This is a genomic window from Streptomyces sp. NPDC004126 (assembly GCF_050275515.1).
GTDB lineage: Bacteria > Actinomycetota > Actinomycetes > Streptomycetales > Streptomycetaceae > Streptomyces.
This window is the reverse complement of record NZ_JBNNPF010000024.1, coordinates 56,897-110,789: the sequence shown is the minus strand read 5'-3', so window position 1 is coordinate 110,789 and position 53,893 is coordinate 56,897. Positions and strand designations below refer to the sequence as shown.

The window sequence follows — 53,893 nt, the reverse complement described above, 5'->3', positions numbered from 1 at the left end:
TGGAGGAGCTGGCCGAGCTCTACGTCTCTCGCGGCGTCGAGCCCGCCCTCGCCCGCGAGGTCGCGATGCAGCTCTCCCGCGACCCGGACCAGGCGCTGGAGATCCACGCCCGCGAGGAGCTCGGCATCGACCCCGACGACCTGCCCTCGCCGCTGGTGGCGGCCGTGTCGTCCTTCGGCTCCTTCGCGCTGGGCGCGCTGCTCCCCGTACTGCCCTACCTGCTCGGAGCGACCGCCCTGTGGCCGGCCGTGCTACTGGCGCTCGTCGGGCTCTTCGCCTGCGGTGCGGTGGTCTCGCGGGTCACGGCCCGGTCGTGGTGGTACAGCGGTATGCGCCAGCTCGTCCTGGGTGGCGCCGCCGCGGGTGTGACGTACATCCTGGGAACCTGGATCGGCGGCGCCATAGGCTAACGGCCGCGGGAGTGAGACACTATGCAGCACGCAACATAAGTAGTCCGTTACCCGGTGGTTTCGGTTCCGTGACCGCTGGGCATCAGACCAGGGCGCCGGGCAACGATGCCCGTCTCGCGCCGGGACCTTCACCCCGTGTTGTGCCCAGCAGGCCTCGTCAGAGGTGTCTGCGACCCCGAGAATCCCTTGAAGGTCCCTTCTTTCTGCCTCGCGCAGTGTCCGCATGCTGGAATGTGATATCCGGTTCTCGGAATTACCGTCATCATGTAACCTGCACGAAATTTCGCAGAGGGCCAACGTCGTCCCTCGGCTAGCACATTGCCACGACGACGACGGGAGAGCCGATGCGTTCCGCATCCACGCACTCCGCGACCGGCCTCAGCAACACCGCCTGGTCGCCCATGGACGGTCGCCCCGCCCAGCAGGGCATGTACGACCCGCGCAACGAGAAGGACGCCTGCGGCGTCGGATTCGTGGCGAACCTCACCGGCGAGGCCACCCACACCCTCGTCGAGCAGGCCCTGACCGTCCTGCGGAACCTCGAGCACCGCGGCGCCACCGGCTCCGAACCGGACTCCGGCGACGGCGCGGGCATCCTGTCCCAGGTGCCGGACGCCTTCCTCCGCGAGGTCGCGGGATTCGACCTCCCCGAGGCCGGCGCGTACGCCGTCGGCATCGCCTTCCTCCCCGCCGACGGCACCGCACAGGCCGTCGCCGTGGAGCGCATCGAGGCCATCGCCGCCGAGGAGAACCTCACGGTCCTCGGCTGGCGCGAGGTCCCGGTCACCCCGGACCTGCTCGGCAACGGCGCGCGCACCACGATGCCCGCCTTCTCGCAGCTGTTCGTGAGCAACGGCAGCACCGGCATCGAGCTGGACCGCAAGGCCTTCGTGCTGCGCAAGCGCGCCGAGCGCGAGGCCGGCGTGTACTTCCCGTCGCTCTCCGCCCGCACCATCGTCTACAAGGGCATGCTGACCACCGGCCAGCTGGAGCCCTTCTTCCCGGACCTCTCCGACCGCCGCTTCGCCTCGGCGCTCGCCCTGGTCCACTCCCGGTTCTCGACGAACACCTTCCCGTCCTGGCCGCTCGCCCACCCGTACCGCTTCGTCGCGCACAACGGCGAGATCAACACGGTCAAGGGCAACCGGAACTGGATGAAGGCCCGCGAGTCCCAGCTGGCCACCGACGCCTTCGGCGAGGGCGCCCTGGACCGCATCTTCCCGATCTGCACCCCGGACGCCTCCGACTCGGCCTCCTTCGACGAGGTCCTGGAGCTGCTCCACCTCGGCGGCCGCTCCCTGCCGCACAGCGTGCTGATGATGATCCCGGAGGCGTGGGAGAACCACACCTCCATGGACCCGGCCCGCCGCGCGTTCTACCAGTACCACTCCACGATGATGGAGCCCTGGGACGGCCCGGCCTGCGTCACCTTCACCGACGGCACCCAGGTCGGCGCGGTCCTCGACCGCAACGGTCTGCGCCCCGGCCGCTACTGGGTCACCGACGACGGCCTCGTCGTCCTCGGCTCCGAGGTCGGCGTCCTCGACATCGACCCGTCCAAGGTCGTCCGCAAGGGCCGCCTGCAGCCCGGCAAGATGTTCCTCGTCGACACCGCGCAGAAGCGCATCGTCGAGGACGACGAGATCAAGGACGAGCTGGCCGCCGCCGCCCCCTACGCGGAGTGGCTGGAGACCGGCGAGATCGAGCTGACGGACCTCCCCGAGCGCGAGCACATCGTGCACACCCACGCCTCGGTCACCCGCCGCCAGCAGACCTTCGGCTACACCGAGGAAGAGCTGCGCGTCATCATCGCGCCCATGGCCCGCACGGCCGGCGAAGCCCTCGGCTCCATGGGCACGGACTCGCCCATCGCGGCCCTGTCCGAGCGCCCCCGGCTGCTCTTCGACTACTTCACGCAGCTCTTCGCGCAGGTCACCAACCCGCCGCTGGACGCCATCCGCGAGGAGCTCGTCACCTCGCTGCTGTCCTCGATCGGCCCGCAGTCCAACCTGCTGGCGCCGACCGCCGCGTCCTGCCGCAGCGTCACCCTGCCCTTCCCGGTGATCGACAACGACGAGCTCGCCAAGCTCATCCACATCAACGCCGACGGCGACATGGCGGGCATGAAGGCCGCCACCCTGTCGGGCCTCTACCGGGTCTCCGGCGGCGGCGAGGCCCTCGCCGCCCGGATCGAGGAGATCCGCGCCGAGGCCGACGCCGCCATCGCGGCCGGCGCCCGCCTGATCGTCCTGTCGGACCGCCACTCGGACGCCGAGCACGCGCCGATCCCGTCGCTGCTGCTCACCGCGGCCGTGCACCACCACCTCATCGCCACCAAGCAGCGCACCCAGGTGGGCCTGCTGGTCGAGGCCGGCGACGTCCGCGAGGTCCACCACGTCGCCCTGCTCATCGGCTACGGCGCCGCGGCCGTCAACCCGTACCTGGCCATGGAGTCCGTCGAGGACCTGCTGCGCGCCGGTACCTTCCTGTCCGGCCTGGAGCCGGAGCAGGCCATCAAGAACCTGATCTACGCCCTCGGCAAGGGCGTCCTCAAGGTCATGTCGAAGATGGGCATCTCCACCGTCGCCTCCTACCGCGGCGCCCAGGTCTTCGAGGCCGTCGGCCTGAACGAGGAGTTCGTCGGCACGTACTTCGCGGGCACCGCCACCAAGATCGGCGGCGCCGGCCTGGACGTCATCGCCAAGGAGGTGGCCGCCCGCCACGCCAAGGCGTACCCGGCCTCCGGCATCCCGGCCTCGCACCGCGCGCTGGAGATCGGCGGCGAGTACCAGTGGCGCCGCGAGGGCGAGCCGCACCTGTTCGACCCGGAGACGGTCTTCCGCCTCCAGCACGCGACCCGCAACCGCCGGTACGACATCTTCCGCAAGTACACGGACCGCGTGAACGAGCAGTCCGAGCGCCTGATGACGCTCCGCGGCCTGTTCGGCTTCAAGACGGGCGAGGCGGGCCGTACGCCGATCTCCATCGACGAGGTCGAGCCGGTCTCCGAGATCGTCAAGCGCTTCTCCACCGGCGCCATGTCGTACGGCTCCATCTCCAAGGAGGCGCACGAGACCCTCGCCATCGCCATGAACCAGCTGGGCGCCAAGTCCAACACCGGTGAGGGCGGCGAGGACCCGGACCGCCTGTACGACCCGGCGCGCCGCTCCTCCATCAAGCAGGTCGCGTCCGGCCGCTTCGGCGTCACGAGCGAGTACCTGGTCAACGCGGACGACATCCAGATCAAGATGGCGCAGGGCGCCAAGCCCGGCGAGGGCGGCCAGCTGCCCGGCCACAAGGTCTACCCGTGGGTCGCCAAGACCCGTCACTCCACCCCGGGTGTCGGTCTGATCTCCCCGCCGCCGCACCACGACATCTACTCCATCGAGGACCTGGCCCAGCTGATCCACGACCTCAAGAACGCCAACCCGGTCGCGCGCATCCACGTGAAGCTCGTGTCCGAGGTCGGCGTCGGTACGGTCGCGGCCGGCGTGTCCAAGGCCCACGCGGACGTCGTCCTGATCTCCGGCCACGACGGCGGTACGGGCGCCTCCCCGCTCACCTCGCTCAAGCACGCGGGCGGCCCCTGGGAGCTCGGCCTCGCCGAGACCCAGCAGACCCTGCTGCTCAACGGGCTGCGCGACCGCATCGTGGTCCAGACGGACGGCCAGCTCAAGACCGGCCGCGACGTGGTCATCGCCGCGCTGCTCGGCGCCGAGGAGTTCGGTTTCGCGACCGCGCCGCTCGTCGTCTCCGGCTGCGTCATGATGCGCGTCTGCCACCTGGACACCTGCCCCGTCGGCATCGCCACGCAGAACCCGGTCCTGCGCGACCGTTTCTCCGGCAAGCCCGAGTTCGTCGTCAACTTCTTCGAGTTCATCGCGGAGGAGGTGCGCGAGCTCCTCGCCGAGCTGGGCTTCCGCACGATCGAGGAGGCCGTCGGCCACGCCGAGCTCCTCGACACCAGCAAGGCCGTCACGCACTGGAAGGCCCAGGGCCTCGACCTGGAGCCCCTCTTCTACGTGCCCGAGCTGCCCGAGGGCGCGGTCCGCCACGCCCTGATCGAGCAGGACCACGGTCTGGAGAAGGCCCTCGACAACGAGCTCATCGAGCTCGCCGCCGACGCGCTGAACGCCGAGACCGCCGAGACGGCCCAGCCGGTCCGCGCCCAGGTCGCGATCCGCAACATCAACCGGACCGTCGGCACCATGCTCGGCCACCACGTCACCAAGAAGTTCGGCGGTGCGGGCCTGCCCGACAACACCATCGACCTGACCTTCACCGGTTCGGCCGGCCAGTCCTTCGGTGCCTTCCTTCCGAGCGGTGTCACCCTGCGCCTGGAGGGCGACGCCAACGACTACGTCGGCAAGGGCCTCTCCGGCGGCCGCGTCGTGGTCCGCCCGGACCGCGCCGCCGACCACCTCGCCGAGTACTCCACCATCGCCGGCAACACCATCGGCTACGGAGCCACCGGCGGCGAGATGTTCCTGCGCGGCCGCACCGGCGAGCGCTTCTGCGTCCGCAACTCCGGCGCCCTGGTCGTCTCGGAGGGCGTGGGCGACCACGGCTGCGAGTACATGACCGGCGGCACCGCGGTCGTCCTCGGCGAGACGGGCCGCAACTTCGCGGCCGGCATGTCGGGCGGCGTCGCGTACGTCATCGACCTCGACCCCCGCCAGGTCAACGTCGGCAACGCGGAGGCCGTCGAGGCCCCCTCCGACGCCGACAAGCAGTGGCTGCACGATGTGGTGCGCCGCCACGAGGAGGAGACCGGCTCGACCGTGGCCGCGAAGCTCCTGGCTGACTGGGACGCCGCCGCGGCCCGCTTCAGCAAGATCATCCCGACCACGTACAAGGCAGTGCTCGCCGCCAAGGACGCCGCTGAGCTGGCCGGACTCTCCGAGTCCGAGACCACCGAGAAGATGATGGAGGCGGCGACCAATGGCTGACCCGAAGGGCTTCCTCACCACCCCGCGCGAGACCGCCTGCACCCGTCCCGTCGCCGAGCGCGTCAAGGACTGGAACGAGGTCTACGTCCCGGGCTCGCTGCTCCCGATCATCAGCAAGCAGGCCGGCCGCTGCATGGACTGCGGCATCCCGTTCTGTCACAACGGCTGCCCGCTCGGGAACCTGATCCCCGAATGGAACGACTTCGCGTACCGCGAGGACTGGTCGGCGGCGGCGGAGCGGCTGCACGCCACGAACAACTTCCCGGAGTTCACGGGCCGCCTGTGCCCCGCTCCCTGCGAGTCGGCGTGCGTGCTCGGCATCAACCAGCCGGCCGTCACCATCAAGAACGTCGAAGTCTCGATCATCGACCAGGCCTGGGACAACGGCGACGTCACCCCGCAGGCGCCCGAGCGCCTGTCCGGCAAGACCGTGGCCGTCATCGGCTCCGGCCCGGCCGGCCTGGCCGCCGCCCAGCAGCTGACGCGGGCCGGCCACACCGTGGTCGTGTACGAGCGCGCCGACCGCATCGGCGGGCTGCTGCGCTACGGCATCCCCGAGTTCAAGATGGAGAAGGTGCACATCAACCGCCGCATCGAGCAGATGCGCGCGGAGGGCACCAAGTTCCGCACCGGCATCGAGGTCGGCCGCGACATCACCGCCACGGACCTGCGCAAGCGGTTCGACGCGGTCGTCGTCGCGGCGGGCGCCACCGTCTCCCGCGACCTCCCGGTCCCCGGCCGCGACCTGAACGGCGTCCACTTCGCGATGGAGTACCTCCCCCTCGCGAACAAGGTCCAGGAGGGCGACTTCATGGCGCCCCCCATCACGGCCGAGGGCAAGCACGTGGTCGTCATCGGCGGCGGCGACACCGGCGCGGACTGCGTCGGCACCGCCCACCGCCAGGGTGCCCTCTCGGTCACCCAGCTGGAGATCATGCCGCGTCCGTCGGAGGACCGCCCGGAGTCCATGCCGTGGCCGACCTTCCCGATGCTGTACAAGGTCACCTCGGCCCACGAGGAGGGCGGCGAGCGGATCTACTCCGTCTCCACCACCCACTTCGAGGGCGACGAGGACGGCAACGTCCAGTCCCTGCACCTGACCGAGGTCGAGTTCGTCGACGGCAAGCTGGTCCAGAAGCCCGGCACCGAGCGGGTCCTCCCGGCCCAGCTGGTCACCCTGGCGATGGGCTTCACCGGCACCGACCAGGCCAACGGTCTGGTCGAGCAGTTCGGCGTGAACCTGGACGAGCGGGGCAACATCGCCCGCGACGCCTCGTACGCCACCAACGCCGACGGCGTCTTCGTCGCCGGCGACGCGGGCCGCGGCCAGTCGCTGATCGTGTGGGCCATCGCGGAAGGCCGCTCGGCCGCCCGCGGCGTGGACCGCTACCTGACCGGCGCCAGCACCCTCCCGTACCCGGTCAAGCCGACGGACCGCTCCCTGATGGTCTGACCCGTCAGCCCCCCGCCCGCGAGGGCGGGGGCCGGACAGCGCCCCCGCCGCGCGAACGGCGGGACCCCTCATACGGTCCGTACAACGGCGTACGGAACTCCGACCCGCGCCCGCCATGTCCCCGACCAGGGATGGCGGGCGCGGTGGCGTTCGGGGGCTACTCCGGCGTGAACTCGTACTGCAGCTCGTACAGGTGGCCCGCCTTGACCATCACGGTGACCTCGACCGGCCGATGGCCGTCGCTGTACACGGTCCTCAGCGTGCGGAGTACCGGCAGGTCGCCGGGCAGGCGCAGTGCCGCGTGCTCCGCCCGGGTGGGAACGCGTGCGGACACCCGGTCCACGCTGGTGCGTGGAGGGAACCCCAGCCCCGCGAGCAGGGTCGGGGTCCCGCCCCGGATCTTGCGGGGTTCGGCGAGAGCCGTGCCGCGCGCGATGGCGGGCGGGTAGTAGGAGCTGACGAGTTCGGCGGGCTCGTCGCCCATGGTGATGAGCTGCTGCCGAAGCACCGCCAGAGTGCCGTTCTCCTGGCCGAGGGCGGTCGCGAGGTCGCCATGTACCTCAGTCTCGGCGACCCCGATCAGGTCGCTGCGGGCCTCGGTACCGGGCCGGCCCGCGATCTCGGCCAGCCACGGATATGCGGCGCCCGCCGGGGCCGGTGCGAGCGAGGACGCGGGGCGGACGGTCTGTTGCCGGTTCGCGCGTACGGTTACGGCGGCACCTGCTCGACCGACCACGAGCCCTTCGGTCTTGAGGATCTGCACCGCCTTCTGGATGGTGGCGTTCGAGGCGTCGAAGCGTTCCTTAAGCCGCGCCGTCGAGGGGACGTTGGACCCAGGCGCGAGATCGCTGTTCATGATGGCGTCGCGCAGGTCGGCGGCGATGCGCGCGTGCAACGGCCGAGGGTCGTGTGCGGTGGCTCCAGGGGTGGGCAAGGTCATCCGATCGTGGTTTCGTAGCGCAGCTGCTGGCGGGTCGCCTGCATGACCATCAGGTCGGCCTGAAGGGGTGCGTCCGTCGCGTCGTACGTGACGCGGGCGATGCACAGCACCGGCTCGCCGTGGCCCACGCGCAGCTGCTTCCGTTCCTCGGCGGATGGCATTCGCGCCGTGACGGTCTCCACGACTCGTGTCCCGACGTGTCCGAGCGAGGCCAGCAGGGTGACCGCTCCGCCCCGGATCTTGGCGGAACCGGCCAAGGGCGTGCCGGACGCGATGCGGGCAGGGTAGAAGGTGTTGGTCAACTCGTACGGGTCTCCGTCGAGTTCGATGACCCGTCGGCGGACCACGACCGTTTCTCCCTCGTCCGTACCGAGCAGCCGCGCGGCCTCGGCAGTCGCGGGTGTCTCTCCCGCGAACACGATCCGCTGGCTGCCGCGACGGCCGGCCGACTCCGCCTCTTCCGTCCACGCATCCGGCTCTCCGGCCGTGCGTGGTGCCAGATAGGGCGTCGACGTGCTGGTCCACCCGGTGCCGTCCATGCCGTCCTCCCGTACGTCGACTGGTTGCTGCCGCTCCCACGCTATGCGAAGCCCGCCGCCGGGTTTCAGTCTGCTCCACCTTGCCGCTTTTCGCGAATAGCGATACGGTCGGTCACGCAGTCGGAACTCAGCGTCAAGGTGGTGGGTGGCGTGACCCTTTGTAGGCAGCAGCGATTTCCGCGGACGCGCAGCTCGGTGCGTGCCGCCCGGCAGTTCGCGGGAGACACGCTCGGGCAGTGGGGCATCGTGGATCGGGGTGACGACATCCGGTTCTGTACGTCAGAGCTCGCAGCGAATGCCGTGCTCCACGGCGTTCCGCACGGGCGTGAGTTCTGCGTGCGCCTGTTGTGGGAAGAAGGCGTCGTCCGGGTCGAGGTCAGGGACAGCGGCCCGGGCGTGCCGGCTGTCGGACGGCCCGGCGTGGACGCGTTGGCCGGCCGGGGACTGTGGCTGGTCTCCGAACTCGCCGATGACTTCGGGGTCATCGATCACCTGGTGGGGAAGACCGTGTGGGTGCGCTTCAAGGAGTCCACGATGCGACACGGCGCCCGTCAGGGCCCCGGCCGGGGGTGACGGGCGGCGTGGCGTTCCGGTGGGGCTACTCCGGCTGGACGACCGTGGCGGCCCAGCGGAGGGTGGGGGTCGAGGTGGTGACCACGGCTCCGAAGCCGCCGTGGAGGCCCGTGCCGAGGGGGATGGTGATGTGGGCCGGGGTGTCCGCCGGGCAGTCCAGGGTGAAGGGGGGCGGGTTGCGGTCCGGGTGTTCGTCGAGGGTGAAGGACACCACCATGCTGCCGCCGCCCTCGCAGGCGAAGGTGGTGTAGGTGTCCAGGCGGGGGGAGAGGCCGCCCGAGACGAAGCCGCCGGAGCCGGTCTGTTCGGGTACCCAGACCAGGCCGTCGGGGCCCGGGTGGGGGAGGAGTCCGCCGGACGCCGCCAGGGCGGTGCCGGTGGTCAGGGTGAGGGCCGCCGTCGTCGCCGCGAGCGTGAGCGCGGTGCGTCGGCGTACCTGGAGCATCTGCTTCATGGGTCCCCCCGGAGGTCTGTCCCGATCCGTGTTCGACCTGCCCCACGTTAGGGGGCGGCACCGACAACCCGGGCGGCCGCGCGGTAGGCGGAGGGGGTGAGGCCCGTGTGGCGTGCGAGGTGGGTGCGGAGGGAGTCCGCCGTGCCCAGGCCGCTGCGGGACGCCACCTGGTCCATCGGGAGCGCGGTGGTCTCCAGGATCTCGCGGGCGCGGTTCAGGCGTTGGTGGAGGAGCCACTGGAGGGGGCTGAGGGCCGTCTCCGAGCGGAAGCGGCGCGTCAGGGTTCGTACGCTCAGGCCCGCGTGCCGGGCCAGGTCGGCCAGGGTCGTCGGCTCGTGCAGGCGGGCCAGGGCCCAGGCGCGGGTCGCGGCGAGCGAGGTGCCCCGTTCGGGCGGGAGCGGGGTCTCTATGAACTGGGCCTGGTCGCCCGGGCGGACCGGGGCCGCCACCACCAGGCGCGCGGTGGCGTTCGCGACGGCCGCCCCGTGGTCGCAGCGGATCATGTGCAGGCACAGGTCGATCCCGGCCGACATCCCGGCCGAGGTGAGGATCCCGCCGTCCTCCACGAACAGCACGTCGGGGGTGAGGGTGACCGAGGGGAACAGGCGCCGGAAATCGTCCGACACCGTCCACAGGGTCGTCGCGCCCCGCCCGTCGAGCAGGCCTGCCTGGGCGAGGACGAAGGCGCCCGTGCAGATCGAGGCGATGCGCAGGCCCCGGGCGGCAGCCGTCCGCAGGACGTCCAATACCTGCGGGGCCGCGCCGAAGCGGTTGCCCGTGCCCGTGACCATCACCGTGTCGGCCCGCTCGACCGCCTCCAGCCCGTGCGGCACCACGACGTCCAGACCGTACGAGGCCTCCACCACACCCGGGTCGAGCGTGCAGACCGTCACCTCGTAGGCAGGCCTCCCGTCGACGAGCGTCACGCCGAAGACCGCGCCCGGGATCGACAGGTCGAAGGTGGTCACCGGGGGGAACGCGATGACCGCGACACGGTGCGGGCGGGTGGTCGTCATGGCTCGAATCTCCGGAGTCTTGGCATTCGGGCCACTACTGTACGGGGCTTCCCGGAGCGAGGGTTGATCCATCACCGCCACAACTCGTCCTACCAGTACGGGAGTACAGCCATGTCCTTGCCCTTGCCCTTGCACGTCGTCGTCGGCGCCGGCGCGATCGGCACCGCCACCGCGCACCTGCTCGCCGAATCCGGGGAGCAGGTCCGCGTCATCACCCGCAGCGGTGGCGGGCCCGACCATCCGCTCGTGGAGCGGATCGCCGCCGACGTCACGGACGCCGACCGGCTCGCCGGGCTGCTGGACGGCGCCAAGACCCTCTACAACGCGGCCGCGCCCGCCTACCAGGACTGGCGGACCGCCTTCCCGCCGCTCGCCGCCGCACTGCTCGCCGCCGCCGGGCGGACCGGCACCGACTACGTGATGCTGGGCAACGTCTACGGGTACGGGCCGGTCGACGGGCCGCTCACGCCCGACCTGCCCATGAAGCCGAACTCCGACAAGGGCCGGGTCCGTGCCGCCATGTGGGAGGAGGCCCTGGCGGCGCACCGGGCCGGGCGGGTGCGGTGCGCCGAGGTCCGGGCCGGCGACTTCTTCGGGGCGTCCGCGCAGGGCCTGTTCCCGCTGGTCGCCGTGCCCGCCGTACTGGCCGGCGAGGAGGCCGTCCTGCCGGTCGGCCTGGACGCGCCGCACCCCTGGTCCTACGTCGGCGACGTCGCACGCACCCTGATCGCGGTCGGTGCCCGGGACGACGTCTGGGGCCGCGCCTGGCACGTGCCGTCCACCTGCGATTCCTCTCCGAGGGAGCTGATGGGGCGGCTGGCCGGGGCCGCCGGGGCACCGGCTCCGAGGCTGCGGACCATGACGGGTGCGGAACTCGACGCGGCCGTCGCGGCGGACGCCGTGACGGCCGAGCTCCCGGAGATCTCCTACCAGTACGCACACGCACTGCGCCTCGACGCCTCCGAGACCGAGCGCGTGCTCGGCGTACGGGCCACCGCGCTGGACCGCGTACTCGACGAGCTGGTGCGGAACGCGCGGTGAGACCGGACCCCCGGGTCGCGCCTCAGCACGCCGGGTCCTCGCGCGGGGGTTCGTCGTCGTTGCCGCGGCGGAGGGTGTGGGTGCCGTGGGCCGGGGTCCAGGTGTGGATGACCAGTTCCTCGCCGTCGACCGTGGTGCGGACGACTTCGGTCAGGTCGGCGTGGAAGAGGTGGAAGGGGTGCGGGGAGTCGGTCTCCTCCGCGTAGCGGTGGAGTTCGGGCGGGTCCACGATCTCCACCGCGCGGCCGGAGATCCGTACGTCCCCCTCGGGCATCGCCATGCCCTCGCCCGGGTTGGTGTGCAGGGCGAAGCGGGGGTCGCGCTGGAGGTCGCGGGCCTTCATCGAGCCCGCCATCATGCCGAGCCACAGCTCCCCGCCGCGGAAGTCGACGTTGAGCCCGCAGACCCGGGGCGAGCCGTCCTTGCGCAGGGTGGCCAGGACGTGGTGCGGGAACTTCGCGAAGCGGGCCCGCACGGCCGCCGCGAACTCCGGTTCCGCCTTCTCGAACGCTGCCCAGTTGTTCGTCGTCATACGTCCATCAAAGCGCGCCCCGCCGCCCGCGGCCGGTCAGGCGCGCACGATGCCCGCCGTGCGTGCCGCCGCCAGCCAGGCCGGGAACTCGGCGACGAGGCGGTCGTAGAGTTCGGCGTCCGGGACGGTGCGCGGGTCGGGGCCCGCGTGGAAGTAGCCCGCGTTGTCCACGATCCGCTTCCCGGGGACGGGGAGTTCGTCGAGGCGGCGCAGGAAGTCGAACTGGGTGCTGCGGGTGTTGCCGAAGCCGACGAACTGCCAGAAGAGGGGGAGGCGGGCCGCCTTGCAGAGGTACCGCTCGGCGGCGAGCTTGTTGACCGGGCCGCCGTCCGTCTGGAAGACGACCAGGGCGGGATCGGCGGAGCCCGAGTCGAGGTAGTGGTCGATGACCGCGTCCATCGCCAGGTGGTAGGAGGTCTTCCCCATGTGGCCGAGGCGGGCCGCCATCGCGGTGACCTGCCCCTCGTGTCCCGCCAGGGTGACCTCCTCGACCGCGTCCACGTCGGTGGAGAAGAACACCACCGGGACCCGGCCGTCGCCGTCGAGGTGCGCCGAGAGGCCGAGGATGCGGTCGGCGAAGGCCTGCACGCTGCCGTCGTCGTAGTAGGGGCGCATGGACCCGGAGTAGTCCAGGACCAGGTAGACGCAGGCGCGGCCGCCCCGCAGGCCGTGCTTGGAGAGGGAGGCCCCGGCGCTCTTGTACGGGTTCACGAGCGCCGGGGCCGTTTCCTCGATCTTGCGGAGGTCGATCGCGCTGCCCGTCATGCAGCCGAGGGTACGTCAGGGGGCGCTACAGCCAGCCCAGGTGCGCGGACAGGCGCCGCCGGTGCGCGGTGGGGCCGCCGAGGAGCAGGGCCGAGCCGTGGGCGCGTTTGAAGAAGGTGTGCGCCTCGTGCTCCCAGGTGACGCCGATGCCGCCGTGGAGCTGGATCATCTCGCCCGCGGCGTACGCGTACGCCTCCGCGCAGGCCGCCGCGGCCGCGGCCGCCAGGTCCGGCGGGGCGTCGGCGGCCGCCGCCGCGAGGGCGAGCCCCCGGGCGGCCTCGACGGCGGTGTGCAGGTCGGCGAGCCGGTGTTTGACGGCCTGGAAGGAGCCGATGGGCCGCCCGAACTGGGTGCGCTCCTTCGCGTACCGGACCGTCGCCTCCAGGGCGCGCCCCGCCGCGCCCGCCTGCTCGGCGGCCAGGGCGGTGCAGGCCAGGTCCCGGACCCGGGCGAGGACCCCGGCCCCGTCGGCGGACAGCAGCCGGGCCGGGGTGCGGTCCAGGGTCAGCTCCGCGAGGGGGCGGGAGGGGTCCATGGTGGCCCGTACGGTGAAGGCCGCTGGCGGGGCGGCGAGTTCGTAGAGGCCGAGGCCGCCGTCCCGGGTCCGGGCGAAGGCCAGCAGCAGGGCGGGTTCCGCGGGGCCGGCCAGGACGTACCGCTTGGCGCCCGTGAGCAGCCAGACGGCGTCCGCGGCGGCCTCCGCCCGGGTCTCCAGGTCGGCCGGCTCCCAGCTGCCGCGCCCGCCCGGCCCGGTTTCCGCCCAGGCCAGCGCGCCGACCACGCTCCCGTCGGCCAGCCCCGGCAGGTGCTCCGCGCAGGCCTGGCGGTGCCCGGACGCGAGCAGGGCCTGCACGGCCAGCACCGCCGACCCCAGGTACGGTACGGGGCTCAGCGCGCGGCCCAGCTCCGCCATGACCACCGCGGTCTCGGCGGGCCCGCAGCCCAGCCCGCCGTACTCCTCGGGCACCGCGAGCGCGGCCGCGCCGACCTGCGCCGTCAGCGGGGCCCAGGCCTCATGGCCGGGGTGCCGGGCGAGGACCGCCCGTACGGCGTCGCGGAGTTCCTCCTGCTCGGGGGTGGGGGCCAGGCCGGCCGGCGGGGCGGTCTCCGGGACGGTCATGCCGACTCCCCTCGGGCCGCGCGGCGCAGCTCGGTCTTCAGCAGCTTGCCGCCCGCGTTGCGCGGGAGCTCGTCCAGCACCGTGAACCGCCGGGGCACCTTGAAGTTGGCCAGCCGCTCCCTGGCCCAGACGGTCAGGTCCTCCGCGGTGACGGGGGCGGTGGTGACGAGGTAGGCGGCGCCGACCTCGCCGAGCCGTTCGTCGGGGACGCCGACCACGGCCGCGTCGACGACGGCGGGGTGGGTGAGCAGGACGTTCTCCACCTCGGCCGGGTAGGCGTTGAAGCCGCCGACCACGTACATGTCCTTCAGCCGGTCGGTGACGGAGAGGTAGCCCCGCCCGTCCAGCACCCCGATGTCGCCGGTGCGCAGCCAGCCGCCGGGCAGGACGGCCTCGGCGGTGGCCGCCGGGTCGTCCAGGTAGCCGGGGGTGACGTGGTAGCCGCGGACCTGGATCTCGCCGGGTTCCCCGGCGGGCAGGACCTGCCCGAGCGGGCCGGTGACGCGGACCTGCGTGCCGGGGAGGGGCGGGCCGACGGTGCGGGCGACGGTGTCGGCGTCGGCGTCGGTGGGGCAGACGGAGACGACCCCGCCGGACTCGGTCAGTCCGTACGCGGTGAACACGTCGGGGGCGCCGAGTGCGGTGCGGATCTCCTCGACGAGGGAGGCGGGGACGCGGGCCGCACCGGTGCCGGCCAGCCGCAGGGCGCCGAGGTCGTGGGCGGTCCGTGCGGGGTGGTGGATCAGGCCGTGGAAGACGGTCGGCGGGCCCATCAGGCAGGTGACCCGTTCGGCGGCCATGCGGGCGAGGATGCGGTCGGTGTCGTAGCGGGCCTCGGGGAGCATGGCGACCCCGCGCAGCAGGCAGGCGAGCACCCCGGCCTTGTAGCCGAAGGTGTGGAAGAAGGGGTTGACCAGCAGGTACCGGTCGCCGGGGCGCAGGGTGACGAGTTCCGACCAGGAGGTGTAGAGCCGCAGGGTCTGCCCGTGGGTGGCGGTGACGCCCTTGGAGCGGCCGGTGGTGCCGGAGGTGTAGAGGACGTCGCAGACGTCCTCGGGGCGCACCCGCTCGGCGCGGCCGGCCCGTTCGGCCTCGGGGACGGCGCGTCCGGCGGCGAGGTACGCCTCCCAGGACTCGGGGCCGTGACCGCCGCGCAGGACGACGGTGGAGGCGAGGGCCCCGAGGTCCTCGCCGGAGGCGTGCAGGTCGCGGGCGTAGTCGGTGCCGAGGAAGCCGCGTTCGGTGAACAGGACGCGGGCGCCGCTGCGGCGGATGACGTCGGCGGCCTCGGCGGGCTTGTAGCGGGTGTTGACCGGGACGAGGACGGCGCCGGCGCCGACCGCGCCGAGGGCGGCGGCGATCCACTGGCGGCTGTTGGGGGCCCAGACGGCGATCCGGTCGCCGGGGCGGATGCCGTGGGCGATGGCGGCGCGGCCGGCGGCGGAGATCTCCTCGGCGAGCCGGGCGAAGGTCCAGCGGACCTCGCCGTCGGCGAGTGCTTCCAGGTCCCCGTACGCGGCGGCGGCGTGGCCGGGGAGCTGGGCGAGGGTGGTGGGCGGTGGTGGCAACGGACCCTCCCTGCTTGTCGTGACGTGAGTACTTGACGAGCGAGCGTGGGCGGTATCCAATCACAGCTGTTTCGGTTAGGCATATACCTAGTAGGAACAACTCTGCCTCGGGAGGTCACCGTGTCGACCCTCACCACCCCCGCCCCGACCCCCGCCGGGATGAAGGCGGTCCTGGCCGGCTTCTGCACCGGCGTCGCCGTCATCACGGCGTGCGACGGCGACGGCCGTCCCGCCGGGATGGCCGTGCAGTCCTTCTCGTCCGTCTCCCTCGACCCGCCGCTGGTCTGCTTCTGCCCGGCCCGCACCTCGGCGACCTGGCCGCGGATCCGGGCCGCAGGGGCCTTCGCCGTCAACGTCCTGGCGGCGGACCAGGAGGAGCTGTGCCGCCGCTTCGCCGTCACCGGCGGGGACAAGTTCGCCGGAGTGGCCTGGCGTCCGGGTGCGGGCGGCGCGCCCCTGCTCGACGGGGCGCTCGCCACCGTGGAGTGCGTACTGGAGGACGTGCTGGACGGCGGCGACCACGCCATCGCCCTCGGCCGCGTCACCGCCCTCGCGGCGCACCGCGAGGGGGCGCCGCTGCTCTACTTCCGCCGCTCCTACGGGCGGTTGGCGGATCCCTCGGCAGGCCCCTCGGCAGGATCCTCCGCGGGCCCCTCGACGGCCCCCGCGGCGGAACCCGCGGCGGCGCGCGCCGCCTCCAGGGCGTCGATGTCCTCCAGCATCGCGGCCGCCAGGTCGCGCTCGGAGGTGTAGTACCGCTCGGCCCACTTGAGGGTCAGGGTGGGGTACGCCCAGGCCGCCTCGTCCTTGGCGCCCTCGACGTCGGCCTCCGCACGCCGGCGCATGTCCTCCGCGAACTCCTGGTGCCGGTGCAGCACTTCGCGCATCTGCTCCGGCTCCAGCAGGTGGCCCAGCCACAGCCGCAGCATCGGCCCGTGCTTGAGGACCGGCGGGTCGACGGGCGCCTCGCGCGCCCAGGTCCGTACCGCGGCCATGCCCGCACCGGTGATCCGGTACACGCGCTTGTCGCGGGTGCCGGTGTCCTGGGCGACCATCCGCGAGGAGGCGTAGCCGGCCTTCTCCAGCCGCTTGAGCTCGCTGTAGATCTGGCTGAAGGACGGGCTCCAGTAGAAGAAGCGCAGCGACCAGTCCGACCACTTCTTCAGGTCGTAGCCGGAGAGTTCCTCGCCGAAGGAGAGCAGCCCGAGGACCGCCCAGCTGGTCGCGGGGAGGGTGCGCGGGTTCGTCCCCGCCGACGTCTCGTCTGCCGTCTCGGCCGTCTCGTCTGCCACGCAGCGCAGTCTACGACCGGTCCCGCGGCACCCTTCCCTCGATGGGGTATGCCTGCTAGAAGTATTCCTATTAGAAATAACTCCGGCTGGAGGGACCCCACGTGAAGTTCTCGATGATCTTCGAGGCCCAGCTCGTCGACCCCACCCCCGAACGCGAACGCCAGGTCATCCACGACTGCGTCGAACAGGCCGTCCTCGCCGAGGAGATGGGCTTCGACCGGATCTGGGCCGTGGAACACCACTCCCTGACCCAGTACGCCCACATGAGCGCCTCCGAGATCTTCCTGACCTGGGTCGCCGCCCGCACCAGCACCATCCGCATCGGCCACGGCGTGGTCACCATGCCCTTCGGCTACCAGCACCCCGTCCGCGTCGCCGAGCGCGCCGCCATGCTCGACGTGCTCAGCGGCGGCCGCGTCGACATCGGCGCCGGACGCGGCGCCACCCGCCAGGAGATGTCCATGTACGGGGTGCGCCCCGAGGACACCTACCCGCAGATGGAGGAAGCGCTGCGGATCTTCGCCTCCGCCTGGAAGGAGCCCGTCCTCGAATGGCACGGCTCCATCGACATCGGCCCCGGGGCGGTCCTGCCCCGCCCCGTGCAGGACCCGCACCCGCCGCTGTTCATGGCCTGCTCCAAGCACGACACCCTCAAGCTCGCCGCCGAACTCGGCATCGGAGCCCTCGTGATGGGCTTCGCCGGCGCCGACGACGTCCGCGCCATGCGCAAGGTCTACGACGAGGCCATCGCCACCCGCAGCGGCGAACGCCTCGTCTCCGCCACCGTCAACGACCACCTCTCCGCCCTCTGCCCCACCATCGTCCTCGACGACGCCGAACGGGCCCTGCGGCTCGGCACCAGGGGCCAGCGCTTCTTCGCCGAGTCCATCGCCCACTGGTACGGCAACGGGCCCGCGCCGACTGCCCACGCCGAGGACGAGGACCACACCGCCGCCCTCGAACGCGGCCGCGCCGACCTCGTCGCCAAGCTGCACGAGGCGCACATACCCGCCCGCCCCGTCGACACCGGCACCTACAACGCGGAGCACGCCTACGGCAGCGCCGAGACGGCCGTCGCGTACGTGGAACAGCTGCGCGAGATCGGCGTCGACGAGGTGATGTGCCTGATCCAGATGGGCACCGTCCCGCAGGAGGCCTGCCTGGAGACCATCCGGCAGTGGGGCGAGAAGGTCATCCCGCACTTCCGCGCCCTGGAGGCCTGAGATGGTGTCGCTGGAGGGCAAGGTCGTCGTCATCACCGGTGCCGCACGCGGCCAGGGCGCCGCGGAGGCCCGGCTGTGCGCCGGGGCCGGCGCGCGGGTCGTCGTCACCGACCTCCGCGAGGAGGAGGGCCGGGCCGTCGCCGCCGCACTGGGCGGCCAGGGCCTGTACGTACGCCACGACGTGGCCGACGCCGACAGCTGGGCCGGGGTGGTGCGAGAGGCGGTGGCCGCCTTCGGGACGGTGTCCGCACTGGTCAACAACGCCGCGCTGTGGCGCACCGCGCACGTCGAGGAGCAGAGCCCCGAGGGCTTCGAGGAACTGCTGCGGGTCAACCTGCTCGGCCCCTTCCTCGGGATCCGGGCCCTGGCCCCGGTGCTGCGCGCCGGCGGGGGCGGCTCCGTCGTCAACATCTCCTCCACCGCCGGGCTCGTCGGCATCCCCGGCCACGCTGCCTACGGCTCCGCCAAGTTCGGACTGCGCGGGCTGACCCGGTCGGCGGCGCTGGACCTGGCCCCGGACGGGATCCGGGTCAACTCGGTGCACCCGGGGGCCATCGACACCCCGATGGTGGCCGACGCCGTCGCGGGGCGGGACTGGTCGCACGTGCCGCTGGGGCGGATGGGCCGGCCGGGGGAGGTCGGGGAACTGGTGCTGTTCCTGTGCTCGGACGCGTCCTCGTACATCACCGGCGCCGAGTTCGCGGTCGACGGCGGGATGACGGCCCGATGACCCGGGACGGGCTGTCGCCGGCCGCCCGGCGGCTGTGCGACGCGATGGCCGCAGGCTTCCCCGGTCCCGGGGACGCGGCCGCCCTGCGGGCCGCGGTGGCCGCCGGGGCCCCGGCCCGCCCGGCGGGGCCGGAGGTGGCCTCGGTGTACGACACCACCGCGGGCGGGGTGCCGGTCCGGGTCTACGACCCCGCGCCCGGGGCGGCGGGCCGGCCGCTGGCGGTGTACCTGCACGGCGGCGGGTGGGTGATGTGCGGCCCGGACACCCACGACGCCCTGTGCCGCGCCCTGGCCTCGGCCTCCGGGGCGGTGGTCGTCTCCGCCGACTACCGGCTCGCCCCGGAGCACCCCTGGCCGGCGGCGGCCGACGACGCCCTGGCCGTACTGCTGTGGGCGCGGGCCGAGGCGCAGCGGCTGGGCTGCGACCCGGCCCGGGTGGTGGTGGCGGGGGACTCCAGCGGGGGCAACCTGGCGGCCGTCACCGCACTGCGGGCCCCCGGCCTGGTCGCCGGGCAGCTGCTGGCCTACCCGCCGCTGGACGCCTCGATGGGCTCCGAGTCGGTGGCGGCGTACGGGCGCGGGTACTTCCACACCGCCGCGCACATGGCCTGGTACTGGGACCAGTACGGCGGCGACCCCGCCCACCCGCACGTCTCGCCGCTGCGGGCGCCGGACCTGTCCGGGCTGCCGCGCACGCTGCTCGTCCTCGCGGACTGCGACCTGCTGCGGGACGAGGGGCTCGCGTACGCGCGCCGGCTGGGGGAGGCGGGGGCGGACTGCGAGGTACGGCTCTACCCGGGGGTCTTCCACGGCTTCCTGGGCCTGCCGCTGCCGGCCGCGCGGGCGGCGGTGGCGGGCGCGGCGGCCTGGCTCGCGGCGACGCCGTGAGGGGGTGACGGGCGAGGGGGGGCGGCGGGCGAGGGGGCGGCGGGCGAGGGGGCGGGGCGGCCGGATTCGAACCGGCGTCCTCCCCCTTCGCAAGGGGGTGCAACGACCTCTGTACCACGACCCCGCCCGTGTGGCCGATCGTACGGCCCCGCGACGGACGGTGCGCGGGCGGGACGTGCCGGAGTATTCGCGGCATGATGTGTTCATGGCTGAACTGGTCCGGCGGGTGTCGGGGGCGTTGCTGCGCAACTGCCTTCTGTTGGCTGCGGAGTTCGGGGCCGTCCTGCTGCTGCGGGGGCCCGAGTGGGCCTGGGTTCCGGTGCTGCTGGGCCTGTTCGTCGTCGGGGCGCTCGTATCGCACGGCACCGGCGCGGAGTTCGTGGCACGCACCGTCCTCGCCTTCGCCGCCGTCGGGATCGCGGCGCTCGGCCTGAGCGCCTGGGACCGGCACGCCCTCCACGACCGGGGCCGGGTCGAGACGGCCGTCGTGGTCTCGCGGACCATGGTCGAGGACGGCGCCACGCACACCCCGTCGCTGCGGCTGCGGACCGAGGCGGGCCGCGACCTGGCCGGCCCCGTGGCGCTGGACCTCCGGCCGGGCGCCCGGGTGGAGGTCACCGTCGACCCCGACGGCCCCGCCTGGGCCCGCGGCCCCCGCCCGCCCGAACCGCTCTGGCAGGCGGCGGCCACCGCGGCGCTGCTCCTGCTCCAGACGGCGCTGCTGCTGCGGCTGTCGCTGCGCGGGGGCCGGGGCCGGGGTCGGGGCCGGGGTCGGCGCTGAGCCGGGCACGATTTGGAGCACGCCCGCGGACCGGGTATTTTTCCTGTCGAGGCGCCGCTAGCTCAGTTGGTTAGAGCAGCTGACTCTTAATCAGCGGGTCCGGGGTTCGAGTCCCTGGCGGCGCACCTTTCCTTCGGGCGGTTTCCGGTTCATCAGACCGGGGGCCGCCCGAAGTCGTTTCCGCCCGGGCGGCCGCTCGTCTAGGGTCGCGGGCATGTCCACCACCACCCTCTGGCGTCCCACCGGCCCCGTCGAACTCGAACTGGTGCGCGCCCTCGACTGGCGGGCCTGGCCGCCGAGGCTGCCGGAGCAGCCGATCTTCTATCCGGTGCTCAACGAGGACTACGCGGTGCGGATCGCGCGGGACTGGAACGTCAAGCACGACGGTGCCGGCTACGTGACCCGCTTCGAGGTCGACTCGGCCTTCCTGGAACGCTACCCCGTCCGGCAGGCGGGCGGCGAGACGATCCTGGAGCTGTGGGTCCCGGCCGGGGAACTCCCCGAGTTCAACGCGCACATCGTGGGGCGCATCGAGGTGGTGCGGGAGTTCCGCTGACCGGTCCCCTGGCCGGGGGGACCGGGGGCCGCTGCGCGGGGCCGTCCCCTACCCGCCCTTCGCCCGTTCCCCGGGGGCTCCGCCCCGGACCCCCTGGGGGCTCCGCCCCCAGACCCCCGCGCCTCAAACGCCGGCGGGGCTGGAATTTCGCTGCGCGATATCCAGCCCGCGCTGGGGGCACCTCCCAGCGGTAGCTGGGGGAGTTTGAGCGCACCGGGCGCGCAGCGCCCGTACCGGGGTCAGGGGCAGCGCCCCTGGGAACGGTGGAAGGGCGGGGCGGGGACCCCGCCCCGCGCAGCGGCGACCCCGGGAGCCGGGGAAGGGGGTCCGGTGGGAACCCCTTCGTTTTCCGGTCCGGGGTTCGGAAGAATGGCGGGATGACGACGACTCGTGCCCGTTCCTTCGACGCCGCCGCGGCCGCGTACAACGCCCACCGCCCCGGCTACCCCGACGCCCTGTTCGACGCGGTCGAAGCGCTCGCCGGGCGGTCCCTGCGCGGGGCGCGGGTGGCCGACGCCGGGGCCGGGACCGGGATCGCCAGCGCGCTGCTGCACGCCCGCGGGGCCCGCGTCGTCGCGGTGGAGCCCGGCGACGGGATGGCCGCCGAGTTCCGGCGCGCGCACCCCGCGATCCCCGTCGTGCGCGGCGACGGCAACGCGCTGCCGCTCGCTTCCGGGAGCCTCGACCTCCTCACGTACGCCCAGGCCTGGCACTGGACCGACCCCGCCCGCTCCGTCCCGGAGGCCCGCCGCGTGCTGCGCCCCGGCGGGGCGCTCGCCCTGTGGTGGAACGACATGGACGTCCGGGTGCCGTGGATCGCCGAGCAGGACGGCCGGCTGCGGGAGTTCTTCGGGGTGAGCGGGATGCCCGTCCGGGAACACGGGGACGGGCTCGACGTCAGCACCCGCGAGGTCCGCTGGTCGCGCCGGATCCCGCTGGAGGCGCACCTCGCCAACCACGCCACCCACTCGGCGTTCCTCGTCCTCGGGGAGACCCGCACCCGGGAGTTCATCGACGCCGAGCGGGCCCGCCTGCTGGACCTGTTCCCGGACGGGACCGTCGAGGAGGACTACGTCGTCACCCTCCGGGTGTCCGTCTTCTAGCCCACCACCTCCGCCCGGCACTGCGACGGCCCGCCCCACGCGTCGCGCAGTGGGCGGGCCTTGCGCAGCCACAGGGAGAGGTCCAGTTCCTCCGTGTAGCCGACCGCGCCGTGCAGCTGGAGGGCGGTGAGCGCGGCCGCGTACGAGGCCTCGCCCGCGGTCAGCTTCGCCGCCGCCACGTCCGGGCGGGACAGGGACAGCGCCGCCGCCCACAGCAGCGGCCGGGCGAACTCCAGCGCCAGCAGGGTGTCCGCCAGCCGGTGCTTGACCGCCTGGAAACCGCCGATCGGCGTCCCGAACTGGGTGCGCTGCTTCGCGTGCTCCACCGTCCGCGCCAGCAGGGCCTCGCCCACGCCCAGGCACTGCGCCGCCGTCAGCAGCCGCGCCCAGCGCAGGGCCGTCCCGGCCGCCGCCGACACCGCCGGGCCCGCCGCCAGCAGCTCCCCGCCCGCGGGAGGCCGGTACAGGCGCCGCGCCGGGTCGGTGGAGGTCAGCGGGTCGCCGGGGCCGGCGGCCAGTCGCAGCTCGCCGGCCTCCGTCACCGTGAAGCGGTGCGTCACCGCGTCCGCGTCCAGGGCGTACGGGGAGCCGCCCGGCAGCGTCACCGTCGCCGACGCCCCGCCCCCGGCGAGCCCCGGCAGGAAGCGCTTCGACAGGGCCTCGTCGCCCAGCTCCGCGAGGAGCACCGCGGCCGCCGCCGTCTCCACCACCGGGCCGGGCACCCCCGCCCGCCCCAGCTCCACGAAGCCGAGCGCCAGCTCCACCGGCAGCGGGCCCACCCCGTCGTACGCCTCCGGCACGGCCAGCGCGAACAGGCCCGTCCCGGCGAGGGAGGACCACAGCGCCCGCCCGGGCCCGTGCTCCCCGGCCGCCCAGGCCCGTACGGCCGCCGGGACCGCGGCCGCGCCCAGGAGGGAGCGCAGCGTACGGGCGTAGTCGGACTGTTCCTCGGTCGGCAGGAAGCGCATCAGCGGCGGCCCTTCGGGAGGCCGAGCAGCCGCTCGGCGATGATGTCGCGCTGGATCTCGTTCGTGCCCGCGTAGATCGGCCCGGCCAGCGAGAAGACCCACGGTTCGGCCCACTCGCCGTCGGCGAGCTCCGCGTCCGCGCCCAGCAGGTCCAGGGCCGTCTCGTGCAGGGCGATGTCGTACTGGGACCAGAACACCTTGTTCAGGCTGGACTCGGCGCCGATGGCCGCGCCCGCCGCGAAGCGGGAGGCGCCCGCCCAGGTGAACAGCTCGTAGGCGCGGGCCCCGACCACCGCGTCCGCGACCCGGTCGCGCAGCCCCGTGTCGGCGGGGTCGCCCTGCGCGCGCCACAGCCTGACCAGCCGGTCGGCGGCGGCCAGGAAGCGGCCGGGGGAGCGCAGGGTCAGGCCCCGCTCGTTGCCGGTGGTCGACATCGCGATCCGCCAGCCGTGCCCCGGCTCGCCGATGACGTCTTCGTCGGGGACGAACACCTGGTCCAGGAAGAGCTCCGCGAAGGCCGGCTTGCCGTCGAGGCGGCCGATGGGCCGTACCGTCACCCCGGGCGCGCGCAGGTCGAACATCAGGTACGTCAGCCCCTGGTGCGGCTTCGGGGCGTCCGGGTCGGTGCGGAAGATGCCGAAGGCCCGGTCGGCGAAGGCGGCCCGGGAGGACCAGGTCTTCTGCCCGGACAGCAGCCAGCCGCCCTCCGTGCGCACCGCCCGGGACTTCAGCGAGGCCAGGTCGGAGCCCGACTCCGGTTCCGACCAGGCCTGCGCCCAGATCACCTCGCCGCTCGCCATGGAGGGCAGCACCCGGGCCCGCTGCTCGTCCGTGGCGTGGTCGAAGAGGGTCGGCGCGAGGAGGCTGATGCCGTTCTGGGAGACCCGGCCGGGGGCGCCGGCCGCCCAGTACTCCTCCTCGAACACCAGCCACTTCACGATGTCGACGCCCCGGCCCCCGTACTCCTCGGGCCAGGACACCGCCGACCAGCGGTCCGCGTGCAGCTTCGCCTCCCACGCGCGGTGCGCGGCGAAGCCCTCCTCCGTCTCCAGGGAGGGCAGGGGGGCGGCGGGCACGTGGGCGGCCAGCCAGGCCCGCGCCTCGGCGCGGAAGGCCTCCACGTCGGGTGCGTGGTCGAGGTCCATCAGGTGTTCGCCTCCTTCATGGCGGCGACGTCCATCCCGCCGAGCGGGTCCGCCGCGGTCTCCGCGTTGTGGGCGTGCGCGAGGTGGTGCAGGCCGAAGACCGAGTCCATGCCGGTGTGCAGGCCCTGGAGGTCCTCGGCCTGGTTGACGGCCCGCTTGGCGAGGGCCAGGCCGAAGCCGGGCATCCCGGCGATGCGCAGGGCGAGGCGGGCGGTCTCGTCCGCCAGGTCGGCCCGCTCCACGACCCGGTTGACCATCCCGACCTCGTAGGCCCGGCGGGCGGGCATCCGGTCGCCCGTGTACAGGAACTCCTTCGCGATCCGCGGGGGCATCGCCCACGGGTGCGCGAAGTACTCGACGCCGGGGATGCCCATCCGGACGACCGGGTCCGCGAAGAAGGCGTCCTCGCTCGCCAGGATCAGGTCGCAGACCCAGGCCAGCATCAGTCCGCCCGCCACGCAGGCCCCCTGGACGGAGGCGATCACCGGTTTCGGCAGTTCCCGCCAGCGCCGGCACATCCCCAGGTACACCTCCGACTCGCGGGCGAAGCGGGATTCGGCGCCGGGGCGCTGCGAGTGGTCCCACCACAGTCCGGCCCGCCGCTCGAAGGGCAGGTGGGCGTCGCGTCCGGGGGTGCCGATGTCGTGGCCCGCGGAGAAGTGCTCGCCGGCCCCGCCCAGGACGACCACCTTCACCTCGGGGTCGTCGGCGGCGCGGTAGAAGGCGTCGTCGAGGGCGTACGTCATCGCGCTGTTCTGCGCGTTGCGGTAGCGGGGGCGGTTCATGGTCACGTAGGCGACCGGGCCGCGGCGCTCGTAGAGCACGGGGGTGTCGCGGGTGTCGTCGGGCATCCCTGGATCCTTCCCTAACAAGTGTTTGGTAGGTTAACGTACGGCCATGAGCAGCGTCGAGAGCGTCGAGGAGTTCCGCACCGAGGTCCGGAACTGGCTGCGCGCCCACCTCACCGGCCGGTTCGCGGACCTCAAGGGGTGCGGCGGACCGGGCCGGGAACACGAGGCCTTCGCCGAACGCCTCGCCTGGGAACGGCACATGGCGGAACACGGCTGGACCTGCGTCGGCTGGCCCGTCGAGTACGGCGGCCGCGGCGCGAGCACCGCCCAGCAGATCGCCTTCCACGAGGAGTACGCCCTCGCCGACGCCCCCGCCCGCGTCAACCACATCGGCGAGCAGCTCCTCGGCCCCACCCTCATCGCCCACGGCACCGACGAGCAGAGGCGCCGCTTCCTGCCGCAGATCCGGGCCGTGGCGGAACTGTGGTGCCAGGGCTACAGCGAGCCCGACGCCGGCTCCGACCTCGCCGGCGTCCGCACCCGCGCCGCCCTCCACGACGGGCGGTGGACCGTCGACGGCCAGAAGACCTGGACCTCCCTCGCCCACGAGGCCCAGTGGTGCTTCGTCCTCGCCCGCACCACCCCCGGATCCCGCCGGCACGTCGGCCTGTCCTGCCTCCTCGTCCCCATGGACCAGCCCGGCGTGGAGGTCCGGCCCATCACCCAGCTCACCGGCACCTCCGAGTTCAACGAGGTCTTCTTCGACGGCGCCCGCACCGACGCCGCCCACGTCGTCGGAGCCCCCGGCGACGGCTGGGCCGTCGCCATGGCCACCCTCGGCTACGAACGCGGCGTCTCCACCCTCGGCCAGCAGGTCGGCTTCCGCCGCGAACTGGACGCCCTCGCCGCCCTCGCCCGCGCCAACGGCGCCCTCGCCGACCCGCTGATCGCCGACCGCCTCGCCCGCGCCTGGACCGGCCTCCAGGCCATGCGCGCCACCGCCCTGCGCCCCGGCACCGCACCCTCCACGGCCAAGCTGTACTGGGCCCGCTGGCACCGCGACCTCGGCGAACTCGCCATGGACGTGTGCGGCGCCGCCTCCCTGACCGCGGCCGGCGCGCACGGGGACCCGTACGAACTCGACGACTGGCAGCGGCTCTTCCTCTTCTCCCGCGCGGACACCCTCTACGCGGGCTCCGACGAGATCCAGCGCAACATCGTCGCCGAGCGGATCCTCGGCCTTCCGAAAGAGGTACGGGCATGACCGCCCCCGCGTACGTCCCGGCCCACGGGCTCCTCGAAGGCCGCACGGCCGTCATCACCGCCGCCGCCGGGGCCGGCATCGGCGGCGCCACCGCCCGCCGCTTCCTGGAGGAGGGCGCCACCGTCCTGATCAGCGACGCCCACGCCCGGCGCCTGAAGGAGACCGAGGACGCCCTCGCCGCCGAGTTCGGGCCCGGCCGCATAGCCTCCCTGCCCTGCGACGTCACCTCCGAGGAACAGGTGGGAGCCCTCTTCGCGCACGCCGGGGAACTCCACGGCGGCCTCGACGTCGTCGTCAACAACGCCGGCCTCGGCGGCACCGCCGACCTCGTCGACATGACCGACGACCAGTGGGGCCGGGTCCTCGACGTCACCCTGAACGGCACCTTCCGCTGCACCCGCGCCGCACTGCGCTCCCTGAAGGCCTCCGGCCGCGGCGGGGTCCTCGTCAACAACGCCTCCGTCGTCGGCTGGCGCGCCCAGACCGGCCAGGCCCACTACGCCGCCGCCAAGGCCGGGGTGATGGCCCTGACCCGCTGCGCGGCCCTGGAGGCGGCGGAGTTCGGCGTGCGCGTCAACGCGGTCGCCCCCAGCCTGGCCATGCACCCGCACCTGGTGAAGGTCACCAGCGCGGAACTGCTGGACGAACTGACGGCCCGCGAGGCCTTCGGCCGGTACGCCGAACCCTGGGAGATCGCCAACGTCATCGTCTTCCTGGCCAGCGGCTACTCGTCGTACATGACGGGCGAGACGGTGTCGGTCAGCAGCCAGCACGCGTAGCCCGAGAATGGGCCCGTGCCAACGAACAAGCCGAAGAAGACACAGGTGACCGCCTCGCCGGAGCGCCGCCGGGAACTCCTCGACACCGCCGCCGAGGTCTTCGCCGCCCAGGGCTACAACGCCACCACCGTCCGCAAGATCGCCGACGCCGCCGGGATGCTCGCCGGCAGCCTCTACTACCACTTCGATTCCAAGGAATCGATGCTCGACGAGATCCTCTCGGCCTTCCTGAACGAGCTGTGGGCGGGGTACGACACCGTCCTCGCCGCCGGCCTCGGCCCCAGGGAGACCATCGAGGCCCTCGTCACCGAGTCCTTCCGGGAGATCGACCGGCACCGAGCCGCCGTCGCCATCTACCAGAAGGAGGCCCGCACCCTCTCCGCGCAGCCCCGCTTCCACTACCTCTCCGACTCGCAGGTCAAGTTCGAGAAGGCGTGGCTGGGGACGCTGGAGCGGGGCGTCGCCGCCCAGGTCTTCCGCGCCGACCTCGACATCCGCCTCACCTACCGCTTCGTCCGCGACACGGTGTGGGTCGCGGCGTCCTGGTACCGGCCGGGCGGCCAGCACAGCCCCGAGGAGATCGCCCGCCAGTACCTGTCGATGGTGCTGGACGGGATCGCCGTACGCCCCTGACCCGTTGAGGAGCCCGCCATGCCCGAGGCCTACATAGTCGACGCCGTACGCACCCCCGTGGGGCGGCGCGGCGGCGGCCTGTCCGCCGTGCACCCCGCCGACCTGGGCGCGCACGTCCTGAAGGCGCTGGTCGAGCGGTCCGGAGTGGACCCGGCCGCGGTGGAGGACGTCGTGTTCGGCTGCCTGGACACCGTCGGGCCGCAGGCGGGCGACATCGCCCGGACGGCGTGGCTGGCCGCCGGCCTGCCCGAGGAGGTCCCCGGCGTCACCGTCGACCGGCAGTGCGGCTCCTCCCAGCAGGCCGTGCACTTCGCGGCGCAGGGCGTCCTGTCCGGGACCCAGGACCTGGTGGTCGCGGGCGGCACCCAGAACATGTCGATGATCCCCATCGCCTTCGCCTCCCGGCAGGCGGCCGAGCCGCTGGGCCTCACCGAGGGCCCCTACGCGGGATCGGCCGGCTGGCGGGCCCGCTACGGGGACGCGCCGGTCAACCAGTTCCACGGGGCGCAGCTCATCGCCGGGAAGTGGGGGATCTCGCGCCGTGACATGGAGGAGTTCGCCCTGCGCTCCCACCAGCGGGCGCTGCGCGCCATCGACGAGGGCCGCTTCGAGCGGGAGACCGTCGCCTACGGGGAGGTCCGGGTGGACGAGGGTCCGCGCCGGGACACCACCCTGGAGAAGATGGCCGGCCTGAAGCCGGTCGTCGAGGGCGGCACCATCACCGCGGCCGTCTCCTCCCAGGTCTCCGACGGCGCGGCGGCCATGCTGATCGCCTCCGACCGGGCGGTCGCCGAGCACGGCCTGACCCCCCGGGCCCGCATCCACCACCTGTCGGTCCGCGGCGAGGATCCCATCCGCATGCTGTCCGCCCCGATCCCGGCGACCGCGTACGCCCTGAAGAAGACCGGGCTCACCCTGGACGAGATCGACCTGGTCGAGATCAACGAGGCCTTCGCCCCGGTGGTCCTGGCCTGGCTGAAGGAGACGGGCGCCGACCCGGACCGGGTCAACGTCAACGGAGGCGCCATCGCCCTGGGCCACCCGCTGGGCGCCACGGGCGTGAAGCTGATGACCACCCTGCTGCACGAGCTGGAACGCACCGGCGGCCGCTACGGCCTCCAGACCATGTGCGAGGGCGGCGGCCAGGCCAACGTGACGATCATCGAGCGGCTCTAGCGACGGCTCCGACCGGCGGGGCTGGGGCCCGAGTGAAGTGGGTCGCAGCGCCGCCCGGCCGGGGTGTGCTAGCCTCAAGGTGTTGCAGTTGTGGTACCCATGAACATTATGTGCGCCTGACGGGATTGCTCCGCAGGCGCTTTTATTGTTTTTGCCGGATTCTCCCGGATGGGGCCCTTGCCGCCTATTCAGGAGATTCAAATGGCACTTGGCACCGTGAAGTGGTTCAACTCGGAAAAGGGCTTCGGCTTCATCGAGCAGGACGGCGGCGGCCCGGACGTCTTCGCCCACTACTCGAACATCGCCATGCAGGGCTTCCGTGAGCTCCAGGAGGGCCAGCGCGTGTCCTTCGACGTGACGCAGGGCCAGAAGGGCCCCCAGGCGGAGAACATCCAGCCCGCCTAATTTCCTCAGCATGCCGGGGTCCGCGCCGCGAGGTGCGGGCCCCGGCTTGTCTGCATGTCTCGACCTTTGTTCTACCTGCCGGTTTCAGGAGGGCTTTTCCGCATGACCAGCTCCAGCTCCGCACGCCCCAGCCGCCGCCCCACCCGGGGTCGAGGTGCGGCCCAGGGTCGTCCGAAGGCTGGCGCGGGACGGCAGAAGTCCGCCCCCGCCCCCCGGCCCCAGGAATTCACCATGCCCGAGCCGCAGGTCCCGGCCCTCCCGCCGATCCCCGCGTTCGAGGACATGGACATGCCCGAGGCGCTGCTGAAGACCCTCGCCGCCCAGGGCGTCACCGAGCCGTTCCCCATCCAGGCCGCCACCCTGCCGAACTCGCTCGCCGGCCGCGACCTGCTCGGCCGCGGCCGCACCGGCTCCGGCAAGACCCTCGCCTTCGGCCTGGCCCTGCTCTCCCGCACCGCCGGCCGCCGCGCCCAGCCCAAGGCGCCGCTCGCGATGGTCCTCGTACCGACCCGCGAGCTCGCCCAGCAGGTCACCGACTCCCTGAGCCCCTACGCCACGGCCGTCAACCTGCGCATCGCGACCGTCGTCGGCGGCATGTCGATCAACCGGCAGGCCGGCGCGCTGCGCCGCGGCGCCGAGGTGCTCGTCGCCACCCCCGGCCGTCTGAAGGACCTGATCGACCGCGGTGACGCGGACCTCTCGCAGGTCTCGATCACCGTCCTCGACGAGGCCGACCAGATGACCGACATGGGCTTCATGCCGCAGGTCACCGCCCTGCTCAAGCAGGTCGAGCCCGGCGGCCAGACCATGCTGTTCTCGGCGACCCTCGACAAGAACATCGACAAGCTCGTCAAGATGTTCCTGGACGACCCGGTCGCCTTCTCGGTCGACCCGTCCGCCGGCGCGGTCAGCACCATGGAGCACCACGTCCTGTACGTCATGGACGAGACCGACAAGAAGGCCGTGGCGACCCGCATAGCCGCCCGCGACGGCCGGGTCATCATGTTCGTGGACACCAAGCGGGGCGTCGACCGCATGGTCAAGCGGCTCCTCGCCGACGGCGTCCGCGCCTCCGGCCTGCACGGCGGCCGCTCCCAGCCGCAGCGCAACCGCACCCTCGACTGGTTCAAGACCGGCGAGGTCACCGCGCTGATCGCCACCAACGTCGCCGCGCGCGGCATCCACATCGACGACCTCGACCTCGTCGTCAACGTGGACCCGCCGACCGACCACAAGGACTACCTGCACCGCGGCGGCCGCACCGCCCGCGCCGGCGAGTCCGGCAGCGTCGTCACCCTGGTCCTGCCCGACCAGAAGCGCGACATGTCCCGCCTGATGTCGGACGCCGGGATCACCCCGCGCACCGCCCAGGTCAAGTCCTCCGACGAGGAGCTGTCCCGCCTCACCGGCGCCCGCGAGCCCTCCGGCGTCCCCGTCGTGCTGGAGGTCCCCCAGCCCCCGCAGCCCAAGCCGCGCACCGGCTCGGGCTCCGGCTCCGGTTCCTCGCGCCGCCGCTCGGGCGGCCCCCGCGGCGGCTCCGCCACCGGCTCCGCCCCCGCGGCCGGCGGCCGCGGCCGGCGCTCCGGCGGCTCCGCCTCCGGGCAGGCCCCCGCCGCCGGCTCGGGCCAGGCCCGCCGCGGCCAAGGCGGCGGCCAGGGCACCGGCGGCGCCCCCGCCCAGGGCCGGCGCTCCGGCGGCTCGGCCTCCGGCGGCGGTGCCGCCGCGGCCTCCGCGCGCAGCCGCGTCGGCACGGGCGGCCAGGGCCGCCGCCGGGCGGTCTGACCCGCGGCACGGACGACAGGACGCCGGGCGGCGCGCACTGCGCACCGCCCGGCGTTCCGCGTTCCCCGCCCGTTCAGCGGACCAGCTTGTTCTGCAGCTTCACCAGCGTCCGCAGGTCCAGGCCCAGGCCGTCCGTGAGGTAGCCGTAGAAGCCGCCGTAGTCGGCCTCCAGCTGCCCCGTCGCCGCGTCCAGGTAGTCCTGGCGGACCTCCTGGAGCGGGATCAGCAGGTCCGGGTTCTGCATCCGCCCCGACTGCTTCAGACCCGCCCGCACCTGGGCGTCGTACGCCGCCCGGAACGTGTTCGAGGCCAGGTAGTCCCGCTCCGCCGTCTCCCGCGGCACGGCCAGCGACCGCAGCAGGACGTAGCTCAGCCAGCCCGTGCGGTCCTTGCCGGACGTGCAGTGGTACAGCAGCGGACCCTGGTTCCCGTCCGCGATCTCCCGCAGCGTCGCCGCCAGCTGCGCCCGGTTCTCGGGGCCGGTCACGAAACTGCGGTAGACGTCGCGCATGTACGCCTCGGCCCGCCCGCCGCCGAGCATCTGCTCCTGCTTCACGGGGTCGCCGGTGGCTATCGCCCCGACCAGGGTGCCGTACAGGCCCAGGTCGCTGATCGGGCGGGAGGTGGCCGAGAGCCCGGACGGCAGCCGGTCGGCGCCGTCGTACTGGAGCTCCATCGGGATGCGGAAGTCCACGACCTTGGTGAGGCCCAGGCCCGAGACGGTGGTGATGTCCGCCGGGGTCAGCTTGCTCAGCGCGTCGGAGCGGTACACCAGCCCCTGGCGGACCTGACCGCCGGTGTAGGTGCGGTAGCCGCCGATGTCCCGGAGGTTGACGGCGCCCTGGAGGGGGATCTGCCGGATCGTCTCCGGCGCGTACGGCCGGTGCTGCGGGTGCCTGGCGGCGGTGGCGGCGGCGTCCGCCGGCGCCGCGTACGCGGAGGCGGCGGGCAGGGTCAGGGCGGCGAGGACGGCGGCCGCCGCCGCGGTCGCCAGGCGGATTCGGGCACGGCTCATCTTTGCGACTCCTGTCAGCGGAGAAGGGGGATCACCCTGGTGGTGGCAGGGTGTGGAGCGAGTGCAGTGCTTCCATTGCCTGTCGTGCTTCGGCCATGACCCGGGAGACGAGTTCCGCACAGGACGGCAGATCCTCGATCACCCCCGCGACCTGGCCCGATGCCATGACGCCGAGGTCCGTACGGCCCTCGACCATGGACGCCTTCAGGAGCATCGGGGTGTTCGCCGCCAGCAGGACCTGGCTCCAGGACAGGTCCTTGCCGTGCTTCATCGCCAGGCCGTCGCGCACCATCTGCGCCCAGGACAGGCCCGACAGCTTCCGGAAGCCGGCCGCGTGCCGCACCGCCCGCGCCAGCGCCCCGGCCCGGCCCGACCGCTCCAGGGCCGTGACCAGCTCGGTGCGCAGCATCCGGTGCGGCAGCCCGTCGACCGCCGTGGTGACGGTGACGTCCTTGACCGTGGCCTTCAGGTACTCGGCCTTCACCGCGTCCGGGACGGTGGAATCGGAGGTCAGCAGGAAGCGGGTGCCCATCGCGATGCCCGCCGCCCCGTACGCGAGGGCCGCGACCAGGCCGCGGCCGTCGCTGAAGCCGCCCGCCGCGATCACCGGGATGTCCACCGCGTCGACCACCTGCGGCAGCAGCACCGTGGTGGCCACGTCACCGGTGTGCCCGCCGCCCTCGCCGCCCTGCACGACCACCGCGTCCGCACCCCAGGCCGCGACCTTCTCGGCGTGCCGGCGCGCCCCGATCGAGGGGATCACCACCACCCCGGCGTCCTTCAGCCGGGCGATCAGCTCCCGGGACGGGGCGAGCGCGAACGAGGCCACCCGCACGCCCTCGTCGATGATCAGCCGCACCCGCTCGGCCGCGTCCCCGGCGTCCGCGCGCAGGTTCACCCCGAACGGCGCGTCCGTACGGGACCTGACCTCCTGGACCGCCGCCCGCAGCTGGTCCACGGTCATCGTCGCCGAGGCCAGGACGCCCAGCGCCCCCGCGTTCGCCGCCGCCGAGACCAGGCGCGGCCCGGCCACCCAGCCCATGCCCGTCTGCACGATCGGGTACCGGACCCCGACCAGCTTGGTGAATGCCGTCTCCATCGCCGCTCCCTCGCTCCCTCGCTCCCTCGCCGCCGCGCCTCAGACCCGGACTTCCCGGTCGCGCAGGCCCCGGGGGTCGATCACCTCGCGGATCAGCCGCAGCTCCTCGGCGCCGGGCTCGCGCGTGTACGGGACGTCGTCCGCGACCGCCAGCTCGAACCCGGTCGCCGCGCGGACCTGCTCGACCGTGACCCCCGGGTGCAGGGAGGCCAGGCGCATCGAGTGGTCCGGGCCGGTGAAGTCGAAGACCCCGAGGTCGCTGACCACCCGCGGCAGCCGGTGGAAGCGGGCCACCCCGGCCGCCTCCGCCCGGTCGTAGCCCACCCCGCTGACCATGTCGACGCGCTCGACGAACACCCGGGGGGAGTGCTTGGGGACCCAGTAGCTCACCGGGTTGTTCAGGGTGTTGACGGGCGCGCCGCGGACCCCGAGGAGCTGGCGGGAGGGCCGCTCCCAGTCGCCGATGCAGGAGATGTTCTGGTTGCCGTACCGGTCGATCTGGCTGGCGCCCATCATCACGTGCCGCCGTCCGCCGGTGACCATCGTCAGGTGGCGGCGGTACGGCAGCCAGCCCTCGGGCGTGCCGTCGAGGCCGACGAGCAGGGCCTCGCCGTCGGTGAGCAGCAGGTCGGGGGAGAAGGTGCGCTTGGCGAGCCGGGCCCCGAAGGAGGGGATCAGCCCCATCGGGCTGGCGAGGACCTCGCCGTTGTCGCGCCAGGCCTCGGCGCAGGCGATCACGCAGTGTTCCGGTCGGGTGGCGGCGGTCGCGGCGGTCACTTCTGCTCCTCGTGCCAGGTCCGGACGGCGGTCTGGTAGTCGTGCTCGCTGCCGCCGGCCAGGAAGCGGGCGGCGAACTCGGGCCAGGGGGTGGACGCGTACAGCTTCTGGAAGGCCTCGTCGCGGTCGTATTCGGGCGCGCAGGAGGTGAAGTGCGCGCCGTTCGGGGTCTCCACGACGCCGGTGACGGAGTGCCGGCTGACCAGGAGGGACTGCGGGGGGCCGGACTTGGCCAGCTCGGCGGTCTCCACGAGCTGTTCGCAGGAGACGTAGGCGGCGTCGGCGGCCTCGCAGAAGAGGTCGTCGAAGTAGGGGTCGGGGCCCAGGTACTGGGCGTTGCCGAGCCGGTCGGCGCGGTTGAGGTGGACCAGGGCCGCGTCCAGGCGCAGGGCGGGGACGGCGACGAACTCCTCGCCGTCGGCGTACGGGGAGGTGACGGTGCGCAGTTCGGGGTTGACGCGCATGACGTCGGAGCCGAGGCCGGCCCGGACGGGCATGAAGGGGAGCCGGTTCGCGGCGGCGTGCAGCCCCCACATGAACATGGCCTCGTCGTACTCGGTGAGGGCGATGGCCCCGCTCTCGCGGGCGGCCCGGAAGTTGGGCTCCAGGGCGATGGAGTCGAGGGTGGCGAAGGGGGCGACGAGTCTGCGGATCCGTCCGGCGGCGGCCAGCAGTCCGACGTCGGGGCCGCCGTACGAGACCACGGTGAGATCGGTGATCTCGGAGCGGAGCAGTGCCCGCACCAGGGCCATCGGCTTGCGCCGGGAGCCCCAGCCGCCGATGCCGACGGTCATTCCGCTGCTCAGCTGCCCGACCACCTCTTCGGGGGTCATCGTCTTGTCCGTCATGCGGTCCGTCCTTTGCCGAAGGTGTCGCGGACGCGGTCGGCGACCCCGCTGAGGTTCGCCTCGAAGGTGAAGCCCTGTTCGAAGCGGTAGCTGCGGCGCACGTCGACGGGGTCGATGCCGTTGATGGCCGCCTTGGCCAGGCGGATCAGGTAGCCGTCCTTCTTGGCGATCTCGGCCGCCAGCTCCAGGGCGGCGTCCCGCAGCCGTTCGGGCGGGACCACCTTCCAGACGGAGCCGTGCGCGTGGAGTTCGGCGGCGGTGGCGGTGCGCGAGGTGTAGTACAGGGCCCGCATCAGGTGCTGCGGGACGAGCCGGGCCAGGTGGGTGGCGGCGCCGAGGGCGCCCCGGTCGAGTTCCGGGAGCCCGAAGACGGCGTCCTCGCTCGCGACGATCGCGTCGGCGTTGCCGACCAGGCCGATGCCGCCGCCCAGGCAGAACCCGTTCACGGCGGCGACCACCGGCACCTCGCACTCGTAGACGGCGGCGAAGGCCTCGTAGCAGCCGCGGTTGGCGCCGACGAGGGCGGCGTGCCCGTTGTCGCGCTGCATCTCCTTGATGTCGACCCCGGCGTTGAAGCCCCGGCCCTCGGCGGCCAGGACCACGCAGCGGACCTCGGGGTCCCGGCCGGCGGCGCGCAGCGCGTCGGCCAGGTCGTACCAGCCCTGGACGGGGAGCGCGTTGACGGGCGGGAAGTCGGCTGTGACGAGTGCGATGCCCTTGGCCGGGCCGGAGGTGGAGACACCCATGAGCGGATCAGCTACCTTTCCACCAAACATTTGTTAGGTGCTTGCCAGGTGAGGAAGGTAGCAGCCGATGGAGCTCAATGGGAGGGTTGTCGTCGTCACCGGCGGAACCCGGGGGGTGGGCGCCGGGATCGCGCGCTCGTTCCTCACGGCCGGGGCGGAGGTCGTCGTCTGCGCCCGGCGGCCGCCGCGGGAGCCGGTGGCGGCGGACGGGCGGCGGGCCGCCTTCACCGCCGTGGACCTGCGCGACCCGGCCGCCGTACGGGAGCTCTTCGACGCCGTCGGCGAGCGCCACGGGCGGCTCGACTGCCTGGTGAACAACGCCGGCGGGACCCCGTACCGGCTGCTGGGGGAGGGCGGCGCCGAGCGGCACGCCCGGGTCGTCGAACTCAACCTGGTGGCCCCGATGACGGCCTCGCTCGCCGCGTACCCGTGGCTGCGCGAGAGCCGCGGCTCGGTCGTCATGGTCGGCAGTGTCAGCGGCACCCGCCCCTCGCCCGGGACGGCCGCCTACGGCGCGGCCAAGGCGGGCCTGGAGAACCTGGCCCGCTCGATGGCCGTGGAATGGGCGCCCGAAGTACGCGTCAACTCGCTCGTCCTGGGCATGGTGCGGACCGAGCTGGCGCACCTGCACTACGGGGACGAGGCGGGCGTCGCGGCGGTCGGCGCCACCGTGCCGCTGGGACGGCTGGCCGAACCCTCGGACGTGGGGGAGGCGGCGGTGTTCCTGGCCTCCGGCCGGGCGGGCTACGTGAGCGGCGCGAGCCTGCTGGTGCACGGCGGCGGGGAACGGCCCGCGTTCCTGGACGCGGCAACGGTCAACAAGGAGAGCTGAGGCGGACATGGGCATTGCGGACGGACGCGTGGTGATCGTGACGGGCGCGGGACGGGGACTGGGCCGGGCCCACGCCCTGGCCTTCGCGGCGGAGGGCGCGCGGGTGGTCGTCAACGACCTCGGGGTGGGCGTGGACGGCCGGCCGGGGCCCGACAGCCCGGCGTCGCTGGTCGTCGAGGAGATCCGGGCGCGGGGCGGCGAGGCGGTGGCGCACGGCGGGGACATAGCCTCGGAGGGGGGCGCGGCCTCGCTGGTGGACTGCGCGGTTTCCGCCTTCGGCGGCCTGGACACCCTGGTCAACAACGCCGGGTTCCTGCGGGACCGGATGCTGGTCAACCTCGGGGAGGCCGACTGGGACGCGGTGATGCGGGTGCACCTCAAGGGGCACTTCCTGCCGCTGCGGGCGGCCGCCGCGTGGTGGCGGGCCGAGGCGAAGGCCGGGCGGCCGCGGGCCGCCCGGGTGGTCAACACCTCCTCGGGGGCGGGGCTGCTGGGCTCCGTCGGCCAGGGCAACTACAGCGCGGCCAAGGCGGGGATCCTCGGCCTGACGCTGGTGGCGGCGGCCGAGATGGACCGGTACGGGGTCCAGGTCAACGCGATCGCCCCGGCGGCGCGGACCCGGATGACGGAACAGACCTTCGCCGAGTCCATGGCCCCGCCGGAGACCGGGGACTTCGACGCGATGGCCCCGGAGAACGTGTCCCCGCTGGTGGTGTGGCTCGGCTCGGAGGACTCGGCGGGGGTCACCGGGCGGGTGTTCGAGGTGGAGGGCGGCCGGATCACGGTGATGGAGGGCTGGCGGCCGGGCCCCACCGCCGACCGCGGCGCGAGGTGGACTCCGTCCGGTGCGGGGGCGGCCGTCACGAAGCTCCTCGCCGACGCGGAACCGGCCCAGCCGGTATACGGGGCCCGCTGACCCGACCCCGGCCGCAGGCCGCCGGGACCTGGCGGGTGCGGGTGGGGGCCGCTGCGCGGGGCTTGCCCCTCCCCGCCCTTCCACCGTTCCCAGGGGCTCCGCCCCTGACCCCGGTACGGGCGCTGCGCGCCCGTCGCCTCAATGGCCGCGCCGGCGTTTGAGGCGCGGGGGTCCGGGGCGCCGCCCCGGTGAGCGGGAGAGGGGCGGGTAGGGGACCTCGCCCCGCGCAGCGGCGCACCTCTGGGGGAACCGGCCATCGTGGCGGCGGGGGTGGATCAGGGGCGGCGGCCCCGGCCTGGTGGGCGGTGTGGAGCGGGGGGCGGAGCCCTCGGTTCCGGCCAGGGGGCGGGGGCGGGGGGACCCCGGAGCGGCCTTGGCCGTATCACGCCCTCCCCGCCCCAGCGGCAGCGTGATGGCATGTCCACGCCGAAATCCCAATTCCCGATCCGAATGGGGACCCCGCATGCCGCTCCGCAGAATCGCCGTCGGCGCCGCCATCACGGTGCTCTCGGCCGTGGCCGCCGCACCCGCCCAGGCCCACGCCCCGGCCGACCCCCCGTACATCCCGCCGCCCGGCCGCATCACCGTCGACGTCGTCGGCGTCAACGGCTCCGGCTGCCCCCAGGGCACCGCCACCGTCGCCGCCGCCTCCGACAACACCGCCTTCACCGTCACCTACAGCAACTACCTCGCCCAGACCGGCGCCGGCTCCGGCGGCACCGACTTCCGCAAGAACTGCCAGCTGGCCCTGCGGATCCACGTCCCCCAGGGGTTCACGTACGCCATCGCCCGCGCCGACTACCGCGGCTTCGCCCACCTCCAGCGCGGGGCCTACGGCCAGGAGCGCGCGAACTACTACTTCCAGGGCAACGCCCAGACGGCCCGCACCACCCACCAGTTCAACGGCCCCGTCAGCGACAACTGGCAGGCCAGCGACCAGACCGAGTACGCCGACCTCGTCTGGGCCCCCTGCGGAGAGGAGCGCAACCTCAACGTCAACACCGAACTGCGGGTCTACGGCGGCACCTCCAGCCCGCAGGCGCTGAGCTTCATGAGCATGGACTCCACCGACGGCAGCGTCAGCACCGTCTACCACTTCGAGTGGAAGGAATGTCCCGCCGGCTGACGCAGGTGCCCGAAGCAGCTACCCGAAGGTCAGGAGTGACAACGATGTCTCGTCCCAGGACCCGCACCCTGCTCATCGGTGCCGCGGCCGCCGCGCTGGTCACCGCCTCCACCCCCGCCGTCGCCGGCGGCCCGATCACCGTCCCGCCCGACAAGATCGTGATCGAGCTCGCCACCGTCAACGGCTCCGGCTGCCGCGAAGGCACCGCCCAGGTCGCCGTCGCCCCCGACAACACCGCCTTCACCGTCACCTACAGCGACTACATGGCCCAGGTCGGGCCCGGCGCCCCGCCGACCGCCTTCCGCAAGAACTGCCAGCTCAACCTCCGCGTCCACGTGCCCTCCGGCTTCACCTACGCCATCGTGCAGGCCGACTACCGGGGATTCGCGTTCCTCCAGCCCGGCGCCTCCGGCCAGGAGCGGGCGAACTACTACTTCCAGGGAATGCCGCAGACCTCCCAGCGGACCCACCAGTTCACCGGCCCCCTCAACGACAACTGGCAGACGAGCGACAAGACGGAGTACGCCGACCTCGTCTGGGCCCCGTGCGGCGAGAAGCGCAACTTCAACATCAACACCGAACTCCGGGTGAACGCCGGCACCTCCAGCCCCCAGGCCACCAGCTTCATGGCCATGGACTCCACCGACGCCAGCGTCAGCACCCTCTACCACCTCGCCTGGCAGGTCTGCCCCGGCGGCCCGAAGAAGGGCTAGCCCCCGCCGGCGGCCACGCCACCGGGCCGGTGTTCCCGCTCAGCGGGAACACCGGCTCCCGCACGCCACCGCCCCGCGCCTACCGTCTGCGGCACCACACACCACCGCAGCCGGGAGGACCCCCATGCCGAACGAACGGCTCAGGCGCGAGGCCGCCGGGCTGCTGCGCGCGGCGGAACTGGCACGGACGCCCGTACGCCCGCTGGCCGAGCTGTTCGAGGGGATCGGCACGCAGGACGCGTACGAGATCCAGCTCCTGAACGTCCGCCGCCGCTGCGCCGACGGCGCCACCGTGACCGGCCACAAGGTCGGCCTCTCGTCGCCCGTCATGCAGGCGATGATGGGCGTCACCGAACCCGACTACGGCCACCTCCTCGACACCATGGAGCTGAGCCCCGGCACCCCCGTCCGGGCCGCCGCGTACTGCGCGCCCCGGATCGAGGTCGAGGTCGGCTTCGTCCTCGGCGCCGACCTGCCGGGGGAGGGCTGCACCGAGGCCGACGTACTGGCCGCCACCGAACGCGTCGTGCCCGCCCTGGAACTCATCGACAGCCGCATCGCGGACTGGCGCATCACGATCGCCGACACCATCGCCGACAACGCCTCCTCCGCCGGCTACGCCATCGGCGAGGGCCGCGACCCGCGCGAACTGGACCTGAAGGCCATCGAGGCCCGCCTCGACAGCGACGGCGAAACCCTCGCCGCCGGCCGCTCCGACGCCGTGCTCGGCGACCCCGCCACCGCCGTGGCCTGGCTGGCCCGCACCGTCGCCCGCTTCGGAGTCCGCCTGCGCGCGGGCCACCTGATCCTCCCCGGATCCTGCACCCGCGCCGTCGACGTCCACGCCGGACGGACCTACACCGCCACCTTCACCGGGCTCGGCCCGGTCTCCCTCTCCTTCCGCTGACCTCCCTCCCGCTGAACGCTGAGGTGCGCATGAAGAAAGCGACCGCCGCCATCGTCGGCTCCGGCAACATCGGCACCGACCTCCTCCACAAGCTGCTCCGCTCCCCGTACGTCGAACCCCGCTGGATGATCGGCGTCGACCCCGACAGCGAGGGCCTCGCCCGCGCCCGCCGGGCCGGGATCGAGGCCTCCCACGAGGGCGTCGACCGGCTCCTCGCCCAGCGGGAGCTGCCCGACCTGGTCTTCGAGGCCACCTCCGCGTACGTGCACCGGGCCAACGCCCCCCGCTACGCCGAACTCGGCATCAGGGCCGTCGACCTGACCCCGGCCGCCGTCGGCCCCGCGGTCGTCCCGGCCGCCAACCTCACCGCCCACCTCGACGCCGCCAACGTCAACATGATCACCTGCGGCGGCCAGGCCACCATCCCCATCGTGTACGCCGTCTCGCGCGTGGTGCCCGTCGCCTACGCTGAGATCGTCGCCTCGGTCGCCTCCGTCTCGGCCGGCCCCGGCACCCGCGCCAACATCGACGAGTTCACCCGCACCACCGCCCGCGGCATCGAGGGGATCGGCGGCGCCGCCCGAGGCAAGGCGATCATCATCCTCAACCCCGCCGAGCCCCCCGTCGTCATGCGCGACACCGTCTTCTGCGCCATCCCCGCCGACACCGACCGCGAGGCGGTCACCGCCTCGATCAAGGCCGTCGCCGAGGACGTGGCCTCGTACGTACCCGGCTACCGGCTGCGCGCCGAGCCGCAGTTCGACGACCCCTCCCCGCAGAACGGGGGCACCGCCCGGGTCGCCGTCTTCCTGGAGGTGGAGGGCGCCGGCGACTACCTGCCGCCCTACGCCGGGAACCTCGACATCATGACCGCCGCCGCCACGAAGGTCGGCGAGGAGTTCGCGAAGGGCCTCCACCTGTGAAACCTGTGAAACCTGTGAAACCCGTGAAACCCGTGAAGACGTACTCCGGCGCGCTCGACGTCCGCGTCACCGACTCCTCCCTGCGCGACGGCTCCCACGCCAAGCGCCACCGCTTCACCGCCCGGGACGTACGGGCGGTCGTCGCCGCCCTCGACGACGCCGGCGTACCCGTCATCGAGGTCGCCCACGGCGACGGTCTCGGCGGCTCCTCCTTCACCTACGGCTTCTCGAAGACCCCCGAGCAGGAACTCATCAAGGCCGCCGCCGAGACCGCCCGCCACGCGGAGATCGCCTTCCTGATGCTCCCCGGACTCGGAGTCAAGGACGACATCCGCGCCGCCCACGCGAACGGCGGGCGGATCTGCCGGATCGCCACCCACTGCACCGAGGCCGACATCTCCGTCCAGCACTTCGGCCTCGCCCGCGAGATGGGCCTGGAGACCGTCGGCTTCCTGATGATGGCCCACTCCACCACCCCCGAGGCCCTCGCCCGCCAGGCCCGGATCATGGCCGACGCCGGCTGCCAGTGCGTGTACGTCGTCGACTCCGCCGGAGCGCTCGTCATGGACGAGGTCACCGACCGCGTCGCCGCCCTCGTCGCCGAACTCGGCGACGACGCGCAGGTCGGCTTCCACGGTCACGAGAACCTCGGCCTCGGTGTCGGCAACTCCGTCGCCGCCGTCCGCGCCGGAGCCCTCCAGATCGACGGTTCCACCCGCCGCCTCGGCGCGGGCGCCGGCAACACGCCCGTCGAGGCGTTCGCCGCCGTCTGCCAGAAGATGGGCATCCGCACCGGCATCGACGTCCTGAAGATCATCGACGCGGCCGAGGACGTGGTCCGCCCCGTCATGGACGAGGAGTGCCTCCTCGACCGGATGTCCCTGCTGATGGGCCACGCGGGCGTCTACTCCAGCTTCCTCAAGCACGCCTGGCGGCAGGCCGGGCGCTACGGGGTCTCCGGCGCCGAGATCCTGCTGCGCGCCGGCGAACGCCGTCTCGTCGGCGGCCAGGAGGACCAGCTGATCGACATCGCGCTCGAACTCGCCGCCGAGCGCTGAGCCGCCCGTTCCCGTCCCGACCGCTCACCCCGAAGAAGTGGAGGGCGCCAGCCCATGACCTCGACCATCCCCACCCCCACCCCCACGGCAGGCGAGGACGAAGGCCCGCGCGTCATCCGGGCCGCCGCCGTCCCCACCCGCTTCGCCCGCGGCTGGCACTGCCTCGGCCTCGCCGCCGCCTTCCGCGACGGCACCCCGCACGAGGTGCGGGCCTTCGGCACCCGGCTGGTCGTCTTCCAGGGCGGCGACGACGGCGCCCTGCACGTCCTGAACGCCTACTGCCCCCACATGGGGGGCAACCTCGCCCACGGCACCGTCAAGGGCGACACCGTCGCCTGCCCCTTCCACGACTGGCGCTGGTCCGGCGACGGCCGCTGCGCCGCCGTCCCCTACGCCCGCCGCGTCCCGCCCCGCGCCCGCACCCGCGCCTGGACCACCCTGGAACGCAACGGCCAGCTCTACGTCTGGCACGACCCCGAGGGGAACCCGCCGCCCGCGGACGTCACCATCCCCGCCATCGAGGGCTACGGCGGCGACGAATGGAGCGACTGGAGCTGGAACTCCCTGCTCGTCGAGAACGCCAACTGCCGCGAGATCGTCGACAACGTCGTGGACATGGCGCACTTCTACTACGTGCACTACGCCTTCCCGCACTACTTCAAGAACGTCTTCGACGGGCACGTCGCCACCCAGTACATGGAGTCCACCCCGCGCGGCGACGTCGACCTCGGCACCCTCTCCACCGGCGGGGGCCTGCGCTCCGACGCCTCCTACCACGGCCCCTCCTACATGATCGACCGGCTGTGGAGCGACGTCGGCGGCGGCCAGGAGATGGAATCCGTCCTCATCAACTGCCACTACCCCGTCGACGAGAACAGCTTCGTGCTGATGTACGGGGCGATCGTGAAGCGGCTCCCCGGCATGAGCGGCGAACAGGCCGCCGAGGCCGCCCGCCTCACCGCCGGGGGACTCGCCGTCGGCTTCGAGCAGGACGTGGAGATCTGGCGGAACAAGACCCGCATCGACAACCCCCTCCTCACCGAGGAGGACGGCCCCGTCTACCAGCTCCGCCGCTGGTACGAGCAGTTCTACGTGGACGCCGCCGACGTCGAGGACGAGATGGTCCGCCGCTTCGAGTTCGAGATCGACACCACCCGCGCCACGGCCGCCTGGCAGGCCGAGGTCGCCGCCAACCTCGCCGCCCGCCGCGCCGAGGCCGGCTGATGCGCCCCGTCGTGTGCGGGGAGTGCGGCAACGAGGTGCTGTGCGAGAAGTTCAGCCCCGCCCACACCCAGGTCCAGTGGACCGCCGAAGCCGCCGCCGTCTGCCCGCGCATCGCCGCGGAGGCCGCCGACGGCAGGCCCAGCGCCCGCGTCCGCTCCTGCCCGGCGCTGAGCGCGAGCATCGAGGCCGCCGTCCGCGAGGGCCGGCTGGAGGTGCCCGCCGGTGCCTGACCACCCCGACGTCCTCGCGCGGACCCGCGCGCCCGGGCCCCCGGGCGCGGCCTCCGGCAGCCTGCGCGTCCGCGTCACGGCCCGCGTCCAGGAGACCCCGGACGCCGTCTCCCTCGTCCTGGACGCGGAACTGCCCTACCGCCCGGGGCAGTTCCTCACCGTCCGGATACCCGGCGGCGCGGCCCGCTGCTACTCCCTGGCCGGCTCCCCGCACACCGGCGAGCCGATGCGCATCACCGTCAAGCGGGTCCCCGGCGGCCGCGGCTCCACCTGGCTGTGCGACCGGGTCGGCCCGGGCGACGAACTGGAGGTGCTGCCGCCCGCCGGAACCTTCACCCCCGGCCCCGGCGGCCTGGACGCCGACCTGCTGCTCGTGGCCGGCGGGAGCGGGATCACCCCGGTGTTCTCCCTGGCCAAGTCGGCCCTGGCGGCCGGCGGGGGACGGGTGGCCCTGGTGTACGCCAACCGCGATGCCGGGTCGGTGATCTTCCGGGACGAGCTGCGGGAACTGGCCGGGGCGCACCCCGGGCGGCTCACCGTCGTGCACTGGCTGGAGGAGCTCCAGGGGCTGCCGGCCCCGGACCGGCTCGGGGGCCTGCTGGCCCCGTACGCCGGGCGCGAGGCGTGGCTGTGCGGGCCGGGCCCGCTGATGGACGCCGCCGAAGCCGCCCTGCGCGCGGCCGGGGCACCCGGGGGCCGGATCCACCGCGAGCGCTACTTCTCGCTGGGCGGCGACGTGTTCGCCGAGCCGGCCCCCGGCCCCGCCCCCGGCCCCGCTCCCGCCGGGCCGGGGGCCGCCGTCGCCGAGGCGGTGCTCGACGGGCTCACCCGTACCGTCGCCTGGGACCGGGGGACCGTCCTGCTCGACGCGCTGCTCGCCGCCGGGCTCGAAGCCCCGTACTCCTGCCGGGAGGGGGCCTGCGCCGCCTGCTGCTGCCGGGTGGTGGAGGGCGAGGTGCGGATGGCCCGCAACGAGGTCCTGGACGGCGAGGACCTGGCCGGGGGGTACGTCCTGGCCTGCCAGGCGCTCCCGCTGTCCGACCGGGTCCGGATCACCTTCGACGCGTAGCGCGGACGGCGGAAGGGCTCCGGGCCCGGCCCCCTGGCGAGGGGTCGGGGCCGGAGCCCTTCTGGTGCGCTGCCATATGACTACCCGCTACATCCACTCGCTGAACCGCAGCCAGCCCATCATGTTGTCCATCGCCCGCGCCGACACCGCCGGCTCCAGGTCGGCGGGCGGTACGGACCCCGGACGGCCCGCGCGGCCGGGCCCGTACAGCTCCCGCCAGACCGCCCGCGCGCAGGCCTGGACGGCCGGCGCGAGCCGGGCCAGTTCGCGGTCGCCCCGGCAGGAGGAGACCGAGACGGCGGCGATGGCCCGCCCGGAGCCCCGCAGCGGCGCCGCCACGCAGGAGACGCCCCGGAAGCTCTCCTCCCGGTCGTAGGCGATCCCCCGCTCCCGGGTCGCCGCCAGCTCGGCGCGCAGCGCGAGCGGCCGGACCAGGGTGCGGGCCGTGCGCGGGCGCAGCCCCTGGGCGAGGACGTGCTCGACGGTGGCGGGATCGCTGAACGCGAGCACCGCCTTCCCGGCGGCCGTGGCGTGCGCGGGCATCCGGCCGCCGACCCTGGAGGGCACGGCGGTGGTGTCCGAGCCGCCGATCCGCTCCAGGCAGACCACCTCGGCCCCGTCCAGCACCGAGAGGTGCACCAGCTGCCCGGTCCGCTCGTGCAGCCCGTGCAGCAGAGGGAGGGCGGCCCGGCGCAGCCGGTTGTGGTGGGAGGCGAGGGCGCCCAGCTCCAGCATCCGCATGCCCATCCGGTAGTCCCGGCCGTCGCGGTCGAGCCAGCGCAGCCGCACCAGCTGGTCCAGGATCCGGTGGGCGGAGGAGCGCGGGATCCCGGAGCGGCGCACCACCTCGGTGAGCGAGAGCCGCGGCTGCGCGCCCTCGAAGGCGCCCAGCACCTTCGCGGCCTTCTCCAGCAGCGACAGCGGCGCCTGCTCGGTCTCCATGACCTGGTCGAGCACGAGAAACCCCCTGCGTGAGGCGTTGGGGCGACCCTGCCACGGGCCCCGGGGCGCAGGGAAGCACCGGGAGCCATGTATTTCATTCAGTAATACTCCTGATAGTCCTGTTGCCCTGTGCTGCTCCGCAGGGCCTTGCTCCTCAGTGCCTTGCTCCGCAGGGCCTTCCCGCTCAGCGGGAACACCGCGTTCCACGCCCCGCGGCCGCGGACGTACCTTCACCGCACCCCGCAGCCGTCGGCCCGTCCGACGACCCAGAGAAGGGACACCATGAGCGACGAAGACGTCCTCGACGCAGTCCGCGCCCTCGCCCCGGCCCTGCGCGAACGCGCCGCCGAGGCGGAGGCCCAGCGCAAGGTCCCCGACGCGAGCATCAAGGAGCTGGCGGACACCGGCTTCTTCCGGCTCCTCCAGCCCCGCGCCCACGGCGGCCGCGCCGCCCGCCCCGGCGTCTTCTACTCCGCCGTCAAGGAAGTGGCCAAGGCCTGCGGCTCCACCGGATGGGTCGCCTCCGTCCTCGGCGTCCACCCCTGGCACGTCGCCCTCTACGACCCCCGCGCCCAGCAGGAGGTGTGGGGCGAGGACCGCGACACCCGCATCTGCTCCTCGTACGCCCCCACCGGACGGGTCGACCCCGCCACCGGAGGCTTCACCCTCAGCGGCCGCTGGCACTTCTCCTCCGGCTGCGACCACGCCGACTGGGCCCTGCTCGGCGGCCTCGTCACCGACGCCGAAGGCCGCCCCGTCGACATGCGGACCTTCCTCGTCCCCCGCTCCGAGTACCGGATCGACGAGGTCTGGGACACCGTCGGCCTGCGCGGCTCCGGCTCCAACGACATCGTCCTCGACCAGGTCTTCGTCCCCGAGCACCGCGCCCTCAGCTTCGGCCCGGTCACCGCCCTCCAGGTCCCCGGCCACGCCGCCAACCCCGAACCCGTCTACCGCCTGCCCTACGCGGCCGTCTTCACCACCACCATCTCCACCCCCGTCGTCGGCATCGCCGAGGGCGCCTACGAGGACTACGTGGCCGCCACCCGCGAACGGTTCCGCGTCTCCTACGGCCAGCAGGTCGCCGAGGACCCCTTCGCCCAGGTCCGCATCGCCCGCGCGGCGAGCGACATCGACGCCTCCTGGCTCCAGCTGCGGCGCAACATCGACGAGCTGTACGCCCTCGCCGAACGCGGCGAACCCCTGCCCGTACGGCTGCGCACCCGTGCCCGCCGCGACCAGGTCCTCGCCACCGAACGCTGCGTCGCCGCCGTCGACCTGCTCATGGAGAACGCGGGCGGCAGCGCCATGCGCACCGGGCCGAACCCCCTCCAGCGGGCCTGGCGCGACGTCCACACCGGCCGCGGCCACGCCGCCAACGACCCCGAACGGGCCCTGGTCCTCTTCGGCCAGGGCGCCCTCGGCCTCGACATCCAGGACACCATGCTGTGAACACCGGCGAAGAGCTCACCTACGAGAACACCTCCCGCCTCGTGAAGGCCGGCGGCCTCACCCTCCACCTCCACGAGGCCGGACCCGACGCCCCCGCCGCCGACGCCCCCGCCGTGATCATGCTGCACGGCGGCGGCCCCGGAGCCTCCGGCTGGTCCAACTTCGGAGCCAACCTGCCCCACTTCGCCGGACGCTTCCGCACCCTGCTCGTCGACCAGCCCTGCTACGGCCGCTCCGACAAGCCCGAACCCGACCGCCACTACTTCGCCTACAGCGCCCGCGCGGTCGTGGCCCTGATGGACGAACTCGGCATCGGACGCGCCCACTTCATCGGCAACTCCCTCGGCGGCGGCACCGCCGCCCGCCTCGCCCTCGACCACCCGGACCGGGTCGCGAAGCTGCTGCTCATGGGGCCCGGCGGGATCTCCCTCAACCTCTTCTCCGCCGACCCCACCGAGGGCATCCGCCGCCTGACAGAGTTCGCCGCCAGCGCCGACCCCACCCGCGCGCAGATGCGTACGTTCCTCACCACCCTCGCCCACGACCCGGCCGTCGTCACCGACGCCCTCGTCGAGGAGCGCTACGCGCAGGCCACCGACCCCGAGGCCCGGCTCGGGGGTGCCCGCATGGCCGCCTCGTTCGCGAAGTGGCCCGAGGAGACCATGCTCTGGCGCGACGCCCACCGCATCACCTGCCCCGTCCTGCTGACCTGGGGCCGGGAGGACCGGGTCAACCCCGTCGACGGCGCCCTCCTCGCCCTCAAGGCCATCCCCGACGCCCGCCTGCACGTCTTCCCCCGCTGCGGCCACTGGGCGCAGACCGAGGCCGCCGACGAGTTCAACCGCCTCGCCACCGACTTCTTCCTCCACTGAACAGGGATCCCGCATGGACATCCGCGCACTCGGCTACCTCCGCATCGAGACCACCGACCTCCCCGCCTGGCGCACGTTCGTCCTCGACGTCCTCGGCATGGCCGAGGCGCGGGGCGGCACGGACGGCCTGCTGAACGTCCGCATCGACGACCGCGCCCACCGCTTCCAGTTCACCGCCGGGAACCACGACCGGCTCCTCGCCGCCGGCTTCGAACTCCCCGGCGCCCGCGCCCTCGCCGAGGCCGCCGCCGAACTCGAAGCCGCCGGCTTCCCCGCCAAGCCCGCCGACACCGCCACCCTCGCCGACCGCCGCGTCCAGGGCCTGGTCCACACCGAGGACCCCAGCGGCAACCCCCTGGAGCTCTACTGGGGCCAGGCCCAGGACCACACCCCGCTCCCCGCCCGGTACGGCAACCGCTTCGTCACCGCCGCCGCCGGGCAGGACCTCGGCCTCGGCCACGTCGTGCTCCCCGCCCCCGACACCGACGCCACCCTCGACTTCTACGAGAATCTCCTCGGCTTCCAGCTGCGCGACTCGATGAAGCTGCCCCCGGCCGCCGTCCCCACCGCCGCCCCCGGCCCCGACTTCCACCGGATGCACTTCCTCAGCCCCAACCGCCGCCACCACAGCCTCGGCCTCTACCCCGGCGCGCTGCCCCCCGGCATCGTCCACTTCATGGTCGAGCTGGAGCGCCTGGACGACGTCGGCTACTGCCTCGACCGGATGAACGCGGCCGGCATCCCCATCGCCTCCACCCTCGGCCGGCACTCCAACGACCACATGGTGTCCTTCTACGCCCAGGCCCCCGGCGGCTTCCAGGTCGAGTACGGCTGGGACGGCCTCCTCGTCGACCCCGCCGCCTGGACCGCGAAGGAGATCACCGCCGACAGCTTCTGGGGCCACCAGTGGAACGGCTGACCCCGCCCGCCGACACCTTCCGCGAGGTCCTCGGCGCCTTCGCCTCCGGCATCGCCGTCGTCGCCGCCCTCGACGGCGACGGCCGCCCCGCCGGCCTGGCCTGCCAGTCCTTCGCCTCCCTCTCCCTCGACCCGCCGCTCGTCCTGCTGTGCGTCGGCAGGTCCTCCACCAGCTGGCCCCGGATCCGGGCCGCCGGCCGGTTCGGGGTCAGCGTCCTCGCCGAGGAGCAGCGGGCCGTCTGCGAGGCCCTCGGCCGGCCCGGCGGGGACAAGTTCGCCGGGCTGGAATGGGAGGCCGGCCCCTACGGCGCCGTCCGCATCCCCGGCGCGCTCGCCACCCTCGACTGCGCCCCGGAGGCCGTCCACGAGGCCGGCGACCACCACCTCGTCACCGCCCGCGTCCTCGGCCTCGCCGCCCGCGCGGACGGATCGCCCCTGCTGTACTTCCGCAGCGACTACGCCACCGGAGCCTTCGGATGACAGACCGGCACGAGTACGCCTACGAGTACGACGTGGTCGTCGTCGGCTCCGGCGCCGCCGGGCTCGCCGCGGCCGTCACCGCCCGGCTGCGCGGCCTGAGCGCCCTCGTCGTGGAGAAGACCGAGCTGTACGGCGGGTCCACCGCGCTGTCCGGCGGCGCGATCTGGGTCCCCGGCAACCTGCACCTCGACCGGGCCGGCATCGCCGACACCCGCGAGAAGGCGCGCGCCTACCTCGACGCCACCGTCGGCGACCGGGTCCCCGCGGCACGCAAGGAGGCCTATCTCAGCCACGGGCCGCGGATGGTGCGGGAGTTCCACGAGCGCACCGAGGTCCGCTTCATGTACACCCCCGGCTACCCGGACTACTTCCCGGAGGCGCAGGGCGGCATGGCCCAGGGCCGCTCCGTCGAGCCGTGCGTGGTGGACCTGCGGCGGCTGGGGGAGCGGGCCCGGTCCATGCGCCGGGCGGGCCTGCCCACGTACGGGCTGACGATGACCTCGTACGACTTCCGCTTCCTGAACATGGTCACCCGTACGCGGGCCGGCCGGCGGACCGCCCTGAAGGTGGGGGCGCGGGCGCTGGGCGCGCTCGCCACCGGGCGCAGGCCCGTCTCCCTCGGCGAGGCCCTGGTGGCGCGGCTGCGGCTCTCCCTGGACCGGCTCGGCGGGGAGCTGTGGCTGTCCGCCCCGCTGACCGGGCTGGTCACGGACGCGGCCGGCCGGGTGGCCGGCGTACGCGTCACGCAGGCGGGCCGCGAGGTCGCCGTACGGGCCCGGGGCGGGGTGGTGCTGGCCTCGGGCGGCTTCTCGCACGACCAGGCCCTGCGCGAGAAGCACCTGCCCGCGCCCACCTCCACCGCCTGGACGCACGCCTCGCCCGGCCAGACCGGCGACGCCCTGCGGCTCGGCGAGGAGCTGGGCGCGGCGACGGACCTGCTGGACCGGGTGTGGGGGGCGCCGTCGGTGTGCCCGCCGGGGGAGAGGCCGTTCTTCCTGGTCGCCGACCGGGGCATCCCGGGGATGGTCATCGTCGACGAGGCGGGGGAGCGGTACGCCAACGAGGCCCTGCCGTACCACGCCTTCACCGACCGGATGTACGCCGCCGACCGGCCGGAGGCGACCACGGTGCCGTCCTGGCTGGTCCTCGACGCCCGTTCCCGGGCCCGCTACATCTTCGCGGGGCTCTTCCCCGGGCAGCCCTTCCCGAAGAGGTGGCTGGAGAGCGGTTTCGTGAAGAGGGCCGACACCGTGGAGGAACTGGCCCGGCAGATCTCCGCGCCCGCCCTCGCGGCCACCGTCCGCCGGTTCAACGGCTTCGCGGAGCGGGGCGTGGACGAGGACTTCGGGCGCGGCGCGAGCGTCTACGACCGCTACTACGGGGACCCGACGCTGCCCAACCCGAACCTGGCGCCGATCGAGAAGGGCCCCTTCTACGCCGTCCCCGTGCACCCGGGGGACATCGGCACCAAGGGCGGCCTGGTCACCGACGGGGACGGCCGGGTGCTGCGCGAGGACGCCGCCCCGATCCCGGGCCTGTACGCGGCGGGGAACTGCTCGGCGGCGGTGACGGGGGACACCTACCCCGGGCCGGGCGCGACGATCGGCCCGGCGATGGCCTTCGCCTGGGCGGCGGTCAACGCCATCGCGGGCGAGCGGGGCGCCGCGGCCGGCGGCCCCTGACGGAGTCAGGTGTTCCGTTGCCGGACCAAGGGAACACCTGCCCGATGGGCCGGTGACGGGGGTGGGGCATGAGTGACGAACGCCGGACACGGTTCGAGCGCTGGGACGGGCTCTCCGTGGGGCTGACCCTCGCCGTGTGGGCGGCGCAGGTCTGGGTCATGTGGGATCCGGACCTGCAGGGTGTCCAGGACGCCATCGGCTGGTGGATGGTGGCCGTCTTCTTCGCCGCCCCCTGCCTGTTCACCCTGCCGGTCATGCTCCTCTTCGACGAGCCCGGGGTACCCGGCGACACCTGCGGCGCCGAATGGCCCGAGGAGAGCGGCGGCAGCCGCATCTACTGCGGCGGCGGCTGAGCCGAGGGCCCCGGACCGGGGCGGCCGCCGGGTGGGCGGCCGCCCCCGCGCGCCTGGTCAGGACAGCTTGCCGCCGTAGTCCGGGAGCTTGACGGTGCGCTCGGCGTGGCCGCCGACCAGGTCGCTCTCGTTGTTCCCGATGTTGGCGATGATCGTGTAGCCGCGCGCCTCGATCTCGGCCCGCTTGGCCGTCTTGTATGCGCTGACCTGCTCGAACAGGGCGGGCAGGTCCCGTACGTACAGCCCGCTGACGGGGTAGCCGACCTGCTTCAGGTTCCGCTCGGTCATCGAGTACACGATCCCGGGGCGGGCGGTGACGAAGAAGATCGCCACGCCGCGCTCGTCGGCGTACCGGGTCAGCGCGCGGACCTTCTCGATCGCGGGCGTCGGGAACGTCCAGAACCAGTGGAAGTCCGTCTCCAGCGACGAGTTGTCGATGTCGAGGACGATCGCGGGCTTCTCGCCGGCCGGGGCGGCGGCGATGCGCCGCTCGATGGCGGGGCGGGCGGCGTCGACGACGGCGGCCACGTCGCGCTGCCAGGTGGCGTAGTCGATGCCGAGGATCGCCGCGTTGCCGCCGGGCGCGGAGGTGATGGCGGCGGCGGTGACCGGGGCCGGGACCGGTGCGGATGCGGCGGGGGCGGCTCCGGCGGCGGTGGCCGGGAGCAGGGCCATCGCGGTGGCGGCGACGGCCACGGTGGCGGCGGCGGTACGGGACGTGCGGGTGCGGCGGCTGATGCGCATGTGGGGGCGCTCCTCGGTCACGGCTTGGCATGTACGTGACCAGAGTTGGCCAGAACCGCACCCGTGTCTACTGGCCGGTAGGGAACTTTTCGTGGCCGATTGGTGAATGATCTTCGTTCTTCCCGGGGCGGGCCGAACTTGTCCGAAAAGGCGTCCTTGATGGCGGCGCGGAGCTGGATGTGTCATGGACGCGTCATTCACCCGATGACGCGCACGGCCCAACCCCCCACGAAAGGCAGTGTGTTGACCGTGACCACCCTCGGCAGAATCGTCAAGCGTTCCCTCGCCGTCGGCGCCGTCGCCCTCGCCGCCGTCAGCCTCCAGCCCGCGGGCGCCAGCGCCTCGCCGACCCCCGTCGTCGGCGGAACCCGCGCCGCGCAGGGCGAGTTCCCCTTCATGGTCCGCCTCTCCATGGGCTGCGGCGGAGCCCTCTACACCCAGCAGATCGTCCTCACCGCCGCCCACTGCGTCAGCGGCTCCGGCAACAACACCTCCATCACCGCCACCGCCGGCGTCGTCGACCTCCAGAGCAGCAGCGCCATCAAGGTCAAGTCCACCAAGGTGCTCCAGGCCCCCGGCTACAACGGCCAGGGCAAGGACTGGGCCCTGATCAAGCTCGCCCAGCCCATCAACCTGCCCACCCTCAAGATCGCCGACACCAAGGCCTACGACAACGGCACCTTCACCGTCGCGGGCTGGGGCGCCGCCCGCGAAGGCGGCAGCCAGCAGCGCTACCTCCTCAAGGCCCAGGTCCCCTTCGTCTCCGACGCCTCCTGCCAGAGCTCCTACGGCAGCGAACTCGTCCCCGCCGAGGAGATCTGCGCCGGCCTCCCCCAGGGCGGCGTGGACACCTGCCAGGGCGACTCCGGCGGCCCCATGTTCCGCCGCGACAACAACAACGCCTGGATCCAGGTCGGCATCGTCAGCTGGGGCCAGGGCTGCGCACGCCCCAACTACCCCGGCGTCTACACCGAGGTCTCCACCTTCGCCGCCGCCATCAAGTCCGCGGCCGCCACCCTGTAACCCTCCGCGCACCCGCTCGTCCTTCCGGCCGGACCCGAACCGGCCGGAAGGACGAGCCACACCGTCACGAAAGCCCGTAAAGTCGACACCGGCGCCGTCCGCCGCCCTGCGGTTGCGGGCGGCAGCGCACGCGGGTCCCATGGGAGGCATCCAGCGGCATCGGCGGGCGACAGTGGGGCAGGCGGCGCATGACGATCAGAGTGGTCATCGCGGACGACCAGGACATGGTCAGAACCGGATTCCGCATGATCCTCGAAAGCGTGCCCGACATCGAGGTCGTCGCCGACGTCGTCGACGGCGAAGCAGCCCTCGCGGCCGTCGCCGAGCACCGGCCCGACGTCCTCCTCCTCGACATCCGCATGCCCAGGCTCGACGGACTGGAGGTCACCCGCCGGCTCTCCGGCCAGGACACCCCCCGCATCGTCATCGTCACCACCTTCGACCTCGACGAATACGTCCACGCCGCCCTGCACGGCGGAGCCTCCGGCTTCCTCCTCAAGGACGCCAGCCCCGCCATGCTCGTCGAAGCCGTCCGCGCCGCCGCCGCGGGCGACGCCCTCGTCTCACCCGCCATCACCGTCCGCCTGCTGCGCGAGATGGCCCCCCGCACACCCGCCGCCCGCACCGCCCGCCGCCCCGCCGAACCCCTCACCGAACGCGAACGCGAAGTCGTACGCTGCCTCGCCCGCGGACTCACCAACGCCGAGATCGCCGCCGAGCTCTACGTCTCCCTCTCCACCGTCAAGACCCACCTCGCCAACGTCCAGGCCAAACTCGACGCCCGCAACCGCGTCGAGATCGCCGCCTGGGCCTGGGAGAGCGGCCTCGCCGCCACCACGGCGTGAGCCCCCTCGCCTCCTGGGCACGCCGCCACCCCCGCGCCGCCGACTGGACCCGGCTGCTGCTCTGCCTGCTCCTGCTCTCCCTCGTCACCTTCGAAGGCGTCGTCCTCGCCCGCCAGCCCAGCGCCCCGCACGCCGCCGTCTGGGCCTCCGGCGTCCTCGTCTGCCTCAGCGCCGTGCCCTGGCCCGGCATCCCCCTCCTCGCCCGCGCCTGGTTCGCCGCCGCC

55 protein-coding genes, 2 tRNA genes and 1 pseudogene (2 of these 58 cut by a window edge) are annotated in these 53,893 nt (G+C 73.4%); 38 read left to right on the top strand and 20 right to left on the bottom strand.

Annotation, left to right across the window (positions count from 1 at the left end):
• The 3 genes from ACQKM2_RS23055 to ACQKM2_RS23045 form a co-directional block, all read left to right on the top strand.
• Nucleotides 1–410, top strand: partial view of a VIT1/CCC1 transporter family protein gene (locus ACQKM2_RS23055; protein ID WP_427712518.1) — the 3' portion only. The gene continues 322 nt to the left of window position 1, outside the view; only the last 410 of its 732 coding nucleotides appear in the window; its start codon lies beyond the left edge, outside the window; the stop codon is at nt 408–410.
• 401 nt (nt 411–811) lie between these two features.
• A complete protein-coding gene (gene gltB / locus ACQKM2_RS23050) occupies nt 812–5,359 on the top strand; it encodes a glutamate synthase large subunit (protein WP_427712538.1) in 4,548 nt (1,515 codons plus the stop codon).
• Entirely contained in the window at nt 5,352–6,812 is a 1,461-nt protein-coding gene (locus ACQKM2_RS23045; protein WP_427712515.1) for a glutamate synthase subunit beta, read from the top strand. The genes gltB and ACQKM2_RS23045 overlap by 8 nt, the downstream gene beginning before the upstream one ends.
• A gap of 157 nt (nt 6,813–6,969) precedes the next feature.
• Here the strand turns inward: ACQKM2_RS23045 and ACQKM2_RS23040 are convergent, their stop codons facing one another.
• On the bottom strand, nt 6,970–7,752 hold the full coding sequence (locus ACQKM2_RS23040; protein ID WP_427712512.1) for a GntR family transcriptional regulator: 783 nt from the start codon (nt 7,750–7,752) through the stop codon (nt 6,970–6,972).
• Nucleotides 7,749–8,291: a GntR family transcriptional regulator gene (locus tag ACQKM2_RS23035; RefSeq protein WP_427712510.1), complete on the bottom strand. Its 543-nt coding sequence runs from the start codon at nt 8,289–8,291 to the stop codon at nt 7,749–7,751. The genes ACQKM2_RS23040 and ACQKM2_RS23035 overlap by 4 nt, the downstream gene beginning before the upstream one ends.
• Before the next feature lie 141 nt (nt 8,292–8,432).
• Here ACQKM2_RS23035 and ACQKM2_RS23030 point away from each other — a divergent pair, with 141 nt between their 5' ends.
• Nucleotides 8,433–8,864, top strand: a complete 432-nt coding sequence (locus tag ACQKM2_RS23030; RefSeq protein WP_427712507.1) for an ATP-binding protein — start codon at nt 8,433–8,435, stop codon at nt 8,862–8,864.
• Between the two features lie 25 nt (nt 8,865–8,889).
• Here ACQKM2_RS23030 and ACQKM2_RS23025 read toward each other — a convergent pair whose 3' ends face one another.
• Nucleotides 8,890–9,318 (bottom strand): hypothetical protein, encoded by a 429-nt coding sequence (locus ACQKM2_RS23025; protein ID WP_427712505.1) that lies wholly within the window; start codon nt 9,316–9,318, stop codon nt 8,890–8,892.
• Between the two features lie 47 nt (nt 9,319–9,365).
• Entirely contained in the window at nt 9,366–10,334 is a 969-nt protein-coding gene (locus ACQKM2_RS23020) for a GlxA family transcriptional regulator (protein WP_427712503.1), read from the bottom strand.
• Between the two features lie 111 nt (nt 10,335–10,445).
• Here ACQKM2_RS23020 and ACQKM2_RS23015 point away from each other — a divergent pair, with 111 nt between their 5' ends.
• Nucleotides 10,446–11,375 (top strand): NAD-dependent epimerase/dehydratase family protein, encoded by a 930-nt coding sequence (locus ACQKM2_RS23015; RefSeq protein ID WP_427712500.1) that lies wholly within the window; start codon nt 10,446–10,448, stop codon nt 11,373–11,375.
• Between the two features lie 22 nt (nt 11,376–11,397).
• Here ACQKM2_RS23015 and ACQKM2_RS23010 read toward each other — a convergent pair whose 3' ends face one another.
• The 4 genes from ACQKM2_RS23010 to ACQKM2_RS22995 are packed head-to-tail and all read right to left on the bottom strand — an operon-like array spanning nt 11,398 to nt 15,360.
• Entirely contained in the window at nt 11,398–11,907 is a 510-nt protein-coding gene (locus tag ACQKM2_RS23010) for a pyridoxamine 5'-phosphate oxidase family protein (protein WP_427712498.1), read from the bottom strand.
• 36 nt (nt 11,908–11,943) lie between these two features.
• On the bottom strand, nt 11,944–12,672 hold the full coding sequence (locus tag ACQKM2_RS23005; RefSeq protein ID WP_427712496.1) for a VWA domain-containing protein: 729 nt from the start codon (nt 12,670–12,672) through the stop codon (nt 11,944–11,946).
• A 25-nt stretch (nt 12,673–12,697) separates the two neighbouring features.
• A complete protein-coding gene (locus ACQKM2_RS23000; protein WP_427712494.1) occupies nt 12,698–13,792 on the bottom strand; it encodes an acyl-CoA dehydrogenase family protein in 1,095 nt (364 codons plus the stop codon).
• Complete coding sequence (locus ACQKM2_RS22995; RefSeq protein WP_427712491.1) at nt 13,789–15,360, bottom strand: FadD3 family acyl-CoA ligase; 1,572 nt, start codon at nt 15,358–15,360, stop codon at nt 13,789–13,791. Before ACQKM2_RS22995 ends, ACQKM2_RS23000 begins: the two co-directional genes overlap by 4 nt.
• 159 nt (nt 15,361–15,519) lie before the next feature.
• Here ACQKM2_RS22995 and ACQKM2_RS22990 point away from each other — a divergent pair.
• Nucleotides 15,520–15,909: pseudogene (locus ACQKM2_RS22990) on the top strand (flavin reductase family protein); the annotation flags it as partial.
• A gap of 47 nt (nt 15,910–15,956) precedes the next feature.
• Here ACQKM2_RS22990 and ACQKM2_RS22985 read toward each other — a convergent pair.
• Complete coding sequence (locus ACQKM2_RS22985) at nt 15,957–16,652, bottom strand: PadR family transcriptional regulator (protein ID WP_427712488.1); 696 nt, start codon at nt 16,650–16,652, stop codon at nt 15,957–15,959.
• 101 nt (nt 16,653–16,753) lie between these two features.
• On the opposite strand from ACQKM2_RS22985, the gene ACQKM2_RS22980 reads away from it, so the two are divergent.
• The 3 genes from ACQKM2_RS22980 to ACQKM2_RS22970 are packed head-to-tail and all read left to right on the top strand — an operon-like array spanning nt 16,754 to nt 19,492.
• Nucleotides 16,754–17,875 carry an LLM class flavin-dependent oxidoreductase gene (locus ACQKM2_RS22980; RefSeq protein ID WP_427712485.1) on the top strand — a complete coding sequence of 374 codons (1,122 nt, stop codon included), beginning with the start codon at nt 16,754–16,756 and terminating at the stop codon, nt 17,873–17,875.
• Nucleotide 17,876: 1 nt separating this feature from the next.
• Entirely contained in the window at nt 17,877–18,605 is a 729-nt protein-coding gene (locus ACQKM2_RS22975; protein WP_427712483.1) for an SDR family NAD(P)-dependent oxidoreductase, read from the top strand.
• Nucleotides 18,602–19,492, top strand: a complete 891-nt coding sequence (locus ACQKM2_RS22970) for an alpha/beta hydrolase (protein ID WP_427712481.1) — start codon at nt 18,602–18,604, stop codon at nt 19,490–19,492. Before ACQKM2_RS22975 ends, ACQKM2_RS22970 begins: the two co-directional genes overlap by 4 nt.
• A gap of 50 nt (nt 19,493–19,542) precedes the next feature.
• On the opposite strand, the gene ACQKM2_RS22965 is transcribed toward ACQKM2_RS22970, so the two are convergent.
• Nucleotides 19,543–19,618, bottom strand: a tRNA-Arg gene (locus ACQKM2_RS22965).
• A gap of 79 nt (nt 19,619–19,697) precedes the next feature.
• On the opposite strand from ACQKM2_RS22965, the gene ACQKM2_RS22960 reads away from it, so the two are divergent.
• The 4 genes from ACQKM2_RS22960 to ACQKM2_RS22945 all read left to right on the top strand — a co-directional run bounded on the left by ACQKM2_RS22960 (nt 19,698) and on the right by ACQKM2_RS22945 (nt 21,932).
• Complete coding sequence (locus ACQKM2_RS22960; RefSeq protein WP_427712479.1) at nt 19,698–20,273, top strand: hypothetical protein; 576 nt, start codon at nt 19,698–19,700, stop codon at nt 20,271–20,273.
• A 51-nt stretch (nt 20,274–20,324) separates the two neighbouring features.
• Nucleotides 20,325–20,398, top strand: a tRNA-Lys gene (locus ACQKM2_RS22955).
• 89 nt (nt 20,399–20,487) lie between these two features.
• Nucleotides 20,488–20,829 (top strand): hypothetical protein, encoded by a 342-nt coding sequence (locus tag ACQKM2_RS22950; RefSeq protein ID WP_427712477.1) that lies wholly within the window; start codon nt 20,488–20,490, stop codon nt 20,827–20,829.
• 377 nt (nt 20,830–21,206) lie between these two features.
• Nucleotides 21,207–21,932 carry a class I SAM-dependent methyltransferase gene (locus ACQKM2_RS22945; RefSeq protein ID WP_427712475.1) on the top strand — a complete coding sequence of 242 codons (726 nt, stop codon included), beginning with the start codon at nt 21,207–21,209 and terminating at the stop codon, nt 21,930–21,932.
• Here the strand turns inward: ACQKM2_RS22945 and ACQKM2_RS22940 are convergent.
• Genes ACQKM2_RS22940 through ACQKM2_RS22930 form a run of 3 tightly spaced genes read right to left on the bottom strand, consistent with a single transcriptional unit; the run spans nt 21,929 to nt 24,896 of the window.
• On the bottom strand, nt 21,929–22,900 hold the full coding sequence (locus tag ACQKM2_RS22940) for an acyl-CoA dehydrogenase family protein (protein ID WP_427712473.1): 972 nt from the start codon (nt 22,898–22,900) through the stop codon (nt 21,929–21,931). The two genes, ACQKM2_RS22945 and ACQKM2_RS22940, sit on opposite strands and share 4 nt — an antisense overlap.
• Nucleotides 22,900–24,045: an acyl-CoA dehydrogenase family protein gene (locus ACQKM2_RS22935; protein ID WP_427712470.1), complete on the bottom strand. Its 1,146-nt coding sequence runs from the start codon at nt 24,043–24,045 to the stop codon at nt 22,900–22,902. The genes ACQKM2_RS22940 and ACQKM2_RS22935 overlap by 1 nt, the downstream gene beginning before the upstream one ends.
• Nucleotides 24,045–24,896 carry an enoyl-CoA hydratase gene (locus tag ACQKM2_RS22930; protein ID WP_427712468.1) on the bottom strand — a complete coding sequence of 284 codons (852 nt, stop codon included), beginning with the start codon at nt 24,894–24,896 and terminating at the stop codon, nt 24,045–24,047. The genes ACQKM2_RS22935 and ACQKM2_RS22930 overlap by 1 nt, the downstream gene beginning before the upstream one ends.
• Before the next feature lie 46 nt (nt 24,897–24,942).
• On the opposite strand from ACQKM2_RS22930, the gene ACQKM2_RS22925 reads away from it, so the two are divergent.
• The 6 genes from ACQKM2_RS22925 to ACQKM2_RS22900 all read left to right on the top strand — a co-directional run bounded on the left by ACQKM2_RS22925 (nt 24,943) and on the right by ACQKM2_RS22900 (nt 30,875).
• A complete protein-coding gene (locus ACQKM2_RS22925) occupies nt 24,943–26,100 on the top strand; it encodes an acyl-CoA dehydrogenase family protein (RefSeq protein ID WP_427712466.1) in 1,158 nt (385 codons plus the stop codon).
• Nucleotides 26,097–26,879 (top strand): SDR family oxidoreductase, encoded by a 783-nt coding sequence (locus ACQKM2_RS22920; protein WP_427712463.1) that lies wholly within the window; start codon nt 26,097–26,099, stop codon nt 26,877–26,879. The genes ACQKM2_RS22925 and ACQKM2_RS22920 overlap by 4 nt, the downstream gene beginning before the upstream one ends.
• 15 nt (nt 26,880–26,894) lie before the next feature.
• Nucleotides 26,895–27,512 (top strand): TetR/AcrR family transcriptional regulator, encoded by a 618-nt coding sequence (locus ACQKM2_RS22915; protein ID WP_007263539.1) that lies wholly within the window; start codon nt 26,895–26,897, stop codon nt 27,510–27,512.
• A gap of 18 nt (nt 27,513–27,530) precedes the next feature.
• A complete protein-coding gene (locus tag ACQKM2_RS22910) occupies nt 27,531–28,688 on the top strand; it encodes an acetyl-CoA C-acetyltransferase (RefSeq protein WP_427712460.1) in 1,158 nt (385 codons plus the stop codon).
• Nucleotides 28,689–28,889: 201 nt separating this feature from the next.
• Nucleotides 28,890–29,093 (top strand): cold-shock protein, encoded by a 204-nt coding sequence (locus ACQKM2_RS22905; RefSeq protein ID WP_390685784.1) that lies wholly within the window; start codon nt 28,890–28,892, stop codon nt 29,091–29,093.
• A 102-nt stretch (nt 29,094–29,195) separates the two neighbouring features.
• Complete coding sequence (locus ACQKM2_RS22900; RefSeq protein WP_427712457.1) at nt 29,196–30,875, top strand: DEAD/DEAH box helicase; 1,680 nt, start codon at nt 29,196–29,198, stop codon at nt 30,873–30,875.
• A gap of 73 nt (nt 30,876–30,948) precedes the next feature.
• Here the strand turns inward: ACQKM2_RS22900 and ACQKM2_RS22895 are convergent, their stop codons facing one another.
• From ACQKM2_RS22895 to ACQKM2_RS22875, 5 genes are read right to left on the bottom strand one after another with little or no spacing between them, the layout of a single operon-like run.
• Entirely contained in the window at nt 30,949–31,890 is a 942-nt protein-coding gene (locus tag ACQKM2_RS22895; protein ID WP_427712454.1) for a tyrosine-protein phosphatase, read from the bottom strand.
• Between the two features lie 31 nt (nt 31,891–31,921).
• Complete coding sequence (locus tag ACQKM2_RS22890; protein ID WP_362469136.1) at nt 31,922–32,989, bottom strand: NAD(P)H-dependent flavin oxidoreductase; 1,068 nt, start codon at nt 32,987–32,989, stop codon at nt 31,922–31,924.
• A gap of 39 nt (nt 32,990–33,028) precedes the next feature.
• The gene (locus ACQKM2_RS22885; protein ID WP_427712450.1) at nt 33,029–33,766 is read right to left on the bottom strand and encodes a CoA-transferase subunit beta; all 738 of its coding nucleotides are present in this window, start codon (nt 33,764–33,766) and stop codon (nt 33,029–33,031) included.
• Nucleotides 33,763–34,614 (bottom strand): CoA transferase subunit A, encoded by an 852-nt coding sequence (locus tag ACQKM2_RS22880; protein WP_427712448.1) that lies wholly within the window; start codon nt 34,612–34,614, stop codon nt 33,763–33,765. Before ACQKM2_RS22880 ends, ACQKM2_RS22885 begins: the two co-directional genes overlap by 4 nt.
• Nucleotides 34,611–35,360: an enoyl-CoA hydratase family protein gene (locus ACQKM2_RS22875; RefSeq protein ID WP_427712446.1), complete on the bottom strand. Its 750-nt coding sequence runs from the start codon at nt 35,358–35,360 to the stop codon at nt 34,611–34,613. Before ACQKM2_RS22875 ends, ACQKM2_RS22880 begins: the two co-directional genes overlap by 4 nt.
• 67 nt (nt 35,361–35,427) lie before the next feature.
• Here ACQKM2_RS22875 and ACQKM2_RS22870 point away from each other — a divergent pair, with 67 nt between their 5' ends.
• From ACQKM2_RS22870 to ACQKM2_RS22825, 10 genes are all read left to right on the top strand, one after another.
• Nucleotides 35,428–36,192 (top strand): SDR family oxidoreductase, encoded by a 765-nt coding sequence (locus ACQKM2_RS22870; protein WP_427712444.1) that lies wholly within the window; start codon nt 35,428–35,430, stop codon nt 36,190–36,192.
• 7 nt (nt 36,193–36,199) lie between these two features.
• Nucleotides 36,200–37,108 carry an SDR family oxidoreductase gene (locus ACQKM2_RS22865; protein ID WP_427712441.1) on the top strand — a complete coding sequence of 303 codons (909 nt, stop codon included), beginning with the start codon at nt 36,200–36,202 and terminating at the stop codon, nt 37,106–37,108.
• A gap of 463 nt (nt 37,109–37,571) precedes the next feature.
• A complete protein-coding gene (locus ACQKM2_RS22860) occupies nt 37,572–38,234 on the top strand; it encodes a DUF4360 domain-containing protein (protein ID WP_427712439.1) in 663 nt (220 codons plus the stop codon).
• 44 nt (nt 38,235–38,278) lie between these two features.
• Nucleotides 38,279–38,947, top strand: coding sequence for a DUF4360 domain-containing protein (locus ACQKM2_RS22855; protein ID WP_427712437.1), 669 nt, complete (start codon nt 38,279–38,281; stop codon nt 38,945–38,947).
• A 124-nt stretch (nt 38,948–39,071) separates the two neighbouring features.
• The gene (locus ACQKM2_RS22850; protein WP_427712434.1) at nt 39,072–39,854 is read left to right on the top strand and encodes a 2-keto-4-pentenoate hydratase; all 783 of its coding nucleotides are present in this window, start codon (nt 39,072–39,074) and stop codon (nt 39,852–39,854) included.
• Nucleotides 39,855–39,883: 29 nt separating this feature from the next.
• Nucleotides 39,884–40,777: an acetaldehyde dehydrogenase (acetylating) gene (locus ACQKM2_RS22845; protein WP_427712432.1), complete on the top strand. Its 894-nt coding sequence runs from the start codon at nt 39,884–39,886 to the stop codon at nt 40,775–40,777.
• A gap of 32 nt (nt 40,778–40,809) precedes the next feature.
• Nucleotides 40,810–41,835 carry a 4-hydroxy-2-oxovalerate aldolase gene (gene dmpG, locus ACQKM2_RS22840; protein WP_427712430.1) on the top strand — a complete coding sequence of 342 codons (1,026 nt, stop codon included), beginning with the start codon at nt 40,810–40,812 and terminating at the stop codon, nt 41,833–41,835.
• Nucleotides 41,836–41,889: 54 nt separating this feature from the next.
• Nucleotides 41,890–43,059 (top strand): Rieske 2Fe-2S domain-containing protein, encoded by a 1,170-nt coding sequence (locus ACQKM2_RS22835; RefSeq protein ID WP_427712427.1) that lies wholly within the window; start codon nt 41,890–41,892, stop codon nt 43,057–43,059.
• Nucleotides 43,059–43,289, top strand: a complete 231-nt coding sequence (locus tag ACQKM2_RS22830) for a ferredoxin (RefSeq protein WP_427712425.1) — start codon at nt 43,059–43,061, stop codon at nt 43,287–43,289. Before ACQKM2_RS22835 ends, ACQKM2_RS22830 begins: the two co-directional genes overlap by 1 nt.
• Nucleotides 43,282–44,358, top strand: a complete 1,077-nt coding sequence (locus ACQKM2_RS22825; protein WP_427712423.1) for a 2Fe-2S iron-sulfur cluster-binding protein — start codon at nt 43,282–43,284, stop codon at nt 44,356–44,358. The genes ACQKM2_RS22830 and ACQKM2_RS22825 overlap by 8 nt, the downstream gene beginning before the upstream one ends.
• 87 nt (nt 44,359–44,445) lie before the next feature.
• On the opposite strand, the gene ACQKM2_RS22820 is transcribed toward ACQKM2_RS22825, so the two are convergent.
• The gene (locus tag ACQKM2_RS22820) at nt 44,446–45,315 is read right to left on the bottom strand and encodes an IclR family transcriptional regulator (protein WP_427712420.1); all 870 of its coding nucleotides are present in this window, start codon (nt 45,313–45,315) and stop codon (nt 44,446–44,448) included.
• Between the two features lie 267 nt (nt 45,316–45,582).
• Here ACQKM2_RS22820 and hsaA point away from each other — a divergent pair, with 267 nt between their 5' ends.
• The 6 genes from hsaA to ACQKM2_RS22790 all read left to right on the top strand — a co-directional run bounded on the left by hsaA (nt 45,583) and on the right by ACQKM2_RS22790 (nt 51,057).
• Nucleotides 45,583–46,752, top strand: a complete 1,170-nt coding sequence (gene hsaA, locus ACQKM2_RS22815; protein ID WP_427712418.1) for a 3-hydroxy-9,10-secoandrosta-1,3,5(10)-triene-9,17-dione monooxygenase oxygenase subunit — start codon at nt 45,583–45,585, stop codon at nt 46,750–46,752.
• The gene (gene hsaD / locus ACQKM2_RS22810; RefSeq protein ID WP_427712416.1) at nt 46,749–47,624 is read left to right on the top strand and encodes a 4,5:9,10-diseco-3-hydroxy-5,9,17-trioxoandrosta-1(10),2-diene-4-oate hydrolase; all 876 of its coding nucleotides are present in this window, start codon (nt 46,749–46,751) and stop codon (nt 47,622–47,624) included. The genes hsaA and hsaD overlap by 4 nt, the downstream gene beginning before the upstream one ends.
• Nucleotides 47,625–47,637: 13 nt before the next feature.
• Nucleotides 47,638–48,543, top strand: a complete 906-nt coding sequence (locus ACQKM2_RS22805; protein ID WP_427712413.1) for a VOC family protein — start codon at nt 47,638–47,640, stop codon at nt 48,541–48,543.
• Entirely contained in the window at nt 48,531–49,022 is a 492-nt protein-coding gene (locus ACQKM2_RS22800) for a flavin reductase family protein (protein ID WP_427712410.1), read from the top strand. The genes ACQKM2_RS22805 and ACQKM2_RS22800 overlap by 13 nt, the downstream gene beginning before the upstream one ends.
• Entirely contained in the window at nt 49,019–50,704 is a 1,686-nt protein-coding gene (locus ACQKM2_RS22795; protein ID WP_427712409.1) for an FAD-dependent oxidoreductase, read from the top strand. The genes ACQKM2_RS22800 and ACQKM2_RS22795 overlap by 4 nt, the downstream gene beginning before the upstream one ends.
• A gap of 68 nt (nt 50,705–50,772) precedes the next feature.
• Nucleotides 50,773–51,057: a hypothetical protein gene (locus ACQKM2_RS22790; RefSeq protein WP_427712407.1), complete on the top strand. Its 285-nt coding sequence runs from the start codon at nt 50,773–50,775 to the stop codon at nt 51,055–51,057.
• A 57-nt stretch (nt 51,058–51,114) separates the two neighbouring features.
• On the opposite strand, the gene ACQKM2_RS22785 is transcribed toward ACQKM2_RS22790, so the two are convergent.
• On the bottom strand, nt 51,115–51,801 hold the full coding sequence (locus ACQKM2_RS22785) for an HAD family acid phosphatase (protein ID WP_427712405.1): 687 nt from the start codon (nt 51,799–51,801) through the stop codon (nt 51,115–51,117).
• A gap of 204 nt (nt 51,802–52,005) precedes the next feature.
• Here ACQKM2_RS22785 and ACQKM2_RS22780 point away from each other — a divergent pair, with 204 nt between their 5' ends.
• The 3 genes from ACQKM2_RS22780 to ACQKM2_RS22770 all read left to right on the top strand — a co-directional run.
• Nucleotides 52,006–52,824 carry a serine protease gene (locus tag ACQKM2_RS22780; protein WP_427712402.1) on the top strand — a complete coding sequence of 273 codons (819 nt, stop codon included), beginning with the start codon at nt 52,006–52,008 and terminating at the stop codon, nt 52,822–52,824.
• Between the two features lie 188 nt (nt 52,825–53,012).
• Entirely contained in the window at nt 53,013–53,669 is a 657-nt protein-coding gene (locus ACQKM2_RS22775) for a response regulator (RefSeq protein ID WP_427712401.1), read from the top strand.
• Nucleotides 53,666–53,893: the 5' end (the start) of a sensor histidine kinase gene (locus tag ACQKM2_RS22770; RefSeq protein ID WP_427712399.1), read on the top strand. The gene runs 927 nt beyond the window's last position; the window shows 228 of its 1,155 coding nt (coding positions 1–228); its start codon is at nt 53,666–53,668; its stop codon lies off the right edge, out of view. The genes ACQKM2_RS22775 and ACQKM2_RS22770 overlap by 4 nt, the downstream gene beginning before the upstream one ends.

Bases quoted from the DNA above. Each gene is read 5' to 3' on its own strand.
- ACQKM2_RS22910 (WP_427712460.1), top strand. From the start codon at position 27,531: ATGCCCGAGGCCTACATAGTCGACGCCGTACGCACCCCCGTGGGGCGG.
- ACQKM2_RS22805 (WP_427712413.1), top strand. From the start codon at position 47,638: ATGGACATCCGCGCACTCGGCTACCTCCGCATCGAGACCACCGACCTC.
- ACQKM2_RS22785 (WP_427712405.1), bottom strand. From the start codon at position 51,801: ATGCGCATCAGCCGCCGCACCCGCACGTCCCGTACCGCCGCCGCCACC.
- ACQKM2_RS22960 (WP_427712479.1), top strand. From the start codon at position 19,698: ATGGCTGAACTGGTCCGGCGGGTGTCGGGGGCGTTGCTGCGCAACTGC.
- ACQKM2_RS22940 (WP_427712473.1), bottom strand. From the start codon at position 22,900: ATGCGCTTCCTGCCGACCGAGGAACAGTCCGACTACGCCCGTACGCTG.
- ACQKM2_RS22935 (WP_427712470.1), bottom strand. From the start codon at position 24,045: ATGGACCTCGACCACGCACCCGACGTGGAGGCCTTCCGCGCCGAGGCG.
- ACQKM2_RS22780 (WP_427712402.1), top strand. From the start codon at position 52,006: ATGACGCGCACGGCCCAACCCCCCACGAAAGGCAGTGTGTTGACCGTG.
- ACQKM2_RS23015 (WP_427712500.1), top strand. From the start codon at position 10,446: ATGTCCTTGCCCTTGCCCTTGCACGTCGTCGTCGGCGCCGGCGCGATC.
- ACQKM2_RS22930 (WP_427712468.1), bottom strand. From the start codon at position 24,896: ATGCCCGACGACACCCGCGACACCCCCGTGCTCTACGAGCGCCGCGGC.
- ACQKM2_RS22950 (WP_427712477.1), top strand. From the start codon at position 20,488: ATGTCCACCACCACCCTCTGGCGTCCCACCGGCCCCGTCGAACTCGAA.
- ACQKM2_RS22795 (WP_427712409.1), top strand. From the start codon at position 49,019: ATGACAGACCGGCACGAGTACGCCTACGAGTACGACGTGGTCGTCGTC.
- ACQKM2_RS22855 (WP_427712437.1), top strand. From the start codon at position 38,279: ATGTCTCGTCCCAGGACCCGCACCCTGCTCATCGGTGCCGCGGCCGCC.
- ACQKM2_RS22890 (WP_362469136.1), bottom strand. From the start codon at position 32,989: ATGGAGACGGCATTCACCAAGCTGGTCGGGGTCCGGTACCCGATCGTG.
- ACQKM2_RS22970 (WP_427712481.1), top strand. From the start codon at position 18,602: ATGACCCGGGACGGGCTGTCGCCGGCCGCCCGGCGGCTGTGCGACGCG.
- ACQKM2_RS23025 (WP_427712505.1), bottom strand. From the start codon at position 9,318: ATGAAGCAGATGCTCCAGGTACGCCGACGCACCGCGCTCACGCTCGCG.
- gltB (WP_427712538.1), top strand. From the start codon at position 812: ATGGACGGTCGCCCCGCCCAGCAGGGCATGTACGACCCGCGCAACGAG.
- ACQKM2_RS23045 (WP_427712515.1), top strand. From the start codon at position 5,352: ATGGCTGACCCGAAGGGCTTCCTCACCACCCCGCGCGAGACCGCCTGC.
- ACQKM2_RS22830 (WP_427712425.1), top strand. From the start codon at position 43,059: ATGCGCCCCGTCGTGTGCGGGGAGTGCGGCAACGAGGTGCTGTGCGAG.
- ACQKM2_RS22880 (WP_427712448.1), bottom strand. From the start codon at position 34,614: ATGACGGACAAGACGATGACCCCCGAAGAGGTGGTCGGGCAGCTGAGC.
- ACQKM2_RS23040 (WP_427712512.1), bottom strand. From the start codon at position 7,752: ATGACCTTGCCCACCCCTGGAGCCACCGCACACGACCCTCGGCCGTTG.
- ACQKM2_RS22775 (WP_427712401.1), top strand. From the start codon at position 53,013: ATGACGATCAGAGTGGTCATCGCGGACGACCAGGACATGGTCAGAACC.
- hsaA (WP_427712418.1), top strand. From the start codon at position 45,583: ATGAGCGACGAAGACGTCCTCGACGCAGTCCGCGCCCTCGCCCCGGCC.
- ACQKM2_RS22875 (WP_427712446.1), bottom strand. From the start codon at position 35,360: ATGGGTGTCTCCACCTCCGGCCCGGCCAAGGGCATCGCACTCGTCACA.
- ACQKM2_RS23000 (WP_427712494.1), bottom strand. From the start codon at position 13,792: ATGACCGTCCCGGAGACCGCCCCGCCGGCCGGCCTGGCCCCCACCCCC.
- ACQKM2_RS22895 (WP_427712454.1), bottom strand. From the start codon at position 31,890: ATGAGCCGTGCCCGAATCCGCCTGGCGACCGCGGCGGCGGCCGCCGTC.
- ACQKM2_RS22905 (WP_390685784.1), top strand. From the start codon at position 28,890: ATGGCACTTGGCACCGTGAAGTGGTTCAACTCGGAAAAGGGCTTCGGC.
- ACQKM2_RS22865 (WP_427712441.1), top strand. From the start codon at position 36,200: ATGGGCATTGCGGACGGACGCGTGGTGATCGTGACGGGCGCGGGACGG.
- ACQKM2_RS23010 (WP_427712498.1), bottom strand. From the start codon at position 11,907: ATGACGACGAACAACTGGGCAGCGTTCGAGAAGGCGGAACCGGAGTTC.
- ACQKM2_RS22835 (WP_427712427.1), top strand. From the start codon at position 41,890: ATGACCTCGACCATCCCCACCCCCACCCCCACGGCAGGCGAGGACGAA.
- ACQKM2_RS22920 (WP_427712463.1), top strand. From the start codon at position 26,097: ATGACCGCCCCCGCGTACGTCCCGGCCCACGGGCTCCTCGAAGGCCGC.
- ACQKM2_RS22870 (WP_427712444.1), top strand. From the start codon at position 35,428: ATGGAGCTCAATGGGAGGGTTGTCGTCGTCACCGGCGGAACCCGGGGG.
- ACQKM2_RS23020 (WP_427712503.1), bottom strand. From the start codon at position 10,334: ATGACGACCACCCGCCCGCACCGTGTCGCGGTCATCGCGTTCCCCCCG.
- ACQKM2_RS22790 (WP_427712407.1), top strand. From the start codon at position 50,773: ATGAGTGACGAACGCCGGACACGGTTCGAGCGCTGGGACGGGCTCTCC.
- ACQKM2_RS22900 (WP_427712457.1), top strand. From the start codon at position 29,196: ATGACCAGCTCCAGCTCCGCACGCCCCAGCCGCCGCCCCACCCGGGGT.
- ACQKM2_RS23035 (WP_427712510.1), bottom strand. From the start codon at position 8,291: ATGGACGGCACCGGGTGGACCAGCACGTCGACGCCCTATCTGGCACCA.
- ACQKM2_RS22850 (WP_427712434.1), top strand. From the start codon at position 39,072: ATGCCGAACGAACGGCTCAGGCGCGAGGCCGCCGGGCTGCTGCGCGCG.
- ACQKM2_RS22845 (WP_427712432.1), top strand. From the start codon at position 39,884: ATGAAGAAAGCGACCGCCGCCATCGTCGGCTCCGGCAACATCGGCACC.
- ACQKM2_RS22945 (WP_427712475.1), top strand. From the start codon at position 21,207: ATGACGACGACTCGTGCCCGTTCCTTCGACGCCGCCGCGGCCGCGTAC.
- ACQKM2_RS22925 (WP_427712466.1), top strand. From the start codon at position 24,943: ATGAGCAGCGTCGAGAGCGTCGAGGAGTTCCGCACCGAGGTCCGGAAC.
- ACQKM2_RS22975 (WP_427712483.1), top strand. From the start codon at position 17,877: ATGGTGTCGCTGGAGGGCAAGGTCGTCGTCATCACCGGTGCCGCACGC.
- ACQKM2_RS22860 (WP_427712439.1), top strand. From the start codon at position 37,572: ATGCCGCTCCGCAGAATCGCCGTCGGCGCCGCCATCACGGTGCTCTCG.
- ACQKM2_RS23005 (WP_427712496.1), bottom strand. From the start codon at position 12,672: ATGACGGGCAGCGCGATCGACCTCCGCAAGATCGAGGAAACGGCCCCG.